Annotated in this window: 41 protein-coding genes and 3 tRNA genes; 37 read left to right on the top strand and 7 right to left on the bottom strand. The window is 64.1% G+C overall.

Annotated features, from left to right (window positions below):
* Positions 1-93 precede the first annotated feature (93 nt).
* The 9 genes from B5F74_RS10650 to B5F74_RS12725 all read left to right on the top strand — a co-directional run bounded on the left by B5F74_RS10650 (position 94) and on the right by B5F74_RS12725 (position 10,017).
* Positions 94-792: an IS3 family transposase gene (locus B5F74_RS10650; RefSeq protein ID WP_143753865.1), complete on the top strand. Its 699-nt coding sequence runs from the start codon at positions 94-96 to the stop codon at positions 790-792.
* 68 nt (positions 793-860) lie between these two features.
* Positions 861-1,349, top strand: coding sequence for a hypothetical protein (locus B5F74_RS12265; protein ID WP_143753866.1), 489 nt, complete (start codon positions 861-863; stop codon positions 1,347-1,349).
* A complete protein-coding gene (locus B5F74_RS10660) occupies positions 1,333-2,271 on the top strand; it encodes a toll/interleukin-1 receptor domain-containing protein (RefSeq protein ID WP_087202344.1) in 939 nt (312 codons plus the stop codon). The genes B5F74_RS12265 and B5F74_RS10660 overlap by 17 nt, the downstream gene beginning before the upstream one ends.
* A 276-nt stretch (positions 2,272-2,547) precedes the next feature.
* Positions 2,548-3,189 (top strand): hypothetical protein, encoded by a 642-nt coding sequence (locus B5F74_RS10665; protein WP_143753867.1) that lies wholly within the window; start codon positions 2,548-2,550, stop codon positions 3,187-3,189.
* 130 nt (positions 3,190-3,319) lie between these two features.
* Positions 3,320-3,976: an S-layer homology domain-containing protein gene (locus tag B5F74_RS10670; protein ID WP_087202348.1), complete on the top strand. Its 657-nt coding sequence runs from the start codon at positions 3,320-3,322 to the stop codon at positions 3,974-3,976.
* 3 nt (positions 3,977-3,979) lie between these two features.
* Positions 3,980-4,234, top strand: coding sequence for a hypothetical protein (locus B5F74_RS10675; protein ID WP_087202350.1), 255 nt, complete (start codon positions 3,980-3,982; stop codon positions 4,232-4,234).
* Positions 4,235-4,586: 352 nt separating this feature from the next.
* Positions 4,587-5,864, top strand: coding sequence for an AAA family ATPase (locus tag B5F74_RS10680; protein ID WP_087202352.1), 1,278 nt, complete (start codon positions 4,587-4,589; stop codon positions 5,862-5,864).
* A 1,155-nt stretch (positions 5,865-7,019) separates the two neighbouring features.
* Positions 7,020-9,689, top strand: coding sequence for an Ig-like domain-containing protein (locus B5F74_RS10685; protein WP_239283465.1), 2,670 nt, complete (start codon positions 7,020-7,022; stop codon positions 9,687-9,689).
* A gap of 199 nt (positions 9,690-9,888) precedes the next feature.
* Positions 9,889-10,017: a hypothetical protein gene (locus B5F74_RS12725; protein ID WP_255375124.1), complete on the top strand. Its 129-nt coding sequence runs from the start codon at positions 9,889-9,891 to the stop codon at positions 10,015-10,017.
* A gap of 149 nt (positions 10,018-10,166) precedes the next feature.
* On the opposite strand, the gene B5F74_RS10690 is transcribed toward B5F74_RS12725, so the two are convergent.
* Together B5F74_RS10690 and B5F74_RS10695 are read right to left on the bottom strand one after the other, a co-directional pair.
* Positions 10,167-11,177: a diacylglycerol kinase family protein gene (locus B5F74_RS10690; RefSeq protein ID WP_087202356.1), complete on the bottom strand. Its 1,011-nt coding sequence runs from the start codon at positions 11,175-11,177 to the stop codon at positions 10,167-10,169.
* Positions 11,174-12,580 (bottom strand): chloride channel protein, encoded by a 1,407-nt coding sequence (locus B5F74_RS10695; protein ID WP_087202358.1) that lies wholly within the window; start codon positions 12,578-12,580, stop codon positions 11,174-11,176. Before B5F74_RS10695 ends, B5F74_RS10690 begins: the two co-directional genes overlap by 4 nt.
* A 181-nt stretch (positions 12,581-12,761) precedes the next feature.
* Here B5F74_RS10695 and glp point away from each other — a divergent pair, with 181 nt between their 5' ends.
* The 5 genes from glp to B5F74_RS10720 all read left to right on the top strand — a co-directional run bounded on the left by glp (position 12,762) and on the right by B5F74_RS10720 (position 18,544).
* On the top strand, positions 12,762-14,027 hold the full coding sequence (gene glp, locus B5F74_RS10700; protein WP_087202360.1) for a gephyrin-like molybdotransferase Glp: 1,266 nt from the start codon (positions 12,762-12,764) through the stop codon (positions 14,025-14,027).
* Positions 14,028-14,065: 38 nt separating this feature from the next.
* A complete protein-coding gene (locus B5F74_RS10705) occupies positions 14,066-14,539 on the top strand; it encodes a MogA/MoaB family molybdenum cofactor biosynthesis protein (protein ID WP_087202362.1) in 474 nt (157 codons plus the stop codon).
* Positions 14,540-14,937: 398 nt separating this feature from the next.
* The gene (gene modA / locus B5F74_RS10710) at positions 14,938-15,813 is read left to right on the top strand and encodes a molybdate ABC transporter substrate-binding protein (RefSeq protein ID WP_087202364.1); all 876 of its coding nucleotides are present in this window, start codon (positions 14,938-14,940) and stop codon (positions 15,811-15,813) included.
* A gap of 118 nt (positions 15,814-15,931) precedes the next feature.
* Positions 15,932-17,461, top strand: a complete 1,530-nt coding sequence (gene modB, locus B5F74_RS10715) for a molybdate ABC transporter permease subunit (RefSeq protein WP_087202366.1) — start codon at positions 15,932-15,934, stop codon at positions 17,459-17,461.
* 3 nt (positions 17,462-17,464) lie between these two features.
* Positions 17,465-18,544, top strand: a complete 1,080-nt coding sequence (locus B5F74_RS10720; protein WP_087202368.1) for an ATP-binding cassette domain-containing protein — start codon at positions 17,465-17,467, stop codon at positions 18,542-18,544.
* Between the two features lie 317 nt (positions 18,545-18,861).
* On the opposite strand, the gene B5F74_RS10725 is transcribed toward B5F74_RS10720, so the two are convergent.
* The gene (locus tag B5F74_RS10725; protein WP_087202371.1) at positions 18,862-20,073 is read right to left on the bottom strand and encodes a L,D-transpeptidase family protein; all 1,212 of its coding nucleotides are present in this window, start codon (positions 20,071-20,073) and stop codon (positions 18,862-18,864) included.
* Between the two features lie 549 nt (positions 20,074-20,622).
* On the opposite strand from B5F74_RS10725, the gene B5F74_RS10730 reads away from it, so the two are divergent.
* The 13 genes from B5F74_RS10730 (at position 20,623) to B5F74_RS10790 (ending at position 33,168) form a co-directional block, all read left to right on the top strand.
* Positions 20,623-21,933, top strand: coding sequence for a double-cubane-cluster-containing anaerobic reductase (locus tag B5F74_RS10730; RefSeq protein WP_087202373.1), 1,311 nt, complete (start codon positions 20,623-20,625; stop codon positions 21,931-21,933).
* A gap of 138 nt (positions 21,934-22,071) precedes the next feature.
* Positions 22,072-22,848, top strand: coding sequence for an acyl-CoA dehydratase activase (locus tag B5F74_RS10735; RefSeq protein ID WP_087202411.1), 777 nt, complete (start codon positions 22,072-22,074; stop codon positions 22,846-22,848).
* 342 nt (positions 22,849-23,190) lie between these two features.
* Positions 23,191-24,372, top strand: coding sequence for an MFS transporter (locus tag B5F74_RS10740; protein WP_204212568.1), 1,182 nt, complete (start codon positions 23,191-23,193; stop codon positions 24,370-24,372).
* Positions 24,373-24,641: 269 nt separating this feature from the next.
* Positions 24,642-25,625 carry an S-layer homology domain-containing protein gene (locus B5F74_RS10745; RefSeq protein WP_087202376.1) on the top strand — a complete coding sequence of 328 codons (984 nt, stop codon included), beginning with the start codon at positions 24,642-24,644 and terminating at the stop codon, positions 25,623-25,625.
* 791 nt (positions 25,626-26,416) lie between these two features.
* A tRNA-Pro gene (locus tag B5F74_RS10750) sits at positions 26,417-26,493 on the top strand.
* Positions 26,494-26,499: 6 nt separating this feature from the next.
* Positions 26,500-26,573 (top strand) — tRNA-Gly (locus B5F74_RS10755).
* Between the two features lie 264 nt (positions 26,574-26,837).
* Complete coding sequence (locus B5F74_RS10760; RefSeq protein ID WP_087202378.1) at positions 26,838-27,674, top strand: formate/nitrite transporter family protein; 837 nt, start codon at positions 26,838-26,840, stop codon at positions 27,672-27,674.
* Positions 27,675-27,911: 237 nt separating this feature from the next.
* On the top strand, positions 27,912-28,553 hold the full coding sequence (yedF, locus tag B5F74_RS10765) for a sulfurtransferase-like selenium metabolism protein YedF (RefSeq protein WP_158095763.1): 642 nt from the start codon (positions 27,912-27,914) through the stop codon (positions 28,551-28,553).
* Positions 28,554-28,579: 26 nt separating this feature from the next.
* Positions 28,580-29,734: an aminotransferase class V-fold PLP-dependent enzyme gene (locus B5F74_RS10770; protein ID WP_087202382.1), complete on the top strand. Its 1,155-nt coding sequence runs from the start codon at positions 28,580-28,582 to the stop codon at positions 29,732-29,734.
* Positions 29,735-29,762: 28 nt separating this feature from the next.
* Positions 29,763-30,005, top strand: coding sequence for a DUF3343 domain-containing protein (locus tag B5F74_RS10775; protein ID WP_158095764.1), 243 nt, complete (start codon positions 29,763-29,765; stop codon positions 30,003-30,005).
* Between the two features lie 95 nt (positions 30,006-30,100).
* Positions 30,101-31,141, top strand: a complete 1,041-nt coding sequence (gene selD, locus B5F74_RS10780; RefSeq protein WP_087202386.1) for a selenide, water dikinase SelD — start codon at positions 30,101-30,103, stop codon at positions 31,139-31,141.
* Between the two features lie 253 nt (positions 31,142-31,394).
* Positions 31,395-32,750: an NADP-specific glutamate dehydrogenase gene (gdhA, locus tag B5F74_RS10785; protein WP_087202388.1), complete on the top strand. Its 1,356-nt coding sequence runs from the start codon at positions 31,395-31,397 to the stop codon at positions 32,748-32,750.
* A 217-nt stretch (positions 32,751-32,967) separates the two neighbouring features.
* Entirely contained in the window at positions 32,968-33,168 is a 201-nt protein-coding gene (locus tag B5F74_RS10790; RefSeq protein WP_087202390.1) for a hypothetical protein, read from the top strand.
* An 847-nt stretch (positions 33,169-34,015) separates the two neighbouring features.
* Here B5F74_RS10790 and B5F74_RS10795 read toward each other — a convergent pair.
* Together B5F74_RS10795 and B5F74_RS10800 are read right to left on the bottom strand one after the other, a co-directional pair.
* Positions 34,016-34,354, bottom strand: a complete 339-nt coding sequence (locus B5F74_RS10795; protein ID WP_087202392.1) for a P-II family nitrogen regulator — start codon at positions 34,352-34,354, stop codon at positions 34,016-34,018.
* A 139-nt stretch (positions 34,355-34,493) separates the two neighbouring features.
* Positions 34,494-35,768, bottom strand: coding sequence for an ammonium transporter (locus tag B5F74_RS10800; RefSeq protein ID WP_087202394.1), 1,275 nt, complete (start codon positions 35,766-35,768; stop codon positions 34,494-34,496).
* A 364-nt stretch (positions 35,769-36,132) separates the two neighbouring features.
* On the opposite strand from B5F74_RS10800, the gene B5F74_RS10805 reads away from it, so the two are divergent.
* From B5F74_RS10805 to B5F74_RS10840, 8 genes are all read left to right on the top strand, one after another.
* Complete coding sequence (locus B5F74_RS10805; RefSeq protein ID WP_158095765.1) at positions 36,133-36,984, top strand: FAD binding domain-containing protein; 852 nt, start codon at positions 36,133-36,135, stop codon at positions 36,982-36,984.
* Positions 36,981-37,541 carry a 2Fe-2S iron-sulfur cluster-binding protein gene (locus tag B5F74_RS10810; RefSeq protein ID WP_204212570.1) on the top strand — a complete coding sequence of 187 codons (561 nt, stop codon included), beginning with the start codon at positions 36,981-36,983 and terminating at the stop codon, positions 37,539-37,541. Before B5F74_RS10805 ends, B5F74_RS10810 begins: the two co-directional genes overlap by 4 nt.
* A 3-nt stretch (positions 37,542-37,544) precedes the next feature.
* Positions 37,545-39,974, top strand: a complete 2,430-nt coding sequence (locus B5F74_RS10815; protein ID WP_204212572.1) for a molybdopterin cofactor-binding domain-containing protein — start codon at positions 37,545-37,547, stop codon at positions 39,972-39,974.
* Between the two features lie 190 nt (positions 39,975-40,164).
* Positions 40,165-40,248, top strand: a tRNA-Leu gene (locus tag B5F74_RS10820).
* A gap of 73 nt (positions 40,249-40,321) precedes the next feature.
* A complete protein-coding gene (gene tig, locus B5F74_RS10825) occupies positions 40,322-41,626 on the top strand; it encodes a trigger factor (RefSeq protein ID WP_087202396.1) in 1,305 nt (434 codons plus the stop codon).
* A gap of 127 nt (positions 41,627-41,753) precedes the next feature.
* Entirely contained in the window at positions 41,754-42,374 is a 621-nt protein-coding gene (locus B5F74_RS10830) for an ATP-dependent Clp protease proteolytic subunit (protein ID WP_066832786.1), read from the top strand.
* Entirely contained in the window at positions 42,374-43,786 is a 1,413-nt protein-coding gene (gene clpX, locus B5F74_RS10835) for an ATP-dependent Clp protease ATP-binding subunit ClpX (RefSeq protein ID WP_087202398.1), read from the top strand. The genes B5F74_RS10830 and clpX overlap by 1 nt, the downstream gene beginning before the upstream one ends.
* Positions 43,787-44,316: 530 nt before the next feature.
* Entirely contained in the window at positions 44,317-47,013 is a 2,697-nt protein-coding gene (locus B5F74_RS10840) for a valine--tRNA ligase (protein ID WP_087202400.1), read from the top strand.
* 131 nt (positions 47,014-47,144) lie between these two features.
* On the opposite strand, the gene B5F74_RS10845 is transcribed toward B5F74_RS10840, so the two are convergent.
* Complete coding sequence (locus B5F74_RS10845; RefSeq protein ID WP_087202402.1) at positions 47,145-48,365, bottom strand: FAD-dependent oxidoreductase; 1,221 nt, start codon at positions 48,363-48,365, stop codon at positions 47,145-47,147.
* A 344-nt stretch (positions 48,366-48,709) separates the two neighbouring features.
* On the opposite strand from B5F74_RS10845, the gene B5F74_RS10850 reads away from it, so the two are divergent.
* Positions 48,710-50,083, top strand: a complete 1,374-nt coding sequence (locus B5F74_RS10850; protein ID WP_087202404.1) for a Mur ligase family protein — start codon at positions 48,710-48,712, stop codon at positions 50,081-50,083.
* A 408-nt stretch (positions 50,084-50,491) separates the two neighbouring features.
* Positions 50,492-51,466: an IS110 family transposase gene (locus B5F74_RS10855; protein ID WP_087202407.1), complete on the top strand. Its 975-nt coding sequence runs from the start codon at positions 50,492-50,494 to the stop codon at positions 51,464-51,466.
* A gap of 99 nt (positions 51,467-51,565) precedes the next feature.
* On the opposite strand, the gene istB is transcribed toward B5F74_RS10855, so the two are convergent.
* Positions 51,566-52,072 carry an IS21-like element helper ATPase IstB gene (istB, locus tag B5F74_RS10860; protein ID WP_239283466.1) on the bottom strand — a complete coding sequence of 169 codons (507 nt, stop codon included), beginning with the start codon at positions 52,070-52,072 and terminating at the stop codon, positions 51,566-51,568.
* Positions 52,073-52,152 lie beyond the last annotated feature (80 nt).

Here is a 52,152-nt window from a genome sequence, read left to right on the forward strand (position 1 = left end):
GGACGCCGGAAGCGGCGCCTGACGTTGGCGCGATCGGTGAAAGTGCGTTGGCGCGATCGGCGAATTTGCGTTGGCGAAAGTGGCGAAAGATAGATTGACATTAACAACGTCCACCGGCGCCTCGCGGAGCGCGGGATAGCCTGCGGGGAGCGCAAGGTGCGCGAGCTCATGGCCGAGGAGGGCTGCGTCGTCGTGTACCTGAGGCGGCCGAAGAGGTGGAGCTCCTACGCGGGGGAGGTCTCCGAGGCCCCGCCCAACCTCGTGGAGAGGTCGTTCCGCGCCGAGGCCCCCAACAGGCTCTGGCTGACCGACATCACCGAGTTCGCGCTGCCGGACGCGGGCGAGCCGAAGGTGTACCTCTCGCCCGTCGTCGACTGCTTCGACGGGATGCTGGCGTCCTGGTCCATCGGCACCTCCCCGAACGCCGAGCTGGCGAACTCCAGCCTGGAGCGCGCGTGCGAGGGGCTCGCCGACGGCGAGGCGCCCGTGGTCCACAGCGACCGGGGCGGGCACTACCGGTGGCCCGGCTGGATCTCGATCTGCGAGGAGCGCGGGCTGACCAGGTCGATGTCGAGGAAGGGCTGCAGCCCGGACAACGCGGCCTGCGAGGGCTTCTTCGGCAGGCTCAAGAACGAGTTCTTCCACGGCCGTGACTGGCGGGGCGTGGGCGCGGAGGAGTTCATGCGGAGGCTGGACGCGTGGCTGAGGTACTATAACGAGGTCCGCATCAAGGAGTCCCTGGGCTGGATGAGCCCGAAGCGGTACCGGGAGTCGCTGGGCCTCGCGGCCTAGCCCGATGTTTGCCCCGGCGCTCCAGGATTCCTGCCGCACCCCCAAGTTCGAGGATTTTCCGAAGGGATTTGTGGGACAGGCGTCAATCAGACGTTATTGTTTTGCTTGCTGAGAAATGTGGCCACTCGTTTGATGACCTGAACGTACTACATGGCGATCTGCGTGATGCCGTACTTGAATCCGGGCAGTTCGTGTTTACCCGGCATAATATTCTTTGTGCGCTGCCAGGTCACAGGCGAAAGCTTCCCGATCTTGATAGCATCTTTGAATTGGCGCCAGTTTTGTATCGCAGGATTACGCGCAATTTCGATTCGTTTCTAGAATACTCACGCTACCTGAGAACCTCCGAAATGATTTTGGACGGCAAGCCAGTTCAACGTGTCCGCACACTGCTGAGCGAACTCATGCGAGGTTCCGAGGATCCTGATATTGAGAAGCTCCAGAGGTGTGCAATCGAGATTCAGCGCAAGAGTATCATCTTGCAGGAGGAGCTAGACGGTAATGGTGGGGAGGACCATACACAGAGAGGCTTAGGGAACATTGAAGATATTCATTAGTCATACCGCGGCAGACAAGAGTGTGGTGGAGCCTGCAGCGCTCGCTTTGAGCAGGGCTTTTGGCAGAGATAATGTGTTTTACGATAGCTGGTCCATTCAGCCGGGTGATGGGATTATCGACAAGATGAATTCCGGCTTAGAGGATTGCGATTGCTTCTTCTTGTTTGTATCGGAGAGAAGCCTCACTAGCGAAATGGTAAAAATGGAGTGGCAGAACGCCCTGATGATTCACGCAAAACGAGGGATGAGGTTTGTTCCGGTCTTGCTTGATGACTGCAAGGTGCCTGCAATCTTCCTCCAGAAGCGTTATATCGACGCGTTCAGGGCTGGTATGGACGTCGCAATCAGGCAGATGATCGATGTTGCTTCGGGTGCGAATATATATCACGAAGAGGATGCGACATTTCAGAACCTGAAAGCCTACGCGAGGCTCTCTAAAGGGTCAGGGGTGGATATCGAGGTCCGGGCAGAAATGATGATGGAACCGATATCAGAGTACGCCGTTGTACTTGAGAGCGATTCTGCGTCAGTGACTTGTCCTGGGGAAGTCTTCTACCGTTCTGGTAAGGGGGGACCGATCGAGAATGATCGCGGTATGAAGTGCATACCCTACATCGTTGCGATTGACAGGCCGACGGTAAAAGGTTTTCCCTTCAGAATCAGGGTTGAGGATGAGGCTTCGATTTCCGTGCAGGGTGTTTTTCATGCTGCGGGGGAGGGCAGGTTCGAAAGGGTTCCCGTTGTTGTTGTCATGCCCGATGACGTGTTCCATTTTGGAGCCGATATCGAGGTTCCTCTTGATGACGTTTGTGCGCCTGGGATTACTCAAGAAGATCAGCTGGCAGCCCTGAATAAGATAATGTCAGAGGCGTTGAGCAAGAGCGAGCCACATGGTGAATCGAATAAGGACAATGGCGCTTAAGCAGATTGTAAAATTATAAAAACACAATAGAAAAATATTAGTATTATCATAGATGGGCACTTACCTTCTCGGTAATGGGTGCAGGGGGCGGAGAGTTGAACACATAGAGGTGTCCAACTCTTCGTTCGCATCTCACTAATGGGCGGTATCAAATTGGGAAAAACTCAGTAGGCAGTACTATTTGCGCATGCTAAAAATAAGGCTGAGCTGTTGATACGGTTGTTGTAGGATGTCGTTTATGAGTGCTTGAGGGGTGGCTTGTCGAAAGGTGCGACGGTGAGCGTTAATTGGGATATTGTTTGCTCAGTTGTTACCTCGATTGCCGCCGTTGCTGCTTTGGGAATCTCCGTATCGCAAATATGGGCAAGCAACAAGCAACAGTTGCTAGATCGTAGGTTGCGTCTCTGGATTAAGGCGCATGGGCTTATGGAGCTATGTGCTCATAGTCGATTTCGGCTTGAGAAGAAAGAGGACGGGCCGGAGCTGACCAATGATTATCTGTTTCTCCTGATGACGAATAATTCTCTATTGTGTGATATTGGGCCAGTAATTGAGCATATTTCGGACCAAGATTGGAAGAAACGTTTTTTGTTAAAGCTGGATGAGCTAAAGGAGATGGCCTTCGAAGCAGAATTGGTGTTTAGGGGGAGTTCCGCAAAAGCGCTTGGCGCCTTTTTCACGGATTACGCGTCTCTGCTGATGTCGATATATCAGTATCAGATTATGCTGAATTGTCTGAAGGAGGATTGTAGGAGTTTTCTACATTCTTTAGAAGAGGCCGCAACGACTGTTGGTGAAAAGGAGCAGCGTGCAGTGCTTCATGAGGCAGAAGACAAACTATTGAACTCATACGACGAGCTTTCTTTTCATGTAGCAGCAAGAATCAAAGGCCAATGCGGGTCGTCATGGCTTTCTTAAGGAATGCGTTGCTGTTGCAGACTCTAGACCGTTTTGCTGGTTGCCTTCCAAGCTTATGGATTCTTGCGCGGAGCAACTTTTGATATTGGAGACGTGGTAAGAACTGCGTTGTCCAAGAAGATATTCGTATATGATCGTCTCGTACCGCAACGACCGAAACGTCGGGACTGCGACCGTCATCGTCTCGGTCACCTCGGATGAGGGTTTCGATATCATCTTCGAGATAGTGCCGGCCGACATAGCCGATGCCATTCTGTCGAGCGAGAACATGCGCTATACCGGCCAGCCCCTCGAGCCGCGCGTGTTCGCCATGTACAACTACATCGGCATCGGAGTGGGTTCCGATTTCGAGATCGTCTCGTATGAGAACAACGTTGAATCGGGTACGGGCATCATCCACGTGAGGGGCATCGGCAACTTCACGGGCATCGCAACGGCGGAGTTCGAGATCCTCGATGTCGCGGATGATTTCGGATTCCCCGACGTGAGGCCGGACGACTGGTACCCCAAGCAGAGCATCCTCGGCTACGCGCTCGACCACGGGTTCATGCACGGGCACGACAACGGGATGTTCGGTTCCTACGATTCCATCACGCGCGGGCCGTTCGTGACGACCCTGCACAACATGACGGGCTCTCCGCAGGTGGGCGCGGCCGCGTTCGACGATGTCGGCTACAGCCAGCACTACGGGCCCGCTATCAGGTGGGCACGTGCCACGGGCGTGGTGAGCGGCTACGGGGACAACACGTTCCGTCCCGAGCGGCCCGTGATGTGCGAGGAGCTGTGAGCGATGATCGCCGGCTACGTCAAGCTGGTCCACGGCATCGATACCGCTGCGGACGATGCGGTGCTCGACGGCATCCGCCAGACCGAGCTCATCAGCGCATGGGCGAGGCCCTCGGTTGCGTGGTGCGTGGACAACGTCATCATATGCGGCGAGAACCGCGGCGGCGTGCCGTACATGAACCCTCAGGGCCAGGCCTGGCGCTGGTCCGCCGCAAGCATGGTGACGGTGCTCCACCGCGACGTCCTCAAGCTTGGCTAAGCGCACTGCCGGGCTCATCTGAGCAGCTGACGCCCTCGGGTCCCCACGGATCCGAGGGTGTTTTCGAGATTGGTTTTTGTTGCTTGCGGTCCTGTTGAACGGTGAACGGGAACGGGTGTTTACCTATAAAAATAGAGCAGAAACGCTTTCGCGATTCCGCCCCGCAAACCCGAAGGTTTTTGTCTGATTCCATTATTGGAAAATCAGGGGATTCGTCAAATAACGACCTTCTTCGGAACAGGTTGCCCCTTTGCGCTGGCTTCGAGAACGCCCGGCTCGCTTTCTGTTTCTAGTCTAAACCGGAAATCTGGTTTAGAATAGAAACAGAAAGCGAGCCGGGCAGGTGGTGTCTATGCTGTATAGCAGCACATTCAGTAACTTCACTTCATTTCGTGATGATTTGATATTTGACCTTGCTGCGCCAAAAAACCGGGTTAGGAGACGTTACCCCGGAAACTTCGTTCAGCTTGAATCCGGTGAGCTCCTCCTGAAATACGCGGTGCTTGCGGGAGAGAACGCGGGCGGCAAATCCAACTTCGTCAAGGCGTTTAGGTTCTTGCGCTCTCTGTTCGTCCGGAATGATGTCGTGCCCCGTAGCTCTAGGAACCTGGTCTTCTGCGAGGGCGCATGGGATGCCGGCGACGGTTCCCCAACGACCTTGCAGCCTTTTGAGATCGAGATCGCCATCAAAGATTATTTCCTCCGCTACACGCTTCATGTGGATGAGGCGGGCATTGTGCTGGAGCAGCTCGAACGGTCGGAAAAGTCCCCTCATTCCTATCGTCTGGTTTTTAGGCTACTGCGAAGCGAGCGGTCCATTGCCGCGCGTGACGACCGAGCGGTCTCCGAAGGGGGCGAAGGCGGGAATCAGGATTCAGGCCGCTATTCGTACCGTGCAGAAGTCGGCAGCCCCCTCGGCATCTCCCGGGAGCTGTTGGCATCCTTTTTGGAACCTGAGCTCGATCCCGCGCGGCTGATGGTCATCACGCTTTCGATGCTCGGGGAGAGAAGCTGCAAAGACGTCGTTTCGTGGTTCACATCCGATCTGGTGATTGCCTCGCGCAGCGGCGGAGCTTTTATTTTCGAGGGCGTCTCCGATGATAGCCTTGACAGCATCCTGCATGACGAGCGCTATTTCGAGATCCTTCGTTTGGCGGATGCGAGTATCGCCGACGTGAAGATCGATCGCGATAACCCGTTTGGCGACAGCGGCCTCATTCGAACGTTGCCATCGGGTAAGACGTATGAGTGGACACTCGGCGACGATTCTGCGGGCATCATCGATTTCGCGCAATGGGCTGTCATTGTCTACCTGGTTGTTTACGGCAACAAAACGGTATTCGCCGACGAGGTCGATGGCGCTATCGACCCGGTTCTCGCCGAGCGAGCGCTGGCGTTTGTCAACGGGAAGAAGCATAGGGGGCAGCTGGTCTTCACCACGCACAACGTCTTGAGCCTTACCCTCCGAACGCTCTTGAAGGAGCAGATCTACTTTGTGACCAAGGACCCGGATACGCTCGCATCGACTTTGTACGCCCTTTCGGACTTCAGCGACGTGCGCTACGACGTGAAGGGGGAGGTCTACGACCTCTATATGCGCGGCATGCTGGGAGGGGCTCTCCAGGGCTGAGGGTTCCTAGGGCGCTGCGATGGGGTTTGCTGCATTGCGCAGAGGCGGGGGACTGATACTGACGGCCGGCCGGGCAGTTCGCTTGGCTGGAGGCGGGTTGTCTCACGGTCGCATTTGTGTTGGAAAAGGTCGATGCACCCGATAACCTTCCGGCATCCAAGGTCTCACAACCCGATGTTGCGCAACAACATACCTTTTTCCTGTGGTAAAGATGAAGATGAAGGATGCTCGGGGGTCGGTCCCGTTTGCAGCGGTGTCGATCCGCGGCGCGCGTAGGTACGGGAAGGAGTGAGCGAGATGCGAAAGTTCAAATTCCTGGCAGTCGGTTTTGCGGCAGCCCTGTTGGCGGCACTGCCCGTCGCGGGTTTCGCGGACGAGCCTCAAGGGATCGTCGTGGGGGAGGACGCTGCAGGCGTCGAGGTCCAGATAGGGGAGCCGGCGGTCCTGGAGGACACTGGGATCTCCCTGCAGTGGTCGTCTGCCGCAAGCGATGACTACTGCTATATCAAGGGTACTTTCGACTACAAGGAAGCGAGCTATCAGAAAGTCCTGGTCAATAAGCATCGTGAGGCCAATGGGGCTTCTTCGCTCGTTATGGATGCCGATTTGCAATCAGCTGCTATGCAGCGTGCCGCGGAGATTGCGCTTTACTTCTCGCATACGAGGCCAAATGGTACGAAGTGGTCCACTATTACCAATGGAGCTTACGGAGAGAACATCGCTATTGGAGGATTTGGGTCCTCTGATGCTGCAGAGAATGTGACCGATGCGTGGATGAATAGCGACGGGCATCGTGCGAACATTTTGGATCCAAGCTATGCGATCATCGGTGTGGGCTGCTTCAGAATCGGAAGTGTTTCCTGCTGGGTAGAGCTGTTCGGTACCGCCCATAGATCAGAGACCTATGCCGATGCTGGTGTGTTTACTGCCATCACGAAAGTGGACTACAGCCACAGTCTCGTCCCTTATGATGGTTCGGGTTTCAATTTGAACATGAGACAGGAAGATCCAGAGCCCCTTGAGCCGGGTGAAACCTATGAGCTGGTCGTAGGTATTCGAAATCCGGAATTCTCCTACATTTATACGTCTACCGAGGCCCGCGGTTATACGTGGAAATCCTCCAATCCCGCTGCCTTTACCGTGGATAATGGCATCGTGAGTGTCAGCTCCGGTGCACAGGTGGGGGCAACCTCGACAATTTCCGCTACGAGCCCCGGCGGCCGTTCCTGGTCGAAGGAGTTTATCGTCAAGTCCAATGTGGTGTCGGTCACGGGCGTGCGACTCAACAGGACGTCGCTTTCGCTGGATACGGGCGACACAGCCGTGCTGACTGCGACGGTGTCTCCGAGCAACGCCACCGACAAGGGTGTGAGCTGGTCGAGCTCCAATACTGGGGTTGCCACGGTGGATCGCTCCGGTAACGTGCGCGCCGTCGGCGCCGGCACCGCGGTGATTACCGTAAGGACTGATGATGGGAGCTATACCGCGAAATGTACGGTGACGGTCAAGTCCGATGTCAAGGTTGAAAAGATTTCGCTTTCTCCTTCAACCCTCACACTCGATAAGAATTCTACGTACAAGCTGACGTACACGATCAGTCCCTCGAATGCGGAAAACAAGGGCGTTACCTGGAAGAGCTCCGATAGCAGTGTCGCGAGGGTCGATTTCACCGGTAGGGTCATGGCGGTCTCGGTCGGCAAGGCGACGATTACAGTCACGACCGCCGACGGCGGCAAGACGGCGAGCTGTACCGTCACGGTCAAGGGGCCGGCGGTTACGGGCGTATCCCTCGACAGGACTGCGCTGACGCTCAACAAGGGCGATATACGGACCCTCAAGGCGACTGTCTACCCGACAGACGCGGAGAACAGGGAAGTCGGCTGGACGAGTAGCAACTCCGCTATTGCAAGGGTCGACTCTAGCGGCAAGGTGACAGCGGTCTCTGCCGGTAAGGCGACGATCACCGTAACCACAAGGGACGGCGGCAAGACGGCGACCTGCGTCATCACGGTCAAGGGATCTGCTGTCACGGGCGTATCTCTCGACAGGACGTCGCTTGTTCTTGGCAAGGGCGAGAGCTATACGCTCAAGGCGACGGTCGCTCCGACTGATGCCGAGAATAAGGAAGTCGTCTGGAAGAGCACCGACAGCAGCATCGCGAGAGTCGATTCCAACGGCAACGTCATGGCGGTCGCCTCTGGCAAGGTGACCATTACAGCAACGACTGACGACGGCGGCAAGACGGCGAGCTGTACCGTCACGGTCAAGGGGCCGGCGGTTACGGGCGTGTCTCTCGATAAGACTACCCTTTCGCTGGGAAAGGGCGAGAGCTATACGCTCAAGGCGACGGTCGTCCCGGTTGATGCCGAGAACAAGAAGGTCACCTGGAAGAGCTCCGACAACAAGGTCGCGACGGTGGATGCCAACGGAAGGGTGACGGCAATCGCCTCCGGTTCCGCGACCATCACGGCGACCACCGATGACGGCGGCAAGACCGCGACGTGCACGGTCAGCGTGGCCGGTGCGGTGAGCGGGGTCACGCTCGACAAGACCTCGCTTTCGCTCGACAAGGGCGAAAGCTACACGCTCAAGGCGACGGTAACTCCGGCTGATGCCGAGAACAAGAAGGTCACCTGGCGCTCGTCCGACACCAAGGTGGCGACGGTTGACGCCGACGGTAGGGTCACCGCGGTGGCTCCGGGGTCAGTGACCATCACCGTGACCACTGAGGACGGCAACAAGACGGCGACATGTGCCGTCAGCGTCGCCGATGTGGTGAGCGGCGTCACGCTCAACAAGACCGAGCTTGCCCTCAAGGTGGACGAGAGCGTCGTGCTGAAGGCGACGGTCCTTCCCGAGAACGCGCTCAACAAGAAGGTCACCTGGAAGAGCTCCGACACCAAGGTCGCGACGGTCGACGCCAACGGCAAGGTGGCGGCGGTGGCGCCCGGCACCGCGACCATCACGGTCACGACTGAAGACGGTAACAAGACCGCGACGTGCATGGTGAAGGTCGGAGACCAGCTCGTCATCACGTTCGTGACGAACGGCGGTACGGCCGTCAAGAGTCAGCTGGTCAACGAGGGCGAGAGCGCCGTGCGCCCCGCGGATCCGACGCGTGCCTACTACCGCTTCACCGGCTGGTACACCGACGCCTCGCTGGGGGCGGCCTACGATTTCGCGCAGCCCGTCAAAGCGGATCTGACCCTGTACGCCGGTTGGGCCGGCTACAGCCCGTACCGCGGGTTCACCGATGTCGCGTCGGATGACTGGTACGTTACGTGCGGCCTGTTCGACTACGCTGTCGACCACCGCTTTATGAGCGGCTATTCGGGCACGACGCTGTTCGGTCCGTACGACACCATCACGCGTGCTCAGGTTATCTGCGTCCTGTGGAACATGGCCGGTCAGCCCTCGGCCGGTTCGGTCGAGAACTTCTCTGACAACCGTGATGCGACCGTGTACTACTACGACGCGGTCCGCTGGGCGCGCTCCGCGGGCGTGGCGAACGGCTACGCGGGCAGCAATCTGTTCAATCCCAACGGGAACGTCAGCCGCCAGGAGCTTGCGACCTTCCTGTACAACTACGCGAACAAGGTCGCCAAGCTCGACACCTCGTCCGACATGGGCGCCGCTTCGCAGATCTCCGGCTGGAGCACGGTTGACGCCTACGCCAAGCCGGCAATCGCCTGGGCGGCCGACCATGGCCTGATGAGCGGTGTCGACACGTCATCCGGCCCGCAGCTGCGTCCGAACGACACGGCATGGCGCGCCTCGATGGCGACGATGTCCGCCACGTTCCACCGTGACGTGATCGGTGCGTAACGTCCGAATCCCATAACGACACAAACAAGGGGCCCGCACTGCGGGCCCCTTCGCGTTCCGGTGGGTGCTCGTATTATCTGTCTCGTCGAACAGAATGCTTACTAATATTAAAGCACCATATACTTTGCTATACTTTACGATGCATCAGCAAAGATCAGCTGCGGGTGGCGCTCCAATCTCTTCGATGGAGGCGACGCCTATGGACAACGTTCTTGAAGTTCTCTCGGCTCTTGCGAACATTGCAAGCATCGCGAGGCTCCTTCTCGATATGAGAAGATACCTCGATAGCAAAGAGAAGCATAAGCAGCATATGGATGACGTAGTGTAAAGACGAAAGGAGCCTGACTGCAATCAGACTCCTTCGAACAAAACACCGCGCCGCCCGCGACCAAGTTAACAAAAGACGGGCTTTGCTGATGCATCTGTAGTTTACCACAATACAGCAGAGGTTATTCACCTGCTGTGAGCGGCCCTCGGCTACCTCTTCCGCCCTTCGGTCGGCACGAGCACGCGCAGCACGCCGGGCAGGATGCCCACCGATACGCGTGTGGCGCGGATGAGCTCTCCGTCGGCCTGGATGGGATAGCCCCCGTCCTCAAAGGTGAACGTCGCGGAGCGGATGCGGCGCGTGTGGACCGCCTTGTCCGACCGATGGTGCCCGCCTTTTGCCGCGAGCAGCAGCGCAAGCGCGTGGGCGCGCGGCATGGGTCCCGCGAAATAGCAGATGTCGAGCATGCCGTCGGCGGGGTCGGCATCCGGGCAGATGCGAAAGCCGGAGCCGTACGTCGGGCCTATCTGCACGGCGAAGGCTATGGTGCGCATGCGCTCGGCCGGCGCCCCGTCGATCGATGCCATGACCGGGTAGTCGCGGTAGCGCCTCCCCGCGGCAGAGAACCCGCTTGCGAGATAGAGCGGCGTTCCGGTAAGTCCGGTCGATGCGCGCAGTCTGTACGTGCCGAGCGCAATCGCCGCGTCCATGCCGAACGAGAGCGTCTGCACGAAATACTCGGTGCGTGCGCCTCTGGTTCGGCCGACGGGTCCCTGCGTGACCTCGTCTGTATCCGCAGGCGTGTATTCGATGCGCCCCACGTCGAGTGGCTTGGCCTTGCACGACAGGATCGCCGCCAGATCGCGGTCGCGCGAGATCTCCCGCATGCCGAGCGTGCGCGCGTAGTCGTTGCCCGACCCGACGGGAATCACGCCGAGCGCGGGGCGCGCCTGAGCCTCGATGCGCATGAGGCCATTTGCCGTCTCGTGCACGATGCCGTCGCCTCCCACCGCGAGCACGGTGTCGTAGCCCATCGCGCGCGATGCCAGCTGCGTGGCGTGGTGCGGCCGCTCGGTGCACACGAGGTTGAACGCGCTCCCGTCGTGCAGATACATCTCGAGAAACCGCTTGAGCTGCTCTCCGACTTCGGCCGCGGCGCCCGACTGCGCGGCGGGGTTGCAGATGATGAGGGTTCTTCCCAGGTTCGTCTCGTCGCTCATGCTTTTACATCCTCACTCGTTGCCGCGTCCTCGCGATGGCGCTCCAGCGCCGCTTCGACCGTGTCGCCCTGATCGACTTCGAGCGAGCGGCGCTTGGGCGTGACGATGCGCTGAGCGGGGTACACGCCGCGGTGCCCGGCGACGAGATAGCTGATGAACGCCACGATGACGAAGTAGGCCGCCGCCTGCCCCCCGAACATGTCGACCGAAAGCATGATGGTGGTGATGGGCACGTTCAGCGCGGCCCCGAACACACCGACCATGCCGAGCGCCGCCATGAAGCTCGGCTCCACGCCCGAGATCTGGCCGATCCAGCCTCCGAGCGCGGCGCCGATGCCGAACAGCGGCGTCACCTCGCCGCCTTGGTAGCCGGCGCCGAGTGTGAGCGCCGTGCACGCCAGCTTGGCGACCACGTCGGCCGGGCCCGTCGAGCCCTCGAAGCCCGCCGTGACGAGCCATTCCGACAGGCCGCCGTAGCGGTACAGGCCGCATGCCGCATAGACGCCCAGCAGCACGAGCGACCCTACCAGGGCGGCGACCAGATAGTTTTTGATGCGCGAGGCGTAGATGCGCTTGACGGTGCGGATGGAAAGCGAGAACAGCCGCGCCATGAGGCCGAAGGCGACGGCGGCCGCCACCACGAGCGCGACGGTGGCGGGCTCCATGGCGGGGACGGAGGCGATCGTGTTGAACGCATGGGTCGTCCCGAGCGTGCGCGCGGTGAGGTCGCCCACAAACGAGGCGATCAGGCAGTACAGGCCCGCGCTGTAGTTGAGCTTGCCGATGGTGCACATCTCCATGCCGAAGAACGCCCCGGCCAGCGGCGTGCCGAACACGCCGCCGAACGCCGCGGAGATACCGGCGAGCATAAGGTCCTGGCGCTCGCGCCCGTCGAGGTGGAACAGCGTCGCCACGTTGCTCGCGATGGTGCCGCCGATCTGCACGGCGGTGCCCTCGCGTCCGGCCGATCCTCCCGCCGCGTGCGTCGCCACCGAGCACACGAACGTGAGCGCAGCCATGCGCGCGTGGATGGGGGTGCCGGTGATGGAGCTGTCGATGACGAGGTTGTTGCCCCGCGCGGCGCGCAGGCCGTGGTTGCGGTAGACCCAGGCGGTCGCGAGGTTCACGACCGGCAGCAGGGCGAACATCCACAGATGGTTCTCGCGCGCGCCGGTCACGAGGTCGAGCGCTGCCAGAAACGCCCAGGCGGCAGCCCCCATCAGGGCCGAGACGAGGACGGTCAGGCAGACGGTGCGCAGGCTTGCGCGCATGTTGCCCAGGTCGCGCACGGCATCGCTCGCGAGCATGCGCTCGGTATGCGCCAGCTCGAGCCCCAGCGTGTTGACGAAGCCGGTGCCGTGGCGCCTCAGTTTTCGCTGTATATCTTCAGGTCGTCCCGACATGGGCGCGTCCTTGCTCTTGAGGGGTGGATAAGGGTACGGATGCATTATACGCACCGGCGGCGTCGGGGGACGGGCGGCGCGTGCGGGAAGCGGAATGTAATGCGCCCGAAAGAAACTCAGCACATATGCGGGCTCCTGATTATACTTAACTCAGAATACAACCATCGAAAGGCGGGGTGTGATGGCCGACGAGAACATGATCGCGCTCGAGCAGGCGCAGGCTATCGTTTTGGACCACGTGGAGCCGACCGAGCCGATACGCGTCCCATGCTGGCGCGCCGTGGGCTTTCCGCTTGCTGCCGACGTGGCGACCGATATCGACCTGTCTCCGTTTCCGAACAGCGCGATGGACGGCTACGCGGTGCGCGCTGCGGACCTTGCGGGCGCATCTCCCGAGGCGCCCGTGGTGCTCGACGTCATCGGGCACGAGGCGGCGGGCCATGTCTTCGAGGGCGCGATCGGGGCGGGCCAGACGGTGCGCATCATGACCGGGGCGCCCATGGCCGACGGTGCCGACGCCGTGGTGAAATACGAGGTCGTCGAGGTGCTTGACGGCGACGGGAACGAAGGGTCGCGCGTGCGCTTCACCGCGCCGATCGCCGAGGGCGAGAACGTGCGCGCCGCGGGCCTCGAGGCTCATGCCCAGGAGGTCGTCATGCGCGCGGGGGAGACCGTCACCGCGGCGGGGGCGGGCCTGCTTGCGTCTGCCGGCGCCGCCGAGGTCGAGATCCACCGCCGGCCCGTGCTCGGCATCATCTCCATCGGCAGCGAGCTCGTCGCCCCCGACCGCGTGCCGGCGCGCGGGCAGATCCGCGACGCCAACTCCTCGGCGCTCATGGCGTCTGCCCTGCAGGCGGGCGCGGACGCGAGGTTCTACGGCATCGCGACCGATGACGAGGACGAGATCTCTTCCAAGATCCATCAGGCCATGGCCGAGTGCGACTTCGTGATCACGAGCGGCGGCGCGTCCGCGGGCGACTACGACTACGTGACCGCGCTCGTCAGGCGCGAGGGCGAGGTCCTGTTCGACCGCATCTCGCTGCGCCCTGGCAAGGCGATCACGTTCGGCCTGATCGGCGGCGTGCCCTACCTGGGCCTTTCGGGCAACCCCGCCGCCGCCGCGGTCGGGTTCGAGATGCTCGCCCGCCCTGCGATCCGCAAGATGCTCGGCTTTCGCGACCTGGTGCGCCCCGTGCAGTCCGCGCGCGTGACGCATGATGTCAAGAAGGGGCAACAGCGCCGCTTCTACGACCGCGCGCGCGTGGAGCGCGACGATGCGACCGGGGAGCTGCTGGTCAGCGAGGCGTCGTCGCAGAACTCCGCCTTGCTCGGGACCCTGCATCATGCGAACTGCCTGCTCATGGTCCCCGAGGGCCTCAAAGGCTATCAGGCGGGAGACGAGGTTCGCTGCGTGCGCATCGATATCGAAGAGGGCGCGGTTCTGTAGACGGCCGGGGGCCGAACGTTTTGAGGAGAGGTAGCTGCATGGATATCCGTATCGCCATCGTCACCTGCTCGGACACGCGCGACATGGCGGCCGACGAGGCCGGTGCCGCGCTCGAGGAGCTGATCTGCGCGCAGGGCTGGACGGTCGCGTCCCACGAGGTCGTGCACGATGAGGTGGACGAGATCTCGGCGGCCATCGTGCGCGCGGCCGACGACAACCGCTCGAACATCGTGATCACCTGCGGGGGCACGGGGCTGTCACTGCGCGACGTGACGCCCGAGGCCACGCGCGCCGTGTGCGACCGCGATGTGCCCGGCATCGCGGAGGCCATGCGCGCCTACTCCATGACCAAGACGAGGCGCGCGATGCTCTCGCGCGCCGTCTGCATGCAGCGCGGGGGTACACTCGTCGTCAACTTCCCCGGATCCACGAAGGCGGCGTGCGAATGCTGGGAGGGGATCGCCGACCAGTTCGAGCATGCGGTCAGCATGACGTCCGGAGCCGGTCACTGAGCGGTCTTGGCATGTTGACGGCGCCGTATCGCCCTTCCGGCGGTGCGGCGCCTCACGGGGAAAAGGTCGATAACTCGTCCCCGTTTTTCCCGAGAAAGGGAGAGGCGAGGGCCGATGACACAAAGCGGACCGTTTGGCACGCTAAAGGGGGTCAGTAAAGGCTCCTAGCGTGCCAAACGGTCCGCTTTGTGTCATCAGGCACGCTTGTCCTCCTCGGAAGACACGGCAGAGCCTTCGCGAGTCTTAGGGAATAAAAAATTATCCTCAGACAAGGACATTCTCGAACAGAACTATTCTGAACTCAGTATAATAATGGCAACGAATTGCGAGCGTTCGCCGCACCGTTTTGGGAGCGGGGCGGCGAGCGTTCGCGCAAAACATCTCGGGAAGGACGGACCATGCTCAAAAACCATCTGACTCGTCGCGCGTTCGCCGCGATGGGCTGCACGCTCATGCTGGGCGCCGCGCTTGCCGGCTGCAGCTCCGACACCACGGCCGCCCAGGGTTCCACCCCGGCGGATTCCGGCTCGGCAGAGCCCGCCGCCGAGTCCGTCGAGCTGCAGATCTTCGCCGCCAACTCCCTTGAGAAGGTCATGCCCGAGGTCGAGGCGCTCTATACCGAGCAGACCGGCGTGACCTTCGCCGACACCCAGTACAAGGGCTCCGGCGACCTCGTCGAGCAGATGCGCGGCGGCGCCCCGGTCGACATCCTGATCACGGCCTCCGCCGGCACCATGGACGACGCCGTCGATGGCGAGCTCGTCGATGAGTCCACGCGTCAGGACATGTTCGTGAACGACCTCGTGATCGTGCGCGGCAAGGGCTCTGACGTCCAGATCAACTCCCTCGAGGACGTCGCCAACGTCGACGGCAACATCGCGATCGGCGAGCCGGGCGCGGTGCCCGCGGGCAAGTACGCCAACCAGTCGCTCGCCAGCGTGGGCCTCTACACGAACGCCGAGGGCGAGGGCGGCGAGTACGCTCCCGAGATCGCCGACAAGGTGAGCCTTGCCGACAAGGTCGGCACCGCGGCGCAGTACGTCTCGACCGGCGACTGCACGATCGGCTTCGTCTACACCTCCGACGTCTACCGCTACGACGGCATCGAGGTCGCCTACACCTGCCCCGATGACTCCCACAAGCCCATCGTGTACCCCGGTGCCGTGTCCTCTACGTCCGAGAACGCCGAGGCCGCCGCTGACTTCCTCGAGTTCTGCATGACCGACGAGGACGCGCTCGCCATCTGGGCCGAGTACGGCTTCGAGCTGGCGTAAGCCGCACGGCTGATATACTCGAAAGCCGGGCTGCGCCTGCAGTTTGGCACATGAAGAGGCGGTCTCGTTCGCTCGGGGCCGCCTTTTTTCCACAGGGCGATGTGATGGGGATGAGGGCATGACGGGAAGAGCCGCAAGATACTTCCGGGGCCGTCGGAGCCTGCTGGTCGCGCTGCTCGCGACGCTGCTGCTATCGGTGCTGTGCGCGCTTCCGGCGCGCGTGTGGGCGGACGGCGGCGAGCAGGCCCAGGAGGATTCGGCGATCGACGAGACGGCGGGCTTCGGCCTGAACGGGTTCGTGCGCTACAACCGCGGCGCCCAGCGCCTGGTCGATGATACCGATCTGGGCTACCGCTTCCCGGTCGCTGAGGGCAGCACGGTCGTGGTCATCAACATGCCCCAAAGCATCTGGGTGCATGTCGATCCGGATGCGGCCCAGGGCGCCGGGTTCGAGGCCGATGACGAGGATGACGTGAACGCGCTCATCGCCTTGATAAAGCAGCTGGACGAAACCCATTCGCGCGGCGGCGTGCTGCTGGCGGATGAGGACAAGGTCTGGGTCGTCTCCACGCAAGACGAAGTGGTCGATGGCTCCTACCGCTACATCTTCCGGGCCCAGGTCGGCGACGGATATTACACCTCGGTGCAGCCCGCCGAGGTCGCGCAGGGCTCGACGCCGTCGGAGACCGCCGCGGTGAGCGGGCTCGATTTGGGCGAAGGCGCCCTATGGGTCGATAACGCGCAGCTGGTCGCCGCCGCGGATGTGGCGATGGAGGCCGCCCCCACCTGGCAAGACGAGCTCGTCTCGTTCTTCACCGGCTTGGACATGCGTCCGTTTTGGGTGTCCCTCAAGACGAGCACCGTCGCGCTCGTGGTGACGTTCGTGCTCGGTCTTGTCGCCGCATGGAAGACCATGGGCACCTCGAGCCGGCTGAAGGGCCTGCTCGATTCGGTGTTCACCATCCCGATGGTCCTGCCTCCCACGGTCTGCGGTTTTCTGCTCCTGCTGTTGTTCGGGCAGTCGACGCCGGTCGGCCGCTGGCTGATCGAGCACGGGGTCGCGCTCGTGTTCACCTGGCCGGCCGCCGTGATCAGCGCCATCGTCGTCTCGTTCCCGCTCATGTACCGCACCGCGCTCGGCGCCTTCGAGGGCCTGGACGCGCAGATGCTCGACGCCGCCCGCACGCTCGGGTGGTCGGAGGAGCGCATCTTCCGCCGCCTCATGCTGCCGCTCGCCTGGCCGTCGATCGCCGCCGGCACCGTGCTCGCCTTCGCGCGCGCCATGGGCGAGTTCGGCTGCACGCTGTTTTTCGCCGGAAACTACGCGGGCGAGACGCAGACCATCCCCATCGCGATCTACTTCCAGTGGATGAGCGGCAACACCGACGTCGCGCTGTTCTGGGTCATCGTCGTCATCCTGTTCAGCTTCCTCGTGATCCTGTTCATCAACATCTACACGGCGCGCTCGCAGCGCTACCGTGCCCGCGGCATCTCGCGCGCCGAGCGGCGCCAGATGGCCGCCTCGGGCAAGGCGGATGCGCTTGAGGAGCATGGCGGAGACGCGCTGCGCATCGATCGCGAGGCGCTTTCCGAGCTTCTGCTGGGCGGCTCCTCGACGGACGCGGCATCGACGGAAGGGAGGCAGTAGCCCATGTCGCTGTTCTTGGCGATCAAGAAGCGCTATCCCGGGTTCACGCTCGACATCGAGCTCGAGGCGGGCGAGGAGCGCATCGGTCTTCTGGGCGCGTCGGGTTGCGGCAAGAGCTGCACGCTGCGCTGCATCGCGGGCGTCGAGACCCCCGATGAGGGCAGAATCGTGGTGAACGGCGTCACGTTCTTCGACTCGAGCGAGGGGATCAACTTCACGCCGCAGCAGCGGAAGTGCGCCCTGTTGTTCCAGAACTACCAGCTGTTCCCGAACCTGACGGTCGCGGACAACGTCCGCGCCGGCATGGACCATGCGGTCGATTCCCGCAGGCAGCAGGAGGATGCCCTGCGCTACCTGCAGATTTTCGGCATGGCCGAGTACGCCGATCGCTACCCCTCGCGTCTTTCGGGCGGGCAGCAGCAGCGCGTGGCGCTCGCCCGCATGCTCGCCGCGCGACCCGGGATCCTCATGTTCGACGAGCCGTTCTCCGCGCTCGACTCCTATCTCAAAAGCGCCCTCGAGCAGAACCTGCTCGACGTGTTCTCCGTCGTCAACCGCACCGTTCTGTACGTGAGCCATGATATCGACGAGGCCTGCCGTCTGTGCCAGCGCATCGCCGTGATGCACAACGGGCGCATCGAGGAGATCGGGACCGTGTCCGACCTCATGGAGCGCCCCGCCACGCTGGCGGCGCTGCGCCTGACGGGGTGCAAGAACACGAGCCCGGCGCGAAAGGTGGGTCCGACCACGGTGGAGGCGCTCGACTGGGGCATGGTGTTCGACGTGGGGCGCGAGGTTCCCGAAAACGTTGCCTACCTCGGCATCCGCGCGAGCTATTTCCATATCGACCGCGAGCGCCCGGCGGGGGAGCGCGGGCGCAACAGCTACGAGCTCAAGGTCGCCCGGGTGAGCGATGCCCGCTTCGAGCGGCTGGTGCTGCTCGACGTGCCGCGCGCCGACGCGCCGAGCCGCCTGCAGTGGCGCGTGAACAAGGTGGGCGTGCCCGAGGAGGGGCTCCCGCACGAGGGCGACGTGCTGCGCATGCATTTCGATGCCCGGCGCATCCACCTGGTTTCCCGCTAATGATGGGTTCGCTGGGGACGGGTTCGTTCGTACCCCAACGACCCGTTCCTTAAGACATCTTCGGCGCTTCTTGCCGTTCGCTTAATGCTGCGGCGATTCTGAATAGGGGACTCGCGATCGAGCATAATGGCCCCAGCGGCAGACGCCGCGTGCACTCACGAGGCGGTGAGCCATCTGGAACAGGGCCGATGTTCTCGAGCGCGCCGAGAAAGTCGGCCCCCTGCAGGTGGCTTCCGCTGGACGAGAAGGTCCGCCGGAATAGCTGTCTACCGACGGACCTTGCTGTCTCGCCTTGTTCTGCCGCTATCGCCCGCAGGTCACTCGATCGTGACGCGCGTTCCGTTCGGGAGGTTGTCGTAGAGCCACTTGGCATCCGATACCGTCAGGCGCACGCAGCCGTGCGATGCGGGCTGGCCGAGCTTCTCGCCCTCGGTGGGCATGTAGTTCCCGGCTGCGTCGGTCGGCACGCTGTGGAACAGGTAGTCGCCGTAGAACTGCACGTAATAGCGACCGCCCATGGCCTCTCGGCGGTTGTAGAACGAATAGCCGCGGCCCGTGACCGAGTAGGTCCCGCGCGGGGTGCAGTCGTTGATGCCCGATGAGCAGACCATCGCGTACAGCACCTCGGTGCCGTCGCGCACGAGCACGACCTGGTTGGCGATATCGACGTGCACGTTGAGGTCTGCGCGGCCGGAAAGCGAGGGATACGCGCCTCCCGAGGCCCCCTGCCAGTCGCCCATGGGCATCCCTTCGTACCAACGGCCGCTCACCTTGTCGAAATAGCGCCACGTATCCCATGTCGGCACGTACGTCATGCCGTAGCTCACCGCTCCCGTGACGGGGTCGAGGTAGTACCACGCATCGTCGATGAGCTGGAGCCCATAGGCCATGATGCCCGTCGTCTGGTCGTAATACACCCATTTGCCGGACGGGTCACTGTCGAGATAGGCGAACCCGTGGACCATGGCTCCCGTGTGCTGGTCGAACAGGTACCAGCCCGTGTGCTCGGCATCGTAGTTCACGAACGCCTCGCCGTGCGCCATCTTGCCGGTCGTCCAATCGTAGTAGACCCATTTGGGCCCCGCGGAGTCCTCGATGAGCGTGATGCCCTTGGCCATCTCGCCGGTTATGGGGTCAAAGTAATACCAGGCATCATATCGATAGTCCTCGCCTTTGACCATGGCGCGGTTCTCGTCGAAGCGAACCCATTTTCCGCCCTTGTCGCGGTCCGATTCGTCGACGGGGATGAACACGTCCTTGTCGCAGGCGATGGAGCCGTCGGCGTCCGCCCAGTACCAGGCATCGCTGTCGGGGTCGTAGAACGCATGGTCGCGCGCCATCTCGCCGTCTTCGTACCAGTGCCCCTTGGTCGCGTCCCAGCCGTCGCGAGGTGCGGAATCCTGCTCGCTTTCGGTGGTGCCGGGCTGGACGGGCTCCTGTTCGGCGAATGCCGGCGGGGGCGCGACGACCAGCGCGAGCGCGAAAGCCAGAGCGCACGGGAAGGCGAACGTACGGTTTCGTGACAACATCTCCGCTCCTCTCAGCTGCAAGGTCGGTATGTTCCATAAGTGTAGCGCTCCGGAGTAGCGCTCTTGCCGATGATGCGAACGCGATCCGGGGCGGTGCCTTTTGACGGGAGCGGTACTGCTTGGGACGGGGCCGTTCATCTCGCGGAGAGCACCGTTTGCCGAACGGAACCTTGTTCGACATAATTCCGGCCCCCTATATTATCCTCGTGATGTGATAAAGCTGTCCGCCGGCAACACATCTCGCATGCGATTGAAGCGAACGAGGGGAACGCGCGCATATGCCCTTCGATTCGGCGCCGTCGTCATGCCGGCCAGGTTCTCGCGCCCTCGGTGTGAAGGGAGACGGGTGCGAGACGCTGCGGGAGAGGACGGACTGCCGAGCTTTTTGCCACAGCCTTGCCGAGCGGCATGGCGCTGTGGCGACAACACGGAAAACGATACAGAACGTGCACCTTGTGCCTGATAGTCGGCGCATCGATCGACCTGCCTGGCTGAGCCTGAGCCCGGCTGGCCCTGCGTGCGCCGTGAAAAGAGAGAAGAGGGGTAACCATGAGCGACAACACCAACGAGACGACCGCGGCCGCCGAGTACGATTTCCATCCCATGTGGGAATCGCTCGGCATGGACGTGCCCGCCCACGACATGCTGCTGGGGGCGGTGGGGCAGATGTTCGGCGACGTGTTCCTCGCCCAGGAGAACCGGCCGGCATCCACGGATTACCTCAACCAGGTCGTGGCGGGCATCCACTCCGGTCGCATCAAGGAGATGCTCGACAAGAAGGCGTCCGGCGAGGCCAAGAAGATCGTCGGGTCGTTTTGCCTGTATGTGCCCGAGGAGATCGTGACCGCTGCCGGGGGCATCCCGGTCGGCCTGTGCTCCGGCGCCGATTGGGCAACCGACAAGGTCGAGGAGCACCTGCCGCGCGCGACCTGCCCGCTCATCAAGAGCTTCGCGGGCTTCAAGCTGGGCAGCGTCTGCCCGTACATCGAGTCGAGCGACCTGGTGATCGGCGAGAACACCTGCGACGGGAAGAAGAAGGCCTACGAGTTCATGGCCACGCAGGTGAACATGTACACGGTCGACATCCCCAACGTCCACAACGCCCAGACGCTTGAGCTGTGGAAGGGCGAGGTGCGCAAGCTCGCCGAGCGCGTCGAGCAGGAGACCGGTCAGAAGATCACCGCCGAGAGCCTCAAGGCCGCCATCAAGCTCGCGAACGACAAGCGCCGCGCCCTGCAGCGCCTGTCCGCCACGCGCGCCGCGGATCCGGCGCCCATCTCGGGCCTCGACAGCCTGCTGACCGTCCAGGCCGCCTTCATGGACGATGCGGAGCGCCTGACCGGGGCGATCAACGCCATGGCCGACGAATGCGAGCAGCGCGCGGCCGACGGGGTGGGCGTGGCTCCCAAGGGTGCCAAGCGCATCCTGTACACCGGCACGCCGATGGCGGTGCCCAACTGGAAGCTCTTCAACATCATCGAGAAGGCCGGCGGCGTCGTCGTGGGCGAGGAGGCGTGCACGGGCTCTCGCTACTACAAGGACCTGGTGGACGAGGCGGGCGAGACGGTCGACGAGATGCTCGATGCCATCGCCGAGCGCTATTTCGGCATCAACTGCGCGATCTTCACGCCCAACGACGGGCGCATCGAGGATATCGTGCGCATGGCCCGCGAGCTCAACGCCGACGGCATCATCGACTGCTCGCTGCAGTTCTGCACGCTGTACGAGATGGAGTCCTTCACGGTCGAGAAGGCCGCCGAGCAGGCGGGCATCCCGTTCATGCACATCACGACCGACTATGCCAACGAGGACGCGGGCCAGCTGACCACGCGCATCGAGGCCTTCCTCGAGATGCTGTAGTCCCGCATACCGGGGATGCGCACCGGCGGTGCGGGCCTGTCATCGATTGCATGCAGAGGTCCGCGCCGCCGGTCGCAGGAGATCTCGCAGGTATCTGCGTGCCCGCTGGGCTTGTTGAGGGGAGAGGGGATGCCGGCCATGGCGGGCGGATATGGAATCGGCGTCGATATTGGTTCGACGGCAACGAAGGTCGCGGTGCTCGATGCGGACGGCGCGATCGTGCACACCGAGCTCATGCCGACAGGCTTTTCAAGCGTTGACGCCGCTGGCCGCGTGGAGAGCGCGCTGCGGGCCGCCGGCTTTCCCGTCGACGATCCGGATACCCGCGTCGTCGCCACCGGGTACGGCCGCATCGCGGTGCCGTATGCGGACAAGGTGGTAACCGAGATCACCTGCCACGGCATCGGCGCCGCCCGCCTGTTCGGCCCGACGGGCACGGTCGTCGACGTCGGGGGACAGGACACCAAGGTCATCCAGCTCAAAGGCGGCCGTGTGGCCAAGTTCGCCATGAACGACAAGTGCGCCGCCGGCACGGGGCGCTTCCTCGAGATCATGGCTGACCGCCTGGGCGTATCGCAGGCCGAGCTGTCGGCGCTTGCCCGCGAGGGGTCCGAGACCAAGATCTCGAGCATGTGCACGGTGTTCGCGGAATCCGAGGTCATCAGCCTCATCGGTCGCGGCGTGCCGCGCAGCGACACCGCGCGCGGCGTCATCGATTCGGTCGTAGCGCGCGTCGCGGCGCTTGCGGGCCAGTCGTCCGGAGGCCCGTTCTTCCTGACCGGCGGCCTGTGCGAGAACGGTTTCGTCATCGAACGGCTCGGGGCGATGCTGGGCTCTCCGGTGACGACCTGTCCTGAGGCGCGCTATGCCGGCGCCCTGGGCGCCGCCGACCGCGCTCGCGCGCTGGCGCGTTGACGCAGGCCGGTCTCCGTCGCGCCCCACGGCGTCGCTCTATCGAAGGTACGCATAGGGCACGCGCCGCCGCCGAGGGTACGGTATAGGCACGTTCTTCGCCCGAAAGCGTGCCTATACCGTACCCTCGACAGGGTGACGTGCCTATAGCGTACCGTCGGTCGTCCTTAGGCATCCGCCCCGCCCTCAAGCGACTCGAAGGGCGGGGCGGTTTTTGCGCAGGCGGCAAGATGCGCGGATGCGGCCTGTCTATACCGCGTTGCCGTCCTGTACCCTGTCGGCACTGCGGGTATGCTACGATGGCGTGCTGTTGTCCATACAAGTCGACCGTCTGGAGAAGACGCCATGCCTGCCGGATTGCTGCCCATCATCTACCTTGCGTTCGTGGCGCTCGGTCTGCCCGATTCCGCCATCGGCTCGGCATGGCCGGCCATGGCCCCGTCGCTCGGGGCGAGCCTTTCGTGGGTCGGCGCTGTCACGATGATCATCTCTGCGGGCACGATCGTGTCGAGCCTGATGTCGGTGCGCGTGGTCGAGCGCTTCGGGACCGGACGCGTGACGGCGGCGAGCGTGCTTCTGACTGCGCTCGCGCTCATCGGTTTCTCGCTATCCCATGAGTTCTGGCAGCTCTGCCTGCTGGCCATACCCTACGGCCTGGGGGCCGGCGCCGTCGATGCGGCGCTGAACGCCTATGTCGCCGTTCATTACGAGAGCCAGCATATGAGCTGGTTGCACTGCATGTGGGGCGTCGGGGCGAGCGGCGGTCCAATGATCATGGGCGCCTGCTTGGGGATGGGCGTGTGGAACGATGGGTTCCGCGCGCTTGGCGCCATCCAGCTTGCGATCGTGGCGGTGCTCACGCTGTCGTTGCCGCTGTGGCGCGACCGCAAGCTGCCCAAGGCGAAGGGTCGCGAAGGAGGTGCCCCGGTTCGTCGCACGCGGCGCGAGCTGCTTCGCATCGACGGCGTCGTCGCGGTGCTCCTGTGTTTCTTCTGCTACTGCGCGGTCGAGGGCACCTGCGGCAACTGGGCCGCGTCGTACAGCTCGCTCGCGGCGGGCGTGCCGACGCAGACGGCGGCGAGCTGGGCGTCGATGTTCTACATCGGCATCACGGTCGGCAGGGCCCTCAGCGGCTTTCTGTCGCTCAAGTGTTCCGATAGCCAGATGATCCGCTTGGGGCAGGTGCTCATCGCGGCCGGCGTGCTCACCATGATCTCGCCGTGGGGCCACGACGTGTTGGCGCCCGCGCTCGTGCTGATCGGTCTTGGCTGCGCACCCATCTACCCGTCGATCATCCACGCCACGCCGGCGCGCTTCGGCGACGACGTGGCGCTCGAGCTCACCGGTATGCAGATGGCGATCGCCTACGTCGGCTTCCTGGTATGTTCGCCTCTGTTCGGCGTCCTCGCGCAGTACATCTCGATCGACCTGTACCCCTACTACCTTGGCGTGTTCCTCGTGGTCATGGTCATCGCCGCGGAGAAGGTGAACCGCGTCCAGAAGACTCGTGCGGCGCGTAGGGCGTAGCGACATGTTCCCGCCCGGATGCGTATGGGGATGCCCCTCGTAAGCGCGGTGGGGATAGGCTTCTGGTCTATACCATAATGCGACGCGCAGGTCGAGGCGGCTTTTCGGCGAACGGATGCTGTAGGGGCTTGCCTGCACATCCCTTACACGATGCTGACATAAGCGTTACCGCATCCTCATGCTGCAGGTAGCAAATAATGAACCCCTCCATGGTAGGCTAATCGTGGGCATACGCCCGCAGGCGCAATCGACTAGGAGGAGACAAGATCATGCGCATCAACGACAAGGCGTGCCGCGCTATCGTGGCCGGCCTCGCCAGTGTGACCGTTGCCGCCGCCGCCTTTGCACCCGCAACGGCCTACGCAGCCTACAAGAACTACTATGATGTTCCCGCCGACCATTGGGCGGCGACGAGCGGGGTCATCGACTGGGCGGACCGCAACGGCGTCGTCAACGGCTTCCCCGATGGATCTTGGGGAGCGGATCAGCCCGTCAACCGCGCCCAGGCCGCGGCCATTCTCTACAACCTCGCCGGGCAGCCTGCCGTGTCCGGAGAGCCGCGCTTCGACGACGCCTCTGAGCTCGGTTGGGCAAAGACCGCCGCGACATGGGCCCAGCAGCAGGGGATCTTCTCCGGCACGGTGCATGCGGACGGCCGGCTCACTTTCGATCCCTGGTATTCGCTGACCCGAGAGCAGGCGGCAAAGATCCTGTGCGTTCTCGCGGGAAACAGGGCCGGCAACACGTCTGTTCTGAACCGCTACCAGGATGCCGGATCTGTCTCGGAATGGGCCCGCGAAGTCGTCGCTTGGGCCGTTCAGGCCGGCGTCATGGGCAACGGCGGCGCGCTCAACGGCAACCAGCCCTGCACCCGCAGCGAGTTCGTCTCGATGACCAAGACGACCGACAGCCGCTTCCTCCACTATGGAGACGAGTGGGATGACGATTGGGATCTCGACGACGATGGATGGGACGACGACCGGGACGACTGGGATGATGACCGGTACGACGACGATGACGATGACCGCTGGGACGACGATGATGGCCAGTGGGACGACGACCACGATGACGATTGGGACGACAACTGGGACGACGACCACGATGACGATTGGGACGACGACCGGTTCGACGATGACTGGGATGACGGCGACGACGATCGCGACGACTGGGACGACAATGACGACGATGATGACCGCCACGATGACGACTGGGACGACAACGACGACGATGACGACGATCGTTGGGACGACTGACGCCGAAACGACACTTAAGCAACTCTAGAACCAAAGGAGCCCCGCAAGAATCGGGGCTCCTTTTTCAGCCATTGGGGACAGGTACGTTTGGCATCACTCGTTCTGTCGCAGCCGTCTCTGCCTCATGCTTTTTCATGAATTAGAGTGGGCCGATCCGACGTTCCCGCAGGAAAGGGAATGACGACCCCATGCTTTTTCATGAATAACCTCCGCCGGGTCACCGATGGGTTGGAACAAACCCGTACCCAAATGACCCTTCGCGGCGCGCTTTCCCCACCGTGCGCATATGGGCTCTGCGTTTCCGAGGGATCCTCCTGTCCCCACCCGTGCTTTTCCATAGATGAGCCCTGCCGGGTCAGTATGTCCGCAGTGGTCTAAATGAGGTTTCTAGAAAAAGTGCGCGGCAGACGAGACTGCTTCATGGGAAGGTGAAGCTATACCGATCTTGCCGCTCGGTGAGGTCTGAGTGTCTGGTCAACGTATGCGATTGCACGGTTAGCGTCTATAGCATTAACATATAAGTAAGTATAAATATAACAGAATTAAATTTCTACTTGCAGAGATATGCTTGGTGTTTAAAAGGCGGGTTAGCTGGATAGGGGGCAGGTGATTTCTCCCATAAAGGGCAGGATGATTCGCGTGATTTCTCCCATTCGGAGTCAGGCATTGTATGCGCCTTTGTCGCGCGGCCTGTGGTGACAATTTGAGTTGTTGCGAGCATGCGAAACGTGCCCTATACTAAATAGGCCTTGGGACAAGCAGGGTCAAAGACCCCAGCTGCTCAACACCTTCGGGACGTGGCGCAGTTTGGTAGCGCGCCTGCTTTGGGAGCAGGATGTCGCAGGTTCGAATCCTGTCGTCCCGACCATATCTTGCGGGCGTAGTTCAATGGTAGAACCCCAGCCTTCCAAGCTGATGACGCGGGTTCGATTCCCGTCGCCCGCTCCAGAAAAACAGCAGGTCAGACACGGTAAACGGTCTGACCTGTTTTCTTTTTGCTATCAAGTCATGAAATCAGTCATGAAATAGTTATGAGATGGGTTGCTTGGGGACGGATTCGTTTCAACCCATTCCCTCCGCTTCTGTTGGGCACCCCGTTCCGCCCGACCTCACTTCGTTTCGAATCGGCACATCGAAACCGTCTGGCGTCCCCGCCCTTCCGGCAGGGGCGTAAGATAGATGCGCGGTGAAACGATGGGAAAGGGGTACCGCATGTCTCAACAGCAAACTCATGATTTTCCGACGCCCGAATGCCTGGCGCCCGCTGCCATCGAGGCCAAGGCGGAGGCCGCTGCCGTCACCAAAGCGCAGCTTCCGTTCGGCAAGGCGTTCGTGCTCGCCATGTTCGCCGGCGCGTTCATCGCGTTCGGCGGGTTGTTCTTCACGGTCTTCCTCGCCGACACCGATCTTACCTGGGGGCTGCAGCGCGTCATCGGCGGCCTGTGCTTCTGCCTCGGCCTTGTTCTCGTGCTGCTGTGCGGGGCGGAGCTGTTCACGGGCAACTCGCTCATGGTCTGCGCCCTCAAGTCGGGAAAGATCTCCGCGGGCGACCTCGTGCGCAACTGGGTGACGGTCTGGCTCGGCAACTTCGCCGGCGCGCTCGTCGTGGTGGCCCTCGTGTTCTTCGCCGGCATCTACAAGCTCAACGGCGAGACGGTCGCCGCGTCCATGGTGTCTGTCGCGGCCGGCAAGGTGACGCCCGACTGGGTCACGCTGTTCTTCCGGGGAATCCTGTGCAACATCTTCGTGTGCCTTGCCGTATGGATCGGTTTCGCGGGCAAGACCGTGGTCGACAAGGTCGTGGGCATCCTGCTTCCCATCTCCGCGTTCGTGGCCTGCGGTTTTGAGCACTGCGTGGCGAACATGTACTTTTTGCCGATGGGTGCCATGATGGTCGCGAACGGCTACGGGTCGGAGATCGCTGGTGCGGCCTCGCTGAACATCGGGGGCATCCTGTTCAACCTGTCAGCGGCGACGCTCGGAAACATCGTCGGCGGCGCGCTCATCGTGGCGCTCGGCTATTGGTTCGTCTATCACAAGCAGGAGTAGTCTCGGGAGCGTTCTGCAAACGAGCGGTTTCATCTAGGGCGGGTGCGTCGCGGCGCGCCCGCCTTTGCTTTGTGTCGACGGGGCCCGCCGTTCGCATCGCGAGGGCGTCCGCATAGCGAAAGATCGTGCCTGACGAATTGTCTGGCAATCAGATAATTTATAATTATCCTTACCGTGAGGATAATGATTGCCCGCCAGCCTGCCGCGCGGACGGGTCGAGTTGAAAGGACGACGCCCATGATCGAGATCAACTGCTTCGGTGAGACCTGCCCCAAGCCCGTCATCCGTGCCATGAAGGCGCTGCAGGATCCCGCGTCGGACGGCTCGGTCCGCGTGCTCGTGGATAACACGGTGGCGGTCGAGAACCTCAAGCGTCTGGCGTCGAGCAAGCAGGGTGAGGTGGCGGTCGACGAGATCGAGGGCGGATGGGCCGTCGCGATCTCGGACGTGTCCGCCCAGGCCGCCGAGAACCCCGCGGGGGATGAGGCGGCGCTCGCCGAGGCGGGCATCGCGTGCCCGGTGCCGGAGGCAGCCCCCACAAAGCAGCCGGTCACGGTCTTCGTCGGCTCCCGTGCACTCGGCCAGGGCGCGCCCGAGCTCGGGAACATCCTGATCAAGGGCCTCGTGTACGCCATGTCGCAGGCGGAGGAGCCCCCGCACCGCATCGTGTTCTTCAACGACGGCGCCGCCCTCACCTGCGAGGGCTCCGAGCTCGTCGAGGACGTGCGCGAGCTTGAGCGTCGCGGCTGCGAAGTGCTGACCTGCGGCACCTGCCTCGACTTCCACGGCCTGCGCGACAAGCTCGCCGTCGGCGGCGTCACGAACCTGTACGCCATCTCGGAGTTCGTGCTCGGTCCCGACAAGGTCGTGACGCTGTAGGCCACGCGGTCTGGGGGAACCTCGGCATGATCTACTTGAACAACGCTGCGACGACGATCCAGAAACCGCCCGCGGTGACCGAGGCGGTCGTTGCCGCCCTCGCCGGGGCGGGCAGCTGCTCGCGCGGCGCGTCGACAAGCGATCTGGTCGCGGCCCGGTCGGTCGCGAGCGCCCGCATCCGGCTCGCCCGCCTCATCGGCTTCGCGCATCCCGAGCGCGTCGTCTTCACGCAGAATGCCACGATGGCGCTGAATACCGCCCTGTTCGGCATGCTGCACGAGGGCGACCACGTGATCACGACCGATTTCGAGCACAATTCCGTGCTGAGGCCCCTGCACGAGCTCGAGCGCCGCGGTGTCATCGAGCTTGACTACGTACGCACAGAAGCCAGCGGGCGGCTTCGCACAGAAGAGCTCGAGGGGCTGTTCAGGTCCACCACGCGCGCGATCGTCGCCACGCACGCCTCGAACCTCACGGGCGCGGTAACCGATGTGCCGGAGCTTGTCCGCGCGGCGCACGGGCACGGCGCCCGGTTCGTGCTCGACGCGTCCCAGACGCTCGGCGCGCTGCCGGTCGGCATGGACGAGCTCTGCATCGACGTCCTCTGCTTCACCGGTCACAAGGCGCTCATGGGCCCGCAGGGCACCGGCGGCCTTGCGGTCGCGGCGGACCTGGAGCTCGCTCCGCTCGTTCACGGGGGCACCGGCGTCAAGAGTGCCGACCCCTTCCAGCCGATGAGCTACCCGGAGCATCTCGAGGCGGGGACCATGAACGCCCATGGGCTCGCGGGCCTCGATGCCGCCCTCGAGTTCCTGCTCGAGCTGGGCGTCGAGCGCGTGGCGGAGCACGATCGGAAGCTGAGGGAGCGTTTCATCCAAGGCGTCTCGTCCATCCCCGGTATCGTCGTGTACGGCGATCGCGACGGCCACGGGCACACCGGCGTGGTGGCGCTCAACCTCGAGGGCATCGACTCGTCGAGTCTGGCCGACAGGCTCGCCTGCGAGTACGATATCGCCACGAGGGCCGGTTTGCACTGCGCCCCGCGCATGCACGCTGCGCTCGGCACGCTCGAGCGCGGGGCGGTACGGTTCTCGTTCGGATGGTATACGACCGAAGACGATATCGATGCGGCGATCTTTGCGCTGCGGGACATCGCATGCGATCTGGGCGATGACAGGTGATCTTCGGGCTTGTGCGAAAGGGGATCCGATGGGTCGTGTAAGGACCGAGCGCTACGTCGCCTCGTTCTCCAGCACGTTCGATGCGATGGAAGCCGAGCGCCTGTGCCATGAGGCCGGGGTCGAGGGGCGCATCATCCCGCTGCCCGTCGAGATCGACTCCGAATGCGGCATGGCGTGGTCCATGCCGCATGACGAGGCGGTGCTCGCGGCGTTCGAGGCCTCGGTCGCCGGGCATCTCGTTCCCGAGGGCATCTACGCCCTCGTGCTGTAATCCACCCACGGCGCGGTCTCGTGCGAGCGGGCCCTTAAGGCCTGCACGGGAGCCGGCCGCGCGCCGCGCGGGGCGCGGCGAGGAAGGAAGGTCCTATGGAAACCAAGGTCAAACTGACGAAGCTCGCCGACTGCGCCGGATGCGGGGCCAAGGTGGGCGCAGGCGAGCTCGCGAGCCTGTTCGAGGGCTTTCCCGATATGCGCGACCCCAACCTGCTCGTGGGCTTCGACCATGCGGACGATGCGGCGGTCTACCGGCTGCGCGACGATCTCGCCATCGTGCAGACGCTCGACTTCTTCCCGCCCATCGCCGACGATCCGTTCACGTTCGGGCAGATCGCGGCGGCAAACGCCCTCTCCGATATCTACGCGATGGGCGGCCGCCCCATCACGGCGCTGAACATCATGGCGGTGCCCGAGAACATGCCCAAAGACGCGGTGCGCGAGATACTGCGCGGCGGCGCCACCAAGGTCGCTGAGGCGGGCGCCATCGTCGCGGGTGGGCACAGCATCTACGACGACGAGCCGAAATACGGCCTGTCCGTCACCGGCGTCATCGATCCGGCAAAGCTTCTGCGCAACGACACCGCGCAGGTCGGCGACGTGCTCATCTACACCAAGCCGGTCGGTATCGGCGTGCTGACCACGGCGCTCAAGGGCGGGCTCGCGGGGGAGGACGAGCGCGAGCTTGTCGAGCGGGTCATGAGCACGCTCAACCGTGCGGCGGCCGAGGCGGCGCGCCCGTATCGCGTGCACGCCTGCACCGACATCACGGGCTTCGCCGTGCTCGGGCACGCACTCGAGCTGGCGCAGGGCTCCGACACCCAGGTCACGTTGGATTCGACGGCGTTCGAGTTCCTGCCGGGCGTGCTCGACTACGCCGCCATGGGCATCCTCCCCGCGGGCGTGTACCGCAACCGCCGCTATGCCGAGGCCGAGGTGAGCATCGCCGATTCGGTCCCGCTGGCCGTGGCTGACGTGCTGTTCGATCCGCAGACCTCCGGCGGCCTGCTGTTCTCCGTGCATCCCGATGACGCGGATGCGCTCGAGGCCGCGCTCAAGGCGGCGTCTCCCGCCGTCCAGCGCATCGGAGCGGTCGGGGCGTACGAGGGGTTCTCGCGCGTCATCGTGAGATAGCCTTCCGGACATGGGTCATCTGGGGACGGGTTCGTTTCAACCCGTCCCTAGATGACCCAAAGATATTTCAGGCGCGTAATAATGCGAAACAACCATGAAACGTTTTTGCAACATCCGAAACCATTACGACATTTGTGAGCAGGCAAAACGCGTCTCACCAAAAATGTTCCATATACTTTGTTACGGTAAAGAAGGCTTCGCGCGTGTAGCATGGGTGCCGCATTCGAGAGGAACGAATGGAGAGGTAACCCATATGTCGTATTCTGAGAAAGTTATCGCTGAGCTTCGCGATCGCTATGCCGATCAGCCCGAATTCCTTCAGGCCGCCATCGAGGTTCTCGAGACCATCGAGCCCGCTCTCGAGGCGCATCCTGAATTCGAGGAGGCCGCCTTGCTCGAGCGCCTCGTCGAGCCCGAGCGTGTCGTGATGTTCCGCGTGCCGTGGGTCGACGACGAGGGCAAGATCCAGGTCAACCGCGGTTTCCGCGTTGAGTACAACTCCGCGCTCGGCCCCTACAAGGGCGGCCTGCGCTTCAACCCGACCGTCACGCTCGGCATGCTGAAGTTCCTCGGCTTCGAGCAGATCTTCAAGAACAGCCTGACCACGCTGCCCATGGGCGGCGGCAAGGGCGGCTCGGACTTCGATCCCAAGGGCAAGTCCAACCGCGAGGTCATGGCGTTCTGCCAGAGCTTCATGACCGAGCTCGCCCGTCACATCGGCCCCAACACCGACGTGCCCGCAGGCGACCTCGGCGTCGGCGGCCGCGAGATCGGCTACCTGTTCGGCCAGTACAAGCGCCTGAAGAACGAGTGGAGCGGCGTGCTCACCGGCAAGGGCCTCACCTTCGGCGGCTCGCTCGCCCGCACCGAGGCCACCGGCTACGGCCTCGTGTACTTCGTCGACGAGTACCTCAAGAGCTCGGGCGATTCGTTCGAGGGCAAGACCGTTGTGGTCCACGGCTCCGGCAACGTCGCCATCTACGCCATCCAGAAGGTCACCCAGCTCGGCGGCAAGGTCATCGCCGCGTCCGACACCAAGGGCTGGATCGAGGATCCCGACGGCGTCGACTACAAGGTGCTCGAGGGCATCTACAACAAGAAGCGCTCCGGCCATGATGCCGGCGTGAGCCTCGCGATGTACGTCGACGAGCGCCCGGGCGCCACGTGGCACGCCGGCGACGGCCGTGGCGTGTGGCAGCTGCCCTGCGACATCGCGCTGCCCTGCGCCCGCGAGAACACCCTGCACCTCGACGACGCGAAGGCGCTTGTGGCGAACGGCTGCAAGGTCGTCGGCGAGGGCGCGAACATGCCCACCACCCCCGATGCTACCATCTACCTGCAGCAGAACGGTGTCGCGTTCATGCCCGGCAAGGCGGCGAACGCGGGCGGCGTGCTCGTGTCCGGCCTCGAGATGAGCCAGAACGCCGAGCACCTGTCCTGGTCGTTCGAGGAGGTCGACGGCAAGCTCGAGAGCCTCATGCGTGGCATGTTCCACAACGTGGACGACACCGCCCGCGCTTATGGCCACGAGGGCGACTTCGTCACCGGTGCCAACATCGCCGGCTTCCTCAAGGTCGCCGACGCCATGATGGCCCAGGGGGTCTGCTAACGGCCTGAGGCGCATCGCAGCGGTTCTGCTGATCGCAATACGTCCGAGATGATGGGCGCCCCGCACCTTGGTTGGTGCGGGGCGCCCATTCGTTCCGAATTCGAGGCCTTCATTCCGGCGCTGCCCGGTTCGGGCCTCTCGGTTTGTATCATGGGGACGGCCAAGAGGGCTGTGGCAGCACGGCTCGTAACGATCGATACATGCGAGATGGGGGCATATGGCTGACGAGAGGGATCGCGTGCAGGGCGAGGAACTGTCCGACGACGAACTGAACGAGGCTTCCGGCGGGTTCTTTGGGGCGAGGTTTCCCGTGGCGTTCGTGTGCCCCGCGTGCGGCAGGACGGTCGAGTACATGTTTGGATCGACTCCGGAGTGCCGGGTGTGCCATAAACCCATGAAGCGCATGCTCATCAACTAGGGAACACCGACCGATTGCTTTTGTGCCGACTGTGCTCCCGGAGTGCGTGAAGAGGCGGCTGTATCCGCCTGCGTGCGAAACCGCACCCTGCTAAAAGGTTTTATCAGGGTGCACGGGCGCTTTGTTTTCAATTTGGTATCAAATCTTGGGCAATAAATGCCGCTTACGGGCTGATCGAAGGTCCTCCCCGGGGCCTCCGGAACCGGCCCGCCAAGGAAACCGCAGGTCACAGGCATGTCAAATATGGCCGTTTGCTATTCATACTTTCCGCTTTGATACCAAATTCAATTTCGAGATATAGTGACCCCCTCTTTCCTGGGGTTTTGCAGTGCGGTCTGCCCATCGCGCGTATACGGGCAGATTCCGTGTCTTACGAGAGGGGCGAAGAGGTGCCGATGACACAAAACGGACCGTTTGGTACGCTAAAGGGGGTCTGTAAAAGGAGTTAGCGTGCCAAACGGTCCGCTCTGTGTCACAGGGCCCGCCCCGCGGAGGTTATTCATGAAAGTCCCTGGTATGCCACCGTGGATACAGGGGCTCGTGCAAGCGCGCCGAAGGGGTGTCCCCGGCGTGCAAAAGTGCATGCGGAAGGTACGTCCCCGATTTGCATTCCGGGCGCTCGGGGCGCCGCGGCGCCTTCCCGCAGAAACCGTCGCGACGTCGAGCATGGGTTGGAACGAACCCGTCCCCAACCAACCCAGCAAAGGGACGCCGCGATTCATCCCGCACTCGGCGCCCGGCACGGTAGGTGCCGGATGCGGGACGAATCGCGGCGTCCCCATGGCGGGCGCGGACCCTCGCGCCTCGCGCCGGGAATCCCGATGCGGGGCGCGGGCAGCCCGTGTCGCTACAGCGCGGAGGCGCCTCGTTCGCCCGTTCGGATGCGGACGACTTCCTCGACGGGTGTCACGAAGATCTTGCCGTCACCCACCTCGCCGGTGCGCGCGGCGCTGCAGATGACCTCGATCACCTCGTCTACCTGGGATTCCTGTACAACAAGGTCGAACTGCACCTTGGGGATGGTGTTAAGAAGGACCTCGGTGCCGCGTACGTACTCCTTCCATCCGTGCTGGTTGCCGCAGCCCATCACCTGGACGATGGTCATGCCGCGGACGTTTGCGGCGAACAGCGCGTCCTTCAGTGCCTCGAGCTTCTCGGCGCGAACGATCGCGGTGATTCTCTTCATTTCGCTTCCTTCCTTCTTGTGTCGTCGTCGTGTCGGCGCCCGCCCCCGTGCGCGGCGGTGCGTCCGAACGCGAGCGAGCGGACGCGGCGGATGAGCTGAGCCGCGGGGATCGGGGATCGCATCATGGAGCGGTTCATGATCAGTCCAATCCGCTGAACGCCGGGTACGCGCTCTCGCCGTGCTCGGCGACGTCGAGGCCCAGCGCCTCGTCGGCTTCGTCCACCCTGATCTTGCCGCCCATCAGCGCGCGCACGACGAAGGCGATGACGAGGTCGAGCGCAACCACGATGACCAGGGTCACCGCGATGCCGAGGATCTGGTCGATGAGCAGCGCGGGGTCGCCGGTGTAGAGCAGGCCGCCGTGCCCGGTCCACGAGAGCTCGGGCACGCAGAACAGGCCCGTGAGCACGCCGCCCAGGATGCCGCCCACGCCGTGGCAGCCGAACGCATCGAGCGCGTCGTCATAGCCGAAGCGGGCCTTGAGGTGCGAGATGGCCAGGTAGCATACGGGGGACACGATCGCGCCCATGACGAGGGCCGCCCACGGCTCGACGAAGCCGGCGCCCGGCGTGACCACCACGAGGCCCGCCACCAAACCGGTGCTCGCGCCCACGAGGGTGGGCTTGCCGGTGCAGACGCGCTCGACCACCATCCATGAGGCCAGGCCCGCGGCGCTCGCGGTCACCGTGTTGAGCACCGCCAGCGCGGCGATGCCGTCGGCCGCGAACGCGGAACCGCCGTTGAAACCGAACCAGCCGAACCACAGCAGCCCGGCGCCGAGGGCGACGAACGGCACGTTGTGCGGGCGGTAGCTCATGACGCCGAATCCGCGGCGGCCGCCCACCATGAGGCAGAGGATGAGGCCGGTCACGCCCGAGGAGATGTGCACGACGTCGCCGCCCGCGAAGTCGAGGGCTCCGATGACGTCGCCGATGAGCGATCCGTCTCCGCCCCATACCATATGGGCGAGCGGCGCGTAGACCACGAGCACCCAGATGCCCATGAACAGGGCGATGAACCCGAAGCGCACGCGTCCGGCGAGCGAGCCGGTCACGATCGCCGAGGTGATCATGGCGAAGGCCATCTGGAAGGCGATGTCGACGACGCCGGGGTAGGTCGCGTCGGCGGGCGGGTTGCTCGCCTCGGCGAGCAGGTCGGATACGGTCGGCAACGCGAGCATCTGGTCAAAGCCCCCGAAGAACGAGAGCGAGCCGTCGCCGCCGTAGGCGAACGACCAGCCCGCGACAACCCATAGGATGCCGACGAGCCCGATGATGCCGAAGCACATGAGCATCGTGTTCACGACGTTCTTCCGGCGCGCTAGGCCGCCGTAGAAGAACGCCAGACCCGGTGTCATGAGGAACACGAGCATGGTGCATACGAGCATGAAGGCAGTGGAGCCGCTGTCGAACATGGTCACTCCTTTGTTCGGATGTGCAGGACGCGGCCATGATGGCATGGGGTATCGGCGAATCCGGGAGCTGGATTTCGAAAACCCGAATCGTAACCGGTGCGAATCCTTCTCGCATCCGGCCGGAAACCGAACCGCAACGTTGGAAACGAGGATTTATCGCAGTTGGTACTTTTTTGGACCATCGGGTGGGGTCGTTGGAGACGGGGTCGTTTTTACTTACTTCGGCACCCGGGCACACCGAGGGGCGCACGGTCGGGCGCGTATTTTGTGCTTGCACCGACGCATGGGCGCATATGTTGTGCCGCTCCGCTACACTAATCGGGTTCTGCCAAGGAATCGACCTATCTTGAGGGATGGGGGAGGAATGCTCAGATTCGGAAGATACGTCCGGGCGGCGAACGTCGAGGACGCCCTCGAGGTGCTCCGCTTCCGCAAGGGGGCGCAGGTCATGGGAGGCGGTATGTGGATGCGCCTGTCCGACCGCACCGTGCCCTGCGTGATCGATCTGTCGGACTGCGGTCTCGACAAGATCGAGGAGACCGAGGACGAGTACCGTATCGGTGCCTACGTGACGCTGCGCGACCTCGAGTGCGCGGCGGATTTCAACTACCGTACGGGAAACGTGCTCAACGCAGCCGTCCACGACATCGTGGGCGTGCAGTTCCGCCAGCTCGCGACCGTCGGCGGCAGCGTGTTCGGGCGCTTCGGCTTCTCGGATGTGATCTGCGCGCTGCTCGCGCTCGACTCCGAGGTCGAGCTCGTCGGAGCCGGCCGCGTTCCCCTCGCCGCCTTTATCGATATGCCCTACGAGCTCGACGTCCTGACCCACGTCATCGTGAAGAAGCACGACTACCGGGCGTCCTATCAGTGCCTGCGCAAGGCGGCGACCGATTTCTCGACCATCAACGTGTGCGCGGCGCGCTGGGACGGCACCTGGCACGTCGCCGTCGGATCCCGTCCGGCGAAGGCGCGCCTGCTTGCCGGCGAGGCGCTCGGCGTGAGCTCCGCCGAGCCGACCGCCGATGAGATCGCGCGCGCCGTCGAGGCGGTCCGCGGCCTTGCCTACAGTTCCAACATGTGGGGTTCCGAGCGCTACCGCCGTCACCTTGCCGGCGCGCTCACGGCCCGTTCCATCGTACAGGCGGCACGCTACGCCTCGACCGAGGCTTACCAGGCGGCGCTCGCCGCGTGCACCCGCGAGGAGGCGATTCGATGAGCGGAAAGCTGATGGATGTCACGATCAACCTGAACGGCAAGAAGGTCGCCGCCGAGGTGGCGCCCGACATGTCGCTGCTCGCCTTCGTGCGCGACCACGGCTGCAAGTCCGTGAAGTGCGCCTGCGAGACGACGAACTGCGGCCTGTGCACGGTGTGGCTCGACGGCCGCGCGGTGCTGTCGTGCGCCGTGCCCATGGCGCGCGCGAACGGCCACGCCGTCACCACGCTCGAGGGCCTGCAGGAGCAGTCCGCCGATTTTGCCCGTTGCATGGCCGAGGAGGGCGCCGAGCAGTGCGGATTCTGCTCCCCGGGCCTCATCATGAACGTGCTCGCCATGGAGCGCGAGATCCGCGAGCGCGCCGAGGCGGCGGGCGAGCAGGCGTATATGCCCACCGATGCCGACATGGACTCCTATCTCGCCGGCAACCTGTGCCGCTGCACGGGATACACGAGCCAGCGCCGCGCCATCCGCCGCTATATGGCGAGCCGCTTCGAGCCGGCGCCGGCGCCCGAGGGCGCGTGGGCGGGAACCATCGTCTCCGGAGAGGGGGAGTAGCCCATGAGCATGATCGTCACGCGGGAAAGCGAGCGCGAAAACCTCACCCACGTCGGCTCCCGTACCGTGAAGCGCGACGCCGCGGCACTTCTGTCCGGCAAGCCCCTGTTCACGAACGACCTTGTCCCGGCGGACGTGCTGAGCGTCAAGATCCTGCACAGCCCGCATGCCTTCGCCCGCATCCGCGACATCGACACGTCGCGCGCGGAGAAGGTGCCCGGCGTGGTCGCCGTCTACACCTATAGGGACGTCCCCGACCGCCGCTTCACGCTCGCCGGCCAGTCCTATCCCGAGGCGAGCCCCTACGACCGCCTGATCCTCGATCGGACCGTGCGCTACGTGGGCGACGAGGTCGCCATCGTCGCCGCCGAGAACGATGACGCCGCCGCCCGCGCGCTCAAGCTCATCAAGGTCGACTACGAGGTCATGGAGCCCGTGCTCGACTTCACGAAGGCGAAGAACAACCCCATCGTCATCCACACCGAGGACAACTACCACGTCAACGGCGCATGGATCAACAACGACCGCATGCACAACGTCGTGGCCTCCGGCCTCTCGGAGCACGGGGACCTCGACGCCGCCTTCGCGCAGGCCGACATCGTGGTGGACGAGACCTACCACACGCTTGCGGACAACCAGGGCATGATGGAGACGTTCCGCTCCTTCGCCGAGCTCGACGCCTACGGCCGCATCACGGTGACCTCCTCCACGCAGGTGCCCTTCCACGTGCGCCGCATGGTGGCCAACGCCCTCGACATCCCGCAGTCGCGCGTGCGCGTTATCAAGCCGCGCATCGGCGGCGGCTTCGGCGCCAAGCAGAGCGGCTGCAACGAGATCTTCTGCGCGTTCGTCACCTACAAGACCGGGCGCCCCTCCAAGATCATCTACACGCGCGAGGAGACGTTCAGCTCGTCCAACTCGCGCCACGAGATGCAGATGCACGTGCGCCTCGGTGCCAAAAACGACGGCACGATCGTGGCAATCGACCTGTATACGCTTTCCAACCAGGGCGCATACGGCGAGCACGGCCCCACGACGGTCGGCCTGTCCGGCCACAAGAGCCTGCCGCTGTACAACCGCGCGCTGGCGAGCCGGTTCGCCTTCGACGTCGTGTACTCCAACACCATGCCCGCCGGGGCCTACCGCGGCTACGGCGCCACGCAGGGCCTGTTCGCCGTCGAGTCGGCCGTCAACGAGCTGGCGGACCGCCTGGGCATGGACCCCTGCGAGCTGCGCCTCAAGAACCTCGTCCAGGAGGGCGAGCGCCTGGCCCAGTACGACGACAACGTGCTGTATTCGTGCGGCGTGTCGGCGTGCCTCGAGCGCGCGATGGAGATGATCGGCTGGAAGGACAAGCCGCTCCGCCGCGACCTGGGCGACCGCGTGCGCGCGCTCGGCTGCGCGCTGTCCATGCAGGGCTCCGCCATCGCGCGCATCGACATCGGTTCGGTCGACCTGCGCCTGGAGGAGACCGGCTTCTACACGCTCTCCATCGGCGCGACCGATATGGGAACCGGCTGCGACACCATCTTGGCCCAGTTCGCCGCCGAGGCGCTGCGCTGCGACACCGAGCGCATCGTCGTGCACGGCGTCGACACGGACGTGTCGCCGTTCGACACCGGCTCGTATGCGAGCGCTTCGACCTACCTGACCGGCATGGCCGTGGTGAAGGCCGCAGAAAAGCTCATCGCCGAGCTGCGCCGCCGCGCCGCGGGCTTCATGGGCGTGGACGCCGCCGACGTGCTGTTCGATGGCGACGAGCTGCTGGCGTTCGAGCCCGGCGTGCTCGATATCGATGGCGCCGAGGCCGATCGCCCCGAGTTCACGGACATCGACGACGACATCGACGCGATCGCGCGCTCCTACCGCGTGGCCCAGGAGGCGCCCGATGCCGAGCCGGTGGCGCGCATGACGCTCGCCGAGCTCGCCAACAAGCTCGTTGCGGGCGGCGACGGCGACTGCCTGACGGCGCATGCTGCCGCGAGCTCGCCCACGAGCCCGCCGCCCTTCATGAGCGGCATCGCCGAGGTCGATGTCGACAAGGCGACCGGCAAGGTCACGGTCGTCGATTACGTGAGCGTGGTCGACTGCGGCACGGTCGTGAACGAGAACCTCGCCCGCGTGCAGGCCGAAGGCGGCATCGGCCAGGGCATCGGCATGGCGCTCACCGAGGACGTGCAGTACAGCGACCGCGGCCGCATGCGCACCCGCTCGTTCATGAGCTACAAGGTGCCCACGCGCCTCGATGTGCCGAACATCCGCGTGGAGTTCGCGCCGAGCTACGAGCCGACCGGTCCGTTCGGCGCCAAGTCCATCGGAGAGGTCGTCATCAACACGCCGAGCCCGGCCATCGCGAGCGCCGTGGCGCACGCCACCGGCAACTATGTGCGCACGCTGCCGATCACGCCCGAGAAGGCGCTGTTCGGAGAGTAGGGATCCGGGGCAGCGGGGGATAGGGGCCGCATCGTCGCGGCCCCGCCCCGCGCGCTCCGTCTTGTGCGCGGCGGAAAAAACCGCCGTTTCCCCGCGCATGTGCGCGTCGCGTGAGCATGGGTAGCGCGAAAAGCTTCATCGCACGCGTGCAGGCGCTATCTGCTATCATTCATAAACTGTGCGCAAATAGGCGGGCGTGGCGGAATTGGTAGACGCGCTGGATTTAGGTTCCAGTGGGCTTCCCGTGAAGGTTCGAGTCCTTTCGCCCGCACCATTTTCGCCGTATCAACCGGTTACTAGGGCTATCGGCACCCTGACCATGCCGACAGTATGTAAGAGGAGGAACGTTGAACATCACTTCTGACGTGAAGGACGCAAAGCTCACCGCGACGGTCACCATTCCGGCCGCCGACGTCGACGCTGCCATCAAGAAGGCCTACCGTGAGGCTGCCAAGAAATACCGCTTCCCGGGCTTCCGCGCTGGTCATGCTCCTCGTCCCGTCATCGACAACATGCTCGGTGCCCAGGCCGTGCTGGCTCAGGCCACCAACGACCTGATCGGCGCCAACGAGGCCGACGTCCTGAACGAGCTCGACATCGTCCCGGTCAAGGCCGGCAACTACGACAACGTCGACAACATCGTCGCGGACCACGAGGACTACGTCTACACCATCGAGTTCCAGCTGCGCCCCAGCTGCGAGCTCACCTCCTACGATCCCGTCGAGATCGAGATGCCTCCCGCGGAGGTCACCGAGGGCGAGATCGACGCCCAGATCGAGATGCTCATGGGCTATCACGCCACCTTCAACGACGCTGAGCGTACCGTCCAGAACGGCGATTACGTCACCGTCGACATCGAGAACGTCAAGAACGCCGAGGCGCTCGCCGGCGAGGGCCGCATGATCGTGGTCGGCTCCGGCAACCTGCCCGCCGCCTTCGACGAGGGCCTGGTCGGCATGAACGTCGACGAGACCAAGGAGATCTCCTGGACCCCCGAGGTCGAGGGCGCCGAGGAGGCCTCCGTCAAGGTGACCGTCAAGAGCGTGAAGGAGCGCGTCCTGCCCGAGCTCACCGACGAGTTCGCCAAGGAGTCCTTCGGCTTCGACGACATCGCCGCCATGCGCGACGCCGTCAAGACCGAGCTCGATGCCGACAAGTCCTCCAAGCTCCCGGGCATCAAGGAGAACCGTGCCGTCGCCAAGCTGGCCGAGCGTCTCGAGCTCGAGAAGGTCGACGAGGACTACGAGCAGTCCGTGTTCTCCGAGCTGGGCCAGAACTTCCTGCAGAGCCTGTCCGGCCGCGGCATGACGCTCGACTCCTGGCTGAAGATGTCCAACATGTCCACCGAGGCCTTCCTCGCCGACCTGCATCACCAGGCCGACGATGTCGCCCGCGAGTCCCTCGCCCTCGACGCGCTGGCTCGCCAGCTCAACATCGAGGTCACCGACGAGGACGTCGACGCCGAGTTCGAGCGCGCCGGCATCCAGGATGTCGCCGCCTCCAAGGCCGCGTTCCTCTCCGAGGGCCGCATGCCCGCCGTCCGCGACTCCATCCGCCGCTCCAAGGCCGTTGACTGGCTGGTCGACACCGCGGTCGTCACCGAGGTCGACGAGTTCGCCAAGAAGGACGACGCCGAGGCTGACGCCGAGTAACATCTGCCCCTAGGCGGGTATCATACCGGGGTAACCGGGATCGCGAGTACGGTGCATGATCGGGCGCGTTGCGCCAGACGTGCACCGTACCTACGTAAATGAGAAAGATTGCGAAAGGGGAAGTACCATGTACCGGATCGATTCCGCGCTCGTGCCCTACGTCATCGAGCAGACGCCGCGCGGCGAGCGCAGCTACGACATCTATTCTCGACTCCTCAACGATCGCATCATCTTTTTGGGCGAGGAGATCAACTCCACGACGGCCAACCTCGTCATCGCCCAGCTGCTGCACCTTGAGAGCCAGGATGCCGAGAAGGACATCTCGCTGTACATCAACTCTCCGGGCGGCGAGGTGTATTCGGGTCTTGCCATCCTCGACACCATGAACTTCATCAAGCCCGACGTGTCCACCATCTGCGTGGGCATGGCGGCGAGCATGGCCGCCGTCCTGCTGGCGAGCGGCGCCAAGGGCAAGCGCTTCTGCCTGCCCAACTCCATGATCATGATTCATCAGCCGAGCGGTGGCGCCCAGGGCCAGCAGACCGAGATTGAGATCGCGGCGCGCGAGATCAAGGAGACGCGCCGCAACCTTAACCAGATCCTGTCCGACGCGACGGGCCAGCCCTTCGAGAAGGTCGAGGCCGACACCGAGCGCGATCACTACATGCGTGCGAACGCCGCCCTCGAGTACGGCCTGGTCGACCGCATCGTCACGTCCCGCGCCGCCACGCAGGGGAGTGCTGAGTAATGGCCAACGACATGACGCCCGGCGAGGTGGGGTTCGGCCCCATCCACTGCTCGTTTTGCGGCAAGACCCAAGATCAGGTGCGCAAGCTCGTCAAGGGTCCCTCCAACATCTTCATCTGCGACGAGTGCGTAGCCGCGTGCTCCGAGATCCTCGAGGAATCGCTCGCCCAGGATTTCCTGGCGGCGCAGCAGCAGATGCCGTTCCCGCCCGAGGGGATGGGCTTTGCTGCCTCCGAACCCGAGCCCGAGCCGGAGCCCGACACCAAGCACGTGGCCTCGCAGCTCATCAAGCGCGTGCCGACGCCCCATGAGATCTACGACCAGCTCTCCGCCTACGTCATGGGCCAGGAGGAAGCCAAGCGCGCCATGTCCGTGGCGGTGTACAACCACTACAAGCGCGTGCTCGAGCGCGAGGCGGACGCTGAGGCCACAGAGAAGGGCAAGGCGCTCGGCAAGCACGCTGTCGGCGGCGACCTCGATGATGTCGAGCTCGCCAAGAGCAACATCTTGCTGCTCGGCCCCACGGGCACGGGCAAGACGCTGCTCGCGCAGACCCTCGCGCGCATCCTCGAGGTTCCGTTCGCCATCGCCGACGCGACGGCGCTCACCGAGGCTGGTTATGTGGGCGAGGACGTCGAGAACATCCTGCTCAAGCTCATCAACGCGGCCGACGGCGATATCGCCCGCGCGCAGATCGGCATCATCTACGTCGACGAGATCGACAAGATCGCGCGCAAGGCGGAGAACCTGTCGATTACGCGCGACGTCTCCGGTGAGGGCGTGCAGCAGGCGCTGCTCAAGATCCTCGAGGGCACGGTCGCCAGCGTGCCGCCTACCGGCGGACGCAAGCATCCGCAGCAGGAGCTGCTTCAGATCGATACGACGAACATCCTGTTCATCTGCGGCGGCGCCTTCGTGGGGCTCGACAAGATCGTGTCCGACCGCGTGGGCAACAAGGGCGTGGGCTTCAACTCCGAGATCGCCGGCCCCACCTCGGCCGACGAGAACGACCTGCTCAAGCAGGTGCTCCCGCAGGATCTGAACGCATTCGGCATGATCCCCGAGTTCATCGGCCGCACGCCGGTGATCACGCAGACCAACGCGCTGTCCGAAGACGACCTCGTGTCGATTCTGATCGAGCCCAAAAACGCCATCGTGCGCCAGTACCGCAAGATGTTCGAGCTCGAGGACTGCGAGCTGGAATTCGAGGACGAGGCCCTGCACGAGATCGCCAAGCTCGCGCTCGCCCGCAAGACCGGCGCGCGCGGCCTGCGCAGCATCTGCGAGGACCTGCTCCAAAAGACGATGTTCGACCTGCCGAGCGAGCAGGACGTCGCCAAGGTCGTCGTGACCGGCGCCTGCGTGCGCGGCGAGGAGGAACCCCGTCGCGTGTACGAGGTCGACCTCGACTAAGTTTCGGCTCACTTCCGCGCAAGGGCGCGCCCGGGTTCGTCCCGGACGCGCCCTTATTCTGTTTGGCGGCTGTGAACCGGCTTGCGGCTGTCGCGCCGGGCCGGGTGGGCGTGCGGAGCGGGGTTGCTGCGGTATAGATTCCGCATCGTGGTCAATTTGCCCATCGAACCGGGATTCTCTCGAGCTGCGAGGGGTTCTGGCGGTCTGAAGCGCGTGCGTTTTCAGGGATATCGTGCCCGCGGCGGCTTCGATGCCGCCATCGGATCAAGAACATTAATATCAAATATTGTGATTTGACTCGCGCGGTAGGCCCGCGGACGGGGTGCGGCGCGCCTGGCTCCCGGTTCGATGGGCAAATTGACCACGATCCGGAAATCATAGGTTGCTCGACGACGGCGGGGGACAGGCGCGGCGCTCCGCCTTCTCCCGACAATGGGGTCAAGTGACGATTTCCCGTAGGTATGGCGCAACCGAGGGGACATTCGTGGTAACCTCAAGACTTGTGTATCGCAACAGAAAGGGAATTTCGCATGGAAGAGATGCCCAAGACATACGATCCGTCTGAAAACGAGCCCAAGATCCTTCAGAAGTGGCTCGACGGCGGCTACTACCAGCGTCGTCCCGGTGTGGGCGACTGCACCGTGACCATCCCGCCGCCCAACGTGACCGGCGTGCTGCATATGGGCCATGCGCTCGATGACTCCATCCAGGACGCCATCGTCCGCGAGGCGCGCATGCGCGGCCGCTCCACCCAGTGGATCCTGGGCACCGACCACGCGGGCATCGCCACGCAGACCAAGGTCGACAAGAAGCTGAAAGAGGAGGGCAAAAACCGCCTCGAGATGGGCCGCGAGGCCTTCATCGACGCCTGCTGGGACTGGACGCATGAGTACGGCGGCACCATCAAGGAGCAGATCAAGCGCATGGGCTGCTCGGTCGACTTCGAGCACGAGCGCTTCACGATGGACGATGACTACGCCGAGGCCGTGCGCAAGGTGTTCTGCGACTGGTACCACGACGGGCTCATCTACCGCGGAAAGCGCATCGTCAACTGGTGCCCCTCCTGCACCACGGCCATCTCGGACGACGAGGCGGAGTACAAAGACGAGTCCGGCCATCTGTGGCACCTGCGCTACCCGCTGACCGAGCCGGTGAACGGGCAAGACTACATCGTCGTCGCCACGACGCGTCCCGAGACCATGCTCGGCGACACCGGCGTCGCCGTCAGCCCCAAGGATCCCGAGAAGGCCGCCTTCGTGGGCAAGACCGTGATGCTGCCCATCGTCGACCGCGAGATCCCCATCTTCGAGGACTGGCACGTCGACGCCGGCTTCGGCTCCGGCTTCGTCAAGGTCACGCCCGCGCACGACCCCAACGACTACGCCATGGGCGCCGCGCATGACCTTCCGCAGATCAACATCTTCGACGAGCACGCGGTCGTCGTGGACGGCTACGGCGAGTTCTCCGGCATGACGCGCGACGAGTGCCGCGAGGCCGTCGTGGCGTGGTTCGAGGAGCACGGCCTGCTCGACCACATCGAGGACCATGACCACTCGGTCATGCACTGCTACCGCTGCGACACCACGCTCGAGCCCTGGCTATCCGAGCAATGGTTCGTCGCCGTCGACAAGCTCAAGGGGCCTGCGATCGAGGCCGTGGAGTCCGGTCGCGTCCGCTTCAACGCTGAGCGCTGGAAGCAGTCCTACCTCACCTGGATGGAGAACCTCAAGGACTGGTGCATCAGCCGCCAGCTGTGGTGGGGCCATCGCATCCCCGTGTTCTACTGCGAGGACTGCGGCTGGGAGGACGCCCTCATGGAGGACACCGACGTGTGCCCCAAGTGCGGCGGCCACCACGTGCATCAGGACGAGAACGTGCTCGACACCTGGTTCAGCTCGCAGCTGTGGACCTTCGCCACGCAGGGCTGGCCGCAGAAGCCCGAGGCGCTCGAGGGCCATCATCCCACGACGGCGCTCGTCACCGCGCGCGACATCATCGCGCTGTGGGTCGCCCGTATGATCATGAGCTCCGAGTACTTCCTGGGCGAGGAGCCGTTCCACGACGTCGTCATCTACCCGACGATCCTCGCCAAGGACGGCAGCCGCATGTCCAAGTCCAAGGGCAACGGCGTGGACCCCATGGTCCTCATGGACAAGTACGGCGCCGACGCCATGCGCTTCAACCTGCTCTCCCTGTTCACCAACAACCAGGACGTCAAGTTCGACGCGGACATCGATAAGAAGACGCATGAGTTCAAGGGCAGCCCGCGCACCGAGCAGGCCAAGTCGTTCGTGACCAAGATCTGGAATGCGAGCCGCTTCCTCCTTATGAACATGGAAGGATACACCCCGGGCGAGCCGGTGGCCGAGACGCCGGCGGACGCCTGGATGTTCAGCCGCCTCGCCAAGACGGTCGCGGCGGTGACCGAGGGCATCGAGGGCTACACGTTCGGCGACGTCGCGCGCAGCATCCAGAGCTTCTTCTGGAACGAGGTCTGCGACTGGTACGTCGAGGTGACCAAGAGCCGTCTGAAGGACGAGGGCGCCCGCCTGCAGGCGCAGCGCAACCTCATCTTCGTGCTCGATACGAGCCTGCGCCTCATGCACCCGCTCATGCCGTTCGTGACCGAGGCGATCTGGGACGTCATGCCCGCGAGCTGCCTCGATATGGACGGCGAGCGCGCCGAGGCCCTCATGGTCGCCGCATGGCCCGAGCCCGCCGACTTCGAGCGCTGGGTGAACGAGCCGGCCGAGCGCGCCTTCGAGCTCACCCGCGCCGTGGTGACCGACGTGCGCTCCACGCGTGCCCGCTACCGCATCAGCCCCAAGGAGCAGCTGGATGTGCACGTGTGCGCTCACAGCGCCGAGGTCGCCGAGGCGATCGAAGGCATGGCCGAGTTCATCCGCGGCTTTGCGAGCGTGAAGACGCTGAACGTCGTGGACGAGGAGGGCTTTGCCAAGCCCGAGGGCTCCATCGCCCTGGCCGGCCCGGACTTCAACGCCTACGTGGTCGTGGGCGACCTGGTGGACTTCGATGCCGAGCGCGCCCGTATCGAGAAGACCATCGCCAAGGACGAGAAGGAGCTGGCGAGCGCCAACAAGACCCTCGCCAACGAGGGCTTCGTGGCCAAGGCCGCGCCCGAGGTCGTGGCAAAGAAGCGCGAGCGCGCCGCTGAGCTCGAGGCCGAGATCGCCGCGCTCAAGGCCCAGCTGGCCGATTTCGCGTAGCCAAGCCGGAGGGGCTGCTGCTTTTGAGGATCCGTCCCAAAAGCTGCGGCCCCCTCGCTAAGAGAAACGGGGCCCGTTGCCGTATGCGGCAACGGGCCCCGTTTCTGTTACAGGGAGTCTCAGCGCATCGGCTACGCGATGCCCATGTACTCCTTCATGCCCTCGATGGCCACCTTGGCGCCGGCGACCGCGTGCACGACGGTGCGGGGGCCGGTCGCCACGTCGCCGGCGGCGAAGACGCCGGGCACGGTGCACATGTTCTTCTCGTCCACCTCGAGCAGGCCTCGGTCGTTGGTGGCAAGGCCGTCGGTCGTGAGCACGAGCTTGTCCTTCGGCAGCTGCGACACGGCGATCACGACGGTGTCGCAGGTCACGTGGTCGAGCTCGTCCTCGTACCCCGTCACATTGCCGTCCTCATCGAAGATCGCCGTGCGGAAGACGGGGCCCTCCTTCTCGATGGCGATGACATCCTTGCCGCGCACGATCTCGCAGCCCTCGAGCTCGGCGTACTCGACCTCCTCCGAGCTCGCCGTGACGTTGTTGGTGTTGGAGTACAGCGTCACGCGGTGCGCGCCGTGGCGCAGCGCGGTGCGCGCCACGTCCATGGCGACGTTGCCCACGCCGATGATCGCCACGTCGCGGCCCAAGTCGACGGAATCGGGGTCCACGAGGTAGTCGATGCCGAAGAAGACGTTACCGCGCCCCTGGCCGCGGATGTCGAGCTTGCGGGCGCGCCAGGTGCCCGTGCCCACGAAGACGCTGTCGTAGCCGTCGCGGAACAGATCGTCGATGTTCAGCGCGCCGCCGATGGTGGTGGAGGGGCGCAGACGCACGCCGAGCGAGACCATGATGTCGCGGTAGCGGCCCACGAGCTCCTTGGACAGGCGGAACTCCGGGATGCCGTAGCGCAGCACGCCGCCGATCTCCGCCTTCTGCTCGAACACGGTGACGTCGCAGCCCGCCTCCGCCATCTTGATGGCGACGGTGATGCCCGCGGGACCCGAGCCGATCACGGCGACAGACTTGCCGTTGGGCTCCGTGCGCTTGGGCGTGTAGCGGTCGAGGTAGGTGCGGGAGATGTAGCTCTCGATGCTGGAGAAATGCACGGGATTGCCCTTACGCCCCTGGATGCAGTTGCCCTCGCACTGGTTGGAATGGTTGCAGATAAGCGAGCAGACGGCGCTCATGGGGTTGTTCTCGAACAGCAGCGCCCCTGCTTCGTCCATCCTGCGCTCCTTGAACAGGCCAATCACCTCGGGGATGGGCGTGTGGACAGGACATCCCTTGATCTGGCACATCGCCCGTTTGCACTCGAGGCACCTGTTTGCCTCCTCGACAACATGAATCGCCATGCTCTTCTCCCATCGTTCGCGTCGTGGTCCCAGCTGAGTTCGTTTCAGCGTGCGGTTGTGCTCTAGCATATCGCCTGGTGCGGCCCGTTTATATGAAATGGCCTGCACTTTGCGTGGTTTTGTTCTAGGTGCCATCTGCGGGTCTGTGCGTGAGCCGACAATGAGGTACCGGTACCCGCATTCTTGACGCTCCCTCCACATGCGGCGCCCGTGGTGGCGCCAAGCGCCCGCACTCACATTGCCCACATTCGCCCGCGCGAGAGCGGCGCGTGGTAGTATCTAGCGTGCCGTGCCCGCAGATGGTGCGGCGCTCTGGATCACATGAAACGTAGGAGCTGACCCATATGCCTAAACGAACCGATGCGTACGCGGTGCCCTTCGAGGTGCCCGAGCTTTCCTTTGACGAGGCGGTGTCGCTTGCCGCCGACACGGGCCGCATCTCGGGCGACGCCGGCCCGCTGCTCGAGACGGTCGTCGACATGCTCGACGAGCTCGGGCGTCCCGACGAGCACTACGACTGCCTGCAGATCGCGGGCACGAACGGCAAGACCTCGACGACCCGTTTTGCCGCCGCGATCCTTGCCGGCGAGGGCCTTCGTACCGCGCTCTACACGTCGCCCCAGCTCGTGCGCTACCCGGAGCGCATGGAGATCGACGGGCGCGTGATATCCGACGCCGCGTTCGCCCATGGCGTGTCCGCCGCGGTCGAGGCGGGCCGGCGCATCAACGCGGCGCGCACGGCGGCGGGGCAGCGCGCCTACACGATCACGCCGTTCGACCTGCTGACCGTTGCCGCGTACGTCGTCTTCGCCGAGGCAAGGGTCGATGTCGCGGTGCTCGAGGTGGGCATGGGCGGCCGCTGGGACGCCACGAGCGCGGCCGATCCGGTGGCGGTTGCCATCACGGGCATCGGGCTCGACCACATGCGCATCCTGGGCGATACCTTGGGCGAGATCGCGGCCGAGAAGGCCGCCGTCATCAAGCCTGGGCGCATCGTCGTGCTCGGAGAGGGGACGCACGAGCCGGAGGTGCAGCGCGTGATGGACGAGCGCTGCGAAGCCTGCGGGGTGACGCCGCTCGTCGTGACCCATGAGGTGCGCGAGCTTCCGCGACATGTGGGGGACATGCTCGCCTTCGCCACGGCAACGAGGCGGACGACCTATGAGGTGCGCTTTCCCAAGCCGAGCTACCAGCCTCAAAACGCCGCCTGCGCCATACATCTGGTCGAGGCGTATCTCGGCCGCCAGCTGAGCCCCGCCTCGCTCCAGCTCAGCTTGGAGACCTGCCCCACGCCCGGGCGGTTCGATATCGTGCGGCGTCGGCCCCTTGTCCTCATCGATGCCTGCCACAACCCTCAGAGCTGCGAGAACTTCGTCAGCGCGCTCGATGAGGTCGACGAGGACGTCTCGAAGCGACCGCTGCTGCTCATCGCGGCGCTTTCCGACAAGGACGTCTCCGGCATCGTGCGCACGCTCGTCCCGGCGTTCCCGCGCTTCGCGGTGACGGCGACGGCATCCGACCGCGCGCTTGCTCCCGGTGAGCTTGCGCAGCTTGTCGCCGAGGAGCTCGAGCGGGAGGGGAGAGCGCCTGACGGCCTGCTTTCCGTCTACGACACGGTCGCCGACGCGCTGGACGCGCTCACCGAGGCGGGAGAGCCCCTTGTCGCTGCCGGGACCATCACGCTTGCCGGAGAGGTTGCCGGGCTGTTGCGGAGTTGATAGGCTGAGGCGTCTCGAGGCGACCTGCGGCCGTGTTGTGCGGGGGCGGGTCGCCTTGGGGCGCACTGGGGACGCTGGGTTTGCTAGGGCATCTCGATTAACCCAAAGCAGGTTCATTATTCGGCATGATTTTTCTTACAGCTTGATCAGCAACATTGTTAATCGGAGTGCTGTGCCGGCGATTTCGCTTGGGAATAGGACATGGCGTCGGCAGCTGCAGGTCGAGTGCGGGAAGACAACAGTTCCGCTTATCCAGTCGCGGGGAAACCGCCCGAAAGACGATATGAGAAAGCCATTGAGGGGAAAGCCTCCCCGCGGCATACAGGGTCGCGGGCTGGGCGGGAACAATGGCGTTGTATCGTCACCTCGCGGTACCCGCCGTACCGCACGCATGGGAGGAGGCTCCCCATGACCCATGTTACCTCCATCGGGCTCGACGTACACGCGCGCTCCGTGTCGGCATGCGCCTTCGACCCGTTCACCGGCGAGGTGGTGCAGAGGTCCTTCGGGACCGACGCCGGCGAGATCGCCGCCTGGATCAAGGGGTTCGAGGAGCCCAAGGCGGTCTACGAGAGCGGGCCGACCGGCTCCGCCCTCTGCCGCCAGCTCAGGGCGCTGGGCGTCGACTGCGCCGTCGGCGCGGTGTCGAGGATGCAGAAGCCCGCCGCGGAGAAGAGGCGCAAGAACGACAGGCGCGACGCGGCGTTCCTGGCCCGCCTGCTCGCCACGCGCAACGTCGTCGAGGTGTGGGTGCCGCCCGTCGAGGCGGAGGCCGCCCGAGACCTGTCGCGGGCGCTCGACGACGCGCGCGAGGACCTGCAGCGCGCACGGCAGCGGCTCTCCAAGTTCCTGCTGCGGCGCGGCCACGTCTTCGACGAGACCGACGCGCTCGGCCGCAGGCGCGGCGCCTGGACGCGCGCGTTCTGGCGCTGGGCCGAGGGGCTCAGGCCAGCCGAGCCCGCCGCGGCCTCCGCGTTCGACCACTACGTGACGTGCGTGCGCTGCGCGGAGTCCGACAAGCGCGCCCTCGAGAGGCGGGTGGTCGAGGAGGCCCGCTCCGAGCGGTGGCGCCCCGTGGTGGAGGCGCTCTCGTGCATCAAGGGCGTCGACGCCGTCACCGCCTTCTGCCTGGCCGCCGAGGCGGGCTGCTTCAGCAGGTTCCCGACCGCCGGGGCGTACGCGTCGTGGCTCGGCCTCACGCCGTCCGAGCGCTCCAGCGGCGAGAAGGAGGCGACCGGCGGCATCACCAAGACCGGCAACTCGGCCTCCAGGCGCGCGCTCGTCGAGGCGGCGTGGCACTACGCGTCGTGCTCGCCGAGGCCCAAGGCGGCCCCCGCCGGCCACGAGGTGCCCCCGCGGATCAAGGGCAGGGCCGACGACTGATACCGTCAACCTACTTTTCACCATCTGCGCAAACGGATCGGCGCCGATCGCGCTAACGTACTTTCACCGGTTCCGCCAGCGCTTTTCCACCGTTTTCGGCTATTCGGTGCCCCTCCTCTCGCGCGGCAGGTCCTTCAGCCGGTAGGACCTGCCCGTGATCTTGATGACGTGGCAGTGGTGGCAGACGCGGTCCGCGATCGCGCTCGCCGCCACGTCGTCCCCGAACACCTTCCCCCAGCCGCCGATGCCGACGTTGGTGGTGATGATCGTCGAGCGCTGCTCGTAGCGCGTCGAGATGAGCTGGAAGAGCAGGTCGGCCCCGCCCTCGCCTATGTCGAGGTATCCCAGCTCGTCGATGACGAGCAGCTTCGAGTGCGCGTAGTACTTGAGGCGCTTCTTGAGGATCCCGCGGGCCTGCGCGTCCTGGAGGTCCTCGACGAGCCTGGCGCAGTCCATGAACCTCACCTCGCGCCCCGCCCGCACGGCCTCGATGCCGATGGCCACGGCGAGGTGGGTCTTGCCCACGCCCGGGCTGCCGACGAGCAGCGCGTTCTCGGCGCGCTCTATGAACCTGAATCTGAATCTCCCCCGTTTCCGTTGACACATCGAGTTCCGTTTGGGCATGATGCCGTAAACGGGGAAAGGGGGCATGGGATGGGACATCCGTCGCCCAAGTATTCGGCAGA

Source organism: Collinsella sp. An271 (assembly GCF_002159695.1).
Taxonomy (GTDB): Bacteria; Actinomycetota; Coriobacteriia; order Coriobacteriales; family Coriobacteriaceae; genus Collinsella; species Collinsella ihumii.

Coding starts and splice junctions, on each gene's coding strand:
- B5F74_RS10670 (WP_087202348.1), top strand. CDS start 3,320: ATGATCGTCTCGTACCGCAACGACCGAAACGTCGGGACTGCGACCGTC.
- B5F74_RS10675 (WP_087202350.1), top strand. CDS start 3,980: ATGATCGCCGGCTACGTCAAGCTGGTCCACGGCATCGATACCGCTGCG.
- B5F74_RS10680 (WP_087202352.1), top strand. CDS start 4,587: ATGCTGTATAGCAGCACATTCAGTAACTTCACTTCATTTCGTGATGAT.
- B5F74_RS12725 (WP_255375124.1), top strand. CDS start 9,889: ATGGACAACGTTCTTGAAGTTCTCTCGGCTCTTGCGAACATTGCAAGC.
- B5F74_RS10690 (WP_087202356.1), bottom strand. CDS start 11,177: ATGAGCGACGAGACGAACCTGGGAAGAACCCTCATCATCTGCAACCCC.
- B5F74_RS10695 (WP_087202358.1), bottom strand. CDS start 12,580: ATGTCGGGACGACCTGAAGATATACAGCGAAAACTGAGGCGCCACGGC.
- glp (WP_087202360.1), top strand. CDS start 12,762: ATGGCCGACGAGAACATGATCGCGCTCGAGCAGGCGCAGGCTATCGTT.
- B5F74_RS10705 (WP_087202362.1), top strand. CDS start 14,066: ATGGATATCCGTATCGCCATCGTCACCTGCTCGGACACGCGCGACATG.
- modA (WP_087202364.1), top strand. CDS start 14,938: ATGCTCAAAAACCATCTGACTCGTCGCGCGTTCGCCGCGATGGGCTGC.
- modB (WP_087202366.1), top strand. CDS start 15,932: ATGACGGGAAGAGCCGCAAGATACTTCCGGGGCCGTCGGAGCCTGCTG.
- B5F74_RS10720 (WP_087202368.1), top strand. CDS start 17,465: ATGTCGCTGTTCTTGGCGATCAAGAAGCGCTATCCCGGGTTCACGCTC.
- B5F74_RS10725 (WP_087202371.1), bottom strand. CDS start 20,073: ATGTTGTCACGAAACCGTACGTTCGCCTTCCCGTGCGCTCTGGCTTTC.
- B5F74_RS10730 (WP_087202373.1), top strand. CDS start 20,623: ATGAGCGACAACACCAACGAGACGACCGCGGCCGCCGAGTACGATTTC.
- B5F74_RS10735 (WP_087202411.1), top strand. CDS start 22,072: ATGGCGGGCGGATATGGAATCGGCGTCGATATTGGTTCGACGGCAACG.
- B5F74_RS10740 (WP_204212568.1), top strand. CDS start 23,191: ATGCCTGCCGGATTGCTGCCCATCATCTACCTTGCGTTCGTGGCGCTC.
- B5F74_RS10745 (WP_087202376.1), top strand. CDS start 24,642: ATGCGCATCAACGACAAGGCGTGCCGCGCTATCGTGGCCGGCCTCGCC.
- B5F74_RS10760 (WP_087202378.1), top strand. CDS start 26,838: ATGTCTCAACAGCAAACTCATGATTTTCCGACGCCCGAATGCCTGGCG.
- yedF (WP_158095763.1), top strand. CDS start 27,912: ATGATCGAGATCAACTGCTTCGGTGAGACCTGCCCCAAGCCCGTCATC.
- B5F74_RS10770 (WP_087202382.1), top strand. CDS start 28,580: ATGATCTACTTGAACAACGCTGCGACGACGATCCAGAAACCGCCCGCG.
- B5F74_RS10775 (WP_158095764.1), top strand. CDS start 29,763: ATGGGTCGTGTAAGGACCGAGCGCTACGTCGCCTCGTTCTCCAGCACG.
- selD (WP_087202386.1), top strand. CDS start 30,101: ATGGAAACCAAGGTCAAACTGACGAAGCTCGCCGACTGCGCCGGATGC.
- gdhA (WP_087202388.1), top strand. CDS start 31,395: ATGTCGTATTCTGAGAAAGTTATCGCTGAGCTTCGCGATCGCTATGCC.
- B5F74_RS10790 (WP_087202390.1), top strand. CDS start 32,968: ATGGCTGACGAGAGGGATCGCGTGCAGGGCGAGGAACTGTCCGACGAC.
- B5F74_RS10795 (WP_087202392.1), bottom strand. CDS start 34,354: ATGAAGAGAATCACCGCGATCGTTCGCGCCGAGAAGCTCGAGGCACTG.
- B5F74_RS10800 (WP_087202394.1), bottom strand. CDS start 35,768: ATGTTCGACAGCGGCTCCACTGCCTTCATGCTCGTATGCACCATGCTC.
- B5F74_RS10805 (WP_158095765.1), top strand. CDS start 36,133: ATGCTCAGATTCGGAAGATACGTCCGGGCGGCGAACGTCGAGGACGCC.
- B5F74_RS10810 (WP_204212570.1), top strand. CDS start 36,981: ATGAGCGGAAAGCTGATGGATGTCACGATCAACCTGAACGGCAAGAAG.
- B5F74_RS10815 (WP_204212572.1), top strand. CDS start 37,545: ATGAGCATGATCGTCACGCGGGAAAGCGAGCGCGAAAACCTCACCCAC.
- B5F74_RS10830 (WP_066832786.1), top strand. CDS start 41,754: ATGTACCGGATCGATTCCGCGCTCGTGCCCTACGTCATCGAGCAGACG.
- clpX (WP_087202398.1), top strand. CDS start 42,374: ATGGCCAACGACATGACGCCCGGCGAGGTGGGGTTCGGCCCCATCCAC.
- B5F74_RS10840 (WP_087202400.1), top strand. CDS start 44,317: ATGGAAGAGATGCCCAAGACATACGATCCGTCTGAAAACGAGCCCAAG.
- B5F74_RS10845 (WP_087202402.1), bottom strand. CDS start 48,365: ATGGCGATTCATGTTGTCGAGGAGGCAAACAGGTGCCTCGAGTGCAAA.
- B5F74_RS10850 (WP_087202404.1), top strand. CDS start 48,710: ATGCCTAAACGAACCGATGCGTACGCGGTGCCCTTCGAGGTGCCCGAG.
- B5F74_RS10855 (WP_087202407.1), top strand. CDS start 50,492: ATGACCCATGTTACCTCCATCGGGCTCGACGTACACGCGCGCTCCGTG.
- istB (WP_239283466.1), bottom strand. CDS start 52,072: ATGTGTCAACGGAAACGGGGGAGATTCAGATTCAGGTTCATAGAGCGC.